The organism is Paraburkholderia sp. BL21I4N1, assembly GCF_002973525.1.
In the GTDB taxonomy this organism is placed as follows: Bacteria; Pseudomonadota; Gammaproteobacteria; order Burkholderiales; family Burkholderiaceae; genus Paraburkholderia.
On sequence record NZ_PVEN01000016.1, the window covers coordinates 115,344 to 173,014 of the forward strand.

A 57,671-nucleotide genomic window follows, 5' to 3' on the forward strand; every position below is an offset into this window, starting at 1 on the left:
GATTCGGCACCAGCGCGACATAGATCACGCCCGGCCGCCGCATGATCTGCTGGAACACGGCCTCACCGTCGCGCAACGCCGGAATCGCTTTCGGCGACACGAACGAGCCCGCCTCGATGCGCGTGAAACCCGCGGTGGAAAGCGCGTCGATCAGCGCGATTTTGTCGGCGGTCTCGACCCAGGTGGGCTCGATCTGCAGGCCGTCGCGCGGCGCCACTTCCTGCACGATCAGTTTGTCGAATGGGATGGCACTCATTGCACGACTCCTTCACCGCGCAACCGCGCGATATCTTCGTTGCTGAATCCGAGTTGATTCAGGACACTGCCGGTGTGCTCACCGAGCGCCGGTCCTTGCCAGCGCACTTCGCCCGGCGTGTCCGACAGCTTCGGCACGATCCCCGGCATCTTTACCGTGGCGCCACCGGGTAGTTGCGCCTGCAACAACATGTCGCGCGCCTGGTAGTGCGGATCGGCAACGATGTCGGCCACCGAATAGATGCGGCCCGCCGGCACTTCGGCGCGTTCGAGCGCGGCCAGCACTTCGTCGGTGGCATGGCACGAGGTCCACTCGGTGATGGCCTGATCGAGCATCGCGCTGTGTTTCGCGCGGCCGTCGTTATGCGCCAGGGCGGGATCGTCGGCGAGATCGGCGCGGCCGATCAGTTGCATCAAGCGCTTGAAAATCGGATCGCTGTTTCCGGCGATCACCACATAGCCTTCGTCTTCGGTGCGATAGGTGTTCGACGGCGCGATGCCCGGCAACGCGCCGCCGCTGCGCTCGCGTACGTGTCCCAGCAAATCGTATTCGGGCACGAGGCTTTCCATCAGATTGAACACGCTCTCGACCAGCGACACGTCCACCACCTGGCCTTCGCCCTGCCCCGTTTTCACGCGCAGCAGCGACATCAACGCGCCGATCACGCCGTGCAGCGAAGCGAGCGAATCGCCGAGACTCACGCCGACGCGCGCCGGCGCGCCGTCCACCTCGCCGGTCGTGTAGCGAATGCCGCCCATCGCTTCGCCGATCGCGCCGAAGCCCGGCCGGTCACGATACGGACCGGACTGGCCGTAGCCGGAAATGCGGACCATCGTCAGTTTTGGGTTGATTGCGTGCAGCACGTCCCAGCCGAGGCCGAGCTTTTCGAGCGCGCCGGGGCGGAGGTTTTCGATCACGACGTCGGCGTCGGCAGCGAGTCGTTTGACGATCTCGACACCGTCCGCCGATTTCAGATTCACGCAGATAGATTTTTTGTTGCGCGACTGCAGATACCACCAGAGCGAGGTGCCCTCGTGCAGCTTGCGCCATTTGCGAAGTGGGTCGCCGGTGTCGGGCGCTTCGATCTTGATGACGTCGGCGCCGAATTCGGCCATGAGGCGCGCGGCGAACGGCGCGGCGATAAGGGTTCCGATCTCGACGACGCGGATACCCTGAAGCGGTCCACCCATATTGCTGTCTCCCAAGCGGGTTTCGTGTTGGGAGACAGCTTAGAAGCGGCGCGACGGCGTCGTCCAACCGCAATTCGCCAACGACCGTTCGCGAACGGCGAACGCTCGGTGTCAGATCACGTCAGGCGGCGGCCGGCGGGGTGTCGGGGGAGACTTGGGCCGGCCGGCCCTCGGCGGCTTCGACCGAACGCAGATGGTCGAACAGCAGGCGACTCACCGGCGACAGCGCCTCGACATCCCGCACCACCAGGATCAGGCTGCGTTCGGACCAATCGTCTTCGAGCGGCGCGCCGATCAGACCCAACGGGCGGCCCATCAGTTGATACACCTTGAGCGGCAGAACGCCCACGCCCATGCCCGCCTGCACCATGCGGCAAACCGCGTCGAAGCCCGGCACGTGGATGCGCAGTCGCAGCGCCTTGCCCGCCTGACGCGCGGCCAAATGGGTGCGAGCATTGATCGAACTCGCGGCGTGCAGGCCGACGTGATCGCCGTCCAGCGTTTCGGCAAAAGCCACGCTGGTACGTCCCGCCAGCGGATGATCGTCGCGCATCACGAGAATCAGCGAATCGTGCCGATAGTGCGCGACGTGCAGATCGCGCGTATCGGCCTCGCCGGAACAGATGCCGAGATCCGCCAGGCTGTCGTCGATCGCTTCGACCACGCCGCCGCTCGGCCGCTCTTCCAGGTCGAGTTTGACGCGCTCGTGCTGCAACTGGAACGCACGCAAATCCTCAGGCAAAAATTCGACGATCGCCGACAGGTTGGCCATCATCCGCACATAGCCGCGCACGCCGCTTGCATGACCGGCCAGTTCGATGCCGATATTCTCGATGTCGCGCATCACGCGACGCGCGTGGTGCAGCAGCGTTTCACCCGCCGGCGTAAGCGTCATGCCGCGCGCGTTGCGTTGAAACAGCGTGGCGCCGATCGTCTGTTCGAGTTCGAGCAGACGCTTGCTGGCGGCGGAGACGGCGATCGCTTCCCGCTCGGCGGCACGTGTGAGCGTGCCTTCCTCGTAGACGGCGAGGAAGAGATGAAGCGTGGTGAGGTCGAGCCTTCGCAGAAGGTTTTTGATGGCCATGGCGGGGCGCCGCGTGGTTGTGCGATCCGGCTATTCTGACGCCAGATGCGGAAACGGGTGTGGTCGCTGTTGGATTGGAACACGCGCCATGCGGATGCACGTGCGCGTGCATGCCTGCGCGTGACCTCGGGGCATCAGTCGAATTACACTCTGCCACACGCAATGTGCCCAACCCATCGCGCCAACCGCCGCGGCTAGCGGATGCCGTCCATCGTCAAAGGAAGTCTTTCGATGTCTACCGTCGCGATCGCGATCTTTCCCGGCGTCCAGGCGCTCGACGTCGCCGGCCCCGTCGACGTGTTTTCCGAAGCCAATCGCTTCATTGCACCGGCCGCCCGCTACGAGGTCAAGCTGATCAGTGCCGAGGCAGCGCCGCTGCGCGCGTCCAATGGCATGACGCTCGTTGCCGATACAACCTTCGGCGAGGCGCGCCGCCCGTTCGATCTGGCGTTGATCGCCGGCGGCCCGGCGCTGCCGGACAGCGAGGCGCTAGACGACCGCTTGCTGGAATGGCTGACGACAGTCGCCGCGCGATGCGACCGTTACGGCTCGATCTGCACCGGCGCATTCGCGCTCGGCCATGCCGGCTTGCTTGACGAATGCAACGTCACCACGCACTGGCAGCACGCCGCGCAACTGGCGGCGCAATTTCCGAAAGCGCGCGTCGACTTCGACCGTATCTATCTGCGCGACGGACCGCTCGTCACCTCGGCGGGCGTGACGGCCGGCATCGATCTGTCGCTCGCACTAGTGGCCGAAGACCACGGTCCGCACACGGCACTGGCCGTCGCCAAACGACTGGTGGTGTTCGCACAGCGCCAGGGCGGCCAGTCGCAATTCAGTCCGTATCTCACCGCCCCAGCCGACGAAACCTCGCCCGTCGCCAAGGTGCAAGCGCACGTCATGGAGCGGATTCGCGAGAGCTTCACGGTCAAGCAACTGGCGGACGTCGCGGGCATGAGCGCACGCAACTTCGCACGCGTGTTCGTGCAGGAGACGCAGGTCACGCCGCACGAATTCGTCGAACGCGCGCGTGTGGATGCGGCGCGCAAACTGCTCGAAAGCAGCGGCGCGGCGCTCAAGACGATCGCCTACGACTGCGGTTTCGGCACGGCGGACCGCATGCGGATCGTCTTCACCAAACGAATCGGCGCGACGCCGATGCAGTATCGCGAGCGCTTCCGCTCCAGTTGAGCGTTGAGCGTGCCGGTCGAGCCTGGCGCCGATGCAGCGCCGGCCGACGCGTATGAAACCCGCGTGAGAAAATAGCCGCCTCCCCAAGCCACCGATCTCAAGGAACGACATGACTCCCTCTTCTCCGATTCGCGCGATCGTCACCGGCCACACGCGCGGTCTGGGCGCCGCGCTCGCCGAGCAACTGCTCGCGCGCAACGTCGCGGTGCTGGGCCTGTCCCGCTCGCGTCACGCTACACTCAAGGCCCGCTTTCCCACGCAGCTCGAAGAAATCGAATTGACGTTGGACGACCCCGCGCGCGTCGCGCAATGGATCGCGACCGACGCGCTGCATGCTTTCCTGAAAGGCGCGCAAACGGTGCTGCTGATCAACAACGCGGGCATGGTGCAGCCCATCGGACCGATCGAAGGCCAGGACCCGACGGCGATTGCCAGCGCGGTGAGCCTGAACGTCGCGACCCCGCTGATGCTGGCGAGCGCACTCGCGGCAGCCAGCAACGACGCCGCCGACCGGCGCATCGTCCATATTTCGAGCGGCGCGGCGCGCAATGCGTATCCTGGCTGGAGCATCTACTGCGCAACCAAGGCCGCGCTCGATCACCACGCGCGCGCCGTCGCGCTCGACGCGAATCGCGCGCTGCGGATCTGCAGCCTCGCGCCGGGCGTGATCGATACGAATATGCAGGCAGAGATTCGCGGCAGCGGCACCGAGCAGTTCCCGCTGCGCGAAAAGTTCGAAGACCTCAAGCGCAACGGCCAGCTTGCGACGCCGGAACAGTGCGCAACCCAGTTGCTCGATTACGCACTGGGCGACAGCTTCGGCGACACGCCGGTCGCCGACATTCGCGAGATCGCGAAGGCGGTCTGACGCGCGCCGTCGGAGCTCCCGAAAACACTCACCTTTGAGCGGATTCTGGCGCGGCCAGACACCCGCTTCACACGCCGGGCGCGACCATCGCGCCGCGCTCGGCCGCACCGATCTCACCGTGCGGCACGAACACATAGCCGCGCCCCCACACCGTTTGCACGTAACGCGGTTCGGAAGGATCCATCTCGATCAACCGACGCAACCGCCAGATCGACACATCGAGACTGCGCCCTTGATGCACCACGCTGCTGCCGCGTAGTTGCTCGTTGAGTTGCACGCGCGTGAGCACAGTCATCGCGTGATTGACGAAGATCTTCAGCAACGCGAACTCGGAACTGCGCAGCGCGAAGCGCTCGTTATCGCGATGCAACTCGCGCGCGGAGAAGTTCAGCTCGCAGCGACCGAAGCGATAAGGCGGCCGCGTTTCCGGCGCGCCCGGCGCAAGCGCGCCGCGCCGTCGCAGCAGCACACGGATACGCGCGAGCAGTTCGGCCGGATCGGCGGGCTTGCTCATGAAATCGTCAGCGCCCAGTTCAAGGCCAATCACCCGATCGATCGCCTTGCTGCCCTCCGACAGCAGAATCACCGGCACGTCATTACCGCTCAGGCGCAGGTCGCGCAACACCGCCAACCCGTCGCCATGCGGCGCGGAGATGTCGAGCACCAGCAACGCCGGCCGCTCCATCTCGACCACGTGCTTGAGACCGATAACCGGGGGACGCGCGGACACCCCGCAGCCTTGCCCGCGCAACGATGCGCCCACCACGGCCGTCAAGCCGGCATCGGCGCCAACGAAAAGAATATGCTGACTCATCCAACTGATTCCAGGAGACGATCGTTTTTCAGAGACAGGGTTCGGCTTGCAGGTATAGCGAAGCCGCAGACTTTGTCGTCCGCGTCGCCATCTTCCCTGTATGCGGCTCATCTCAAAACGCGGAACAGCCCCCAAGGTTGGCAATTTCTTCCCAACTCTTTCAATCTGGAACGTGGTATGGGATTGCGCGCGTGCCGCGCGCCGATGTACAAGACATGCTCCCGAAAAACCTCACCTTTGATTCGGAGCGGCTGGGGCCAAGCGCAAGGTGGGGTTTACGTAGCTCCCGAAAACCCTCACCTTTCGAGCGTGGGGGCAGGGCGCAAAGGCATGCTGGGCGTGGCGCGAGGGGGCGGAAAGAGGCCACTCCCGCAAACCCTCACCTTTATAGGCGCTGGGGTAATTTGCATACCCAGGTAAGAAACCGCGACGGCAGCGGATGTTTGGCCGCCAGATGCTTCAGCGTGAACCACGGCCCATACCGTTTTCGCTCACGCCTCACTCATGGGTTGTTTGAGCAGAACGCGGACGATCTGCGAAATGTCCTCGTCGCCAAGTCCTTGCTCCACCGCTTCCTGCAATAGCTTGCGCACTTCGCCGACCGCTCGCAGCGGCGCATGCGATTCGCGCGCCAATTCGGCGACCGCGTCGAGATCCTTCAGCATGGTCCTGATCGTGCCCGACGGATTCGACGGTGGCGTGAGCATCCGCGGCAACAGGGTTTGCAGCGGCACCGAATCGGCCCAGCCGCCTTGCAATGCGGCGGCCATCGACGCCGCGTCGATACCCGTGCGTTGCGCGAGTACGCACGCTTCGGCAATACCCGCGATAGTCGTCGCGACGATCGCCTGATTGGCGAGTTTGGTCGCCTGTCCGGCACCGCTCGCACCCATGCGCGTCACACGCGAGGCATACGCGCGCAGCAACGGCTCGACGGCGGCGATCTCCATCGCGTCGCCGCCGCATAGGATGGCGAGCGTGCCCGCCGCGGCGCCTGCCGTGCCGCCCGACACCGGCGCATCGATCCACGCGCCGCCGGTCAACTCATGCCATCGCTGCGCAAACTGCCGTGACTGTTTGGGTGCGATGGTCGAGTGATCGATCAGAAAGCGTGGCGCGCGAGCCGCCCGCGCGAGTCCTTCGGCGCCGAACACGACCTCTTCGACGGCGCGCGCATCGCCGAGGCACAGCATCACCACGTCGCTGCGCGCGGCCAACAGCATGGGTGAGTCATCGACTACCGCGCCATGCGCCTCAAGGTGCGCCAACTTCGCCGCCGAGCGGTTCCACACGCGCAACGCATGGCCGGCCGCGAGCAGTCGCCAGGCCATCGGTTCGCCCATCTTGCCGATTCCGCAGAAGCCGACGCGCGGCGCTTCAGGCAAACCGTCATGGCTCATGCCTCCTCCTCGCCGATCGACGCCTCATACGGCCACTCGACCGCGCCCGAATGCGTCACCGCGCCGAGATTCGCCGGCCGCACCAGCGCTTCGTATTTCTCCAGCACGCCGCCCAGATGTCCGCGCGTGAAGGGCATCGCCTCCGCGCTGCGACGGGCGAGTTCCGCTTCGCTCAGCTCGACGTCGAGCGTGCCTTTGTGCGCGTCGATATGAATCCGGTCACCGTCTTTCAGCAAACGAATCGGGCCGCCGGCGGCTGCCTCCGGCCCGACGTAGCCGATGCACATGCCCCGCGTCGCACCGGAAAAGCGGCCGTCGGTCAACAACGCGACTTTCTCGCCCATGCCCTGCCCGTAGATCGCCGCCGTCACGCTGAGCATCTCGCGCATGCCGGGACCGCCCTTCGGCCCTTCGTTGCGGATCACCAGCACGTCGCCTTCCCGATAGGTGCGCTTCGAGACGACCGACATGCATGCTTCTTCGGTTTCGAACACGCGCGCGGTGCCGCTGAAGACCAGTGATTTCAATCCTGCGGTTTTCAGACAGGCGCCGTCCGGTGCGAGGTTACCGCGCAGGACAACCAGCCCCGCGTTCTCGCTCAACGGCTCGTTGTGCGCACGCACGACGCGGCCATCCGGACCCGCGAAAGCCTTCAACGCGACGTCGAGCGTTTCGCCGGTTTGCGTCAGCGTATCGCCGTGCAGATAGCCGCCGGCAAGCAACGCGTTCAAGACGGCCGGCACGCCGCCGACGTGGTACAGATCGAGCGCGAGATAGCGGCCGCCCGGCTGCAGATCGCCGATCAACGGTGTGCGCGCGAGCACCTCGGAAACGTCGTCGAGCGTAAAGCGGATCCCTGCTTCATGCGCGATCGCCGGAATATGCAGCGCGGCATTGGTCGAACCACCGGTCGCCGCGACCGCGGCGCATGCATTCTCCAGGCTCTTGCGCGTGACCAGATCGCGCGGCAGCGGACCGCCGTGCTTCAGCGTGTTCATCACCGTTTCGCCGGCGCGGCGCGCAATCGCAATGCGCTCGCTATACACGGCCGGCACCATCGCCGAACCGAGCGGCGCGAGACCGAGCGTTTCGGCCACCATCGCCATGGTGTTCGCGGTGAACTGGCCCGGGCACGAACCCGCGCCCGGCGTGCAGCGTTTTTCGATGCCGCGCAGCGTGTCGAGCGATAGGTCACCGCGTTGCGCCGCGCCCACGGCTTCGATCGCGGTCAGAATCGTGGCCTGTGTGCCGTCCGGCGCGATGCCCGGCAACATCGTGCCGCCGAACAGAAACACGCCTGGCACGTTGACCCGCACCATGCCCATCAGAATGCCGGGCAACGTCTTGTCGCAACCGGCCACGCCGACGAACGCGTCATAGCAATGCGCGCGCACGAACACCTCGACGCTATCTGCAATGATCTCGCGCGACACAAGGCTAAAGCGCATGCCGGAATGATTCATGGACGTGCCATCCGACACCGAAATCGCCGATCCGCGAATCGGCACGCCGCCGCCTGCTGCCACGCCGAGTCGAACGTTGTCGGAGACCGCGGCGAGCGACATCGAGCACGGTGTGTTTTCGCCGAACGTATCGACGATCGCGACGAACGGTTTCTCGATCGCGGCATCGTCCATGCCGGTCGCGCGCAGAAACGCGCGATGCGGCGTGCGCGTGACGCCTTCGGTCACGGTACGCGAGCGGTGTTTGTGGAGATTGCTCATGGTGGGTCCTGTGCGTGTGTTGGGCGGTACGGAGCTGTGCGGTTCGGTGCGTTGCGGTGGGCCTAGGCCGCCGTCGCTTCAACCGGTTTCAACCGGTTTCAACCGGCTTCAGCCGTTCAACAGCAAGCCGTTCTCCGCAGCGATCACCTGGCCGGTCATCGCCGGTGCATGCGCAACGATGAACCATGCGAGGTCCGCGATCTCGCCGGGCTGCGACACGCGCTTGAGCGGCGCGACCTCGGTCATGCTGTCGACGATCTTCGCGTAGGCCGCTTCACCGAGCACGCGGCGCGGCAAGCCGTCGTCCACCATGCCTGGGGCCAGCGCATTCACGCGAATATGGGGCGCCAGATTTCGGGCCAACGAGAGCGTCAGCGCGTTGACGGCGCCCTTCGACGCCGCGTAGGCGATGGACGACCCCGTGCCGTTCAGCGAGGCCAGCGACGAGATATTGATCACCGACGTGCTGTGCGACGAAGTCGACGATTCGCGCAGCACGGGCACCGCGGCACGCGTCATCTGAAACATGCCGATCAGGTTCACCCGATACACGCGCTCGAACTCCATGTCGTCGACGGCAGCGAGATCGCCGTGCGGGATAAAACGCGTCGTCCCCGCGCAGTTGATCAACGCGTCGACGCGCCGCCACTGCTTCGCCACCGTACCGATGGCCTTCACACAGTCGGCGTCGGAACCCACGTCGGCGTCGAAGATCAGCGTCTCGGCGCCGAGCCGTCGGCATTGCGCTTCGACGGCCAAGGCGGCGTCGCGCGTGCTGTCGTCGAAATTACCCAGCGCCACCGCCCAGCCGGCGCCCGCGAAGCGCAACGCGGTCGCCGCGCCGATACCGGTCGCCGCACCGGTGACCATACAAACCTGCTGCGTCATCCTGCTCCCCTCATGCTGACTTGCGCGCGGCCGGCATGGCCAGCACGATCACCGCCGCCAGCACCAGCGCGCAGGCGAGCACGATCATGCCGGGCAGCAAGGTGCCGGTCGCGTCTTTCAGAAATCCAATGACATACGGGCTCACGAAGCCCGCCAGATTGCCGGTGCAGTTGATCACCGCGATCGCCGCTGCCGCGCCCACGCCGCCCATTAGCGCAGTGGGGATGCCCCAGAACACCGGCGCGATCGAATTGATGCCGATGGCCGCGACCACAAGCGCCACCATGGAAAGCCACACGTGCTGGCCGAGCAGTACCGACGCCAGCATGCCGGCCGCCCCGAGCACCGCGCACACCGCGACGTGGAAACGCCGCTCGTCGTGTTTATCGGCGTGGCGTGCAATCAGGATCATCGCGACCGCGCTGATCAGCGACGGCACCGCCGACAGCAAGCCGATATTCGCCACGCTGACGACACCGCTCGCGCGGATCATCGTCGGCAGCCAAAAGACGAGGCCGTAGTTGCCCATCGCAATGCAGAAGTACAACAGGCCGAGCAGCCACACTTTCGGGTTGGTGAACGCGCCGCGCACCGTTTGATGCGCACGGGTCTGCGCATCGGCATCGAGATCGCGCGCGAGCAGCGCTTTCTCGTCTTTCGACAGCCAGCTTACCGACTCGATACGGTCGTGCAGTACGAAGAACGCCACAATGCCGACCACGAGCGAGGCAATCCCTTCGATCAGGAACAACCACTTCCAGCCGGCCAATCCGTGCACGCCCGCCAGTTGCTGCATGATCCAGCCCGACACCGGACCGCCGATCGCACCCGATACCGGAATCGCCGCCATGAAGAGCGCAATGATCTGCGAGCGCCGGCTCGACGGGAACCAGGTGGACAGGTACAGCACGATGCCCGGAAAGAAGCCGGCTTCGGCCACGCCAAGCAAAAAGCGCAGCACGTAGAACGACGTGACGCCGCTCGCGAACATGGTCAGACACGACACGATCGACCACGTCACCATGATTCGCGCGATCCAGACCCGCGCGCCGACGCGATGCAGGATCAGGTTGCTCGGCACCTCGAAGATGAAATAGCCGAGAAAGAAAATGCCCGCGCCCGCGCCATACACCGTTTCGCTCAACGAGAGATCGGTGAGCATCTGCAATTTGGCGAAGCTCACGTTCACGCGATCGATATACGCGACGATGAACGCGAGAAACAGAAACGGCACGATGCGCCACGCGAGCTTGCGATAGAGCGCCGCGCGTTCCGCGGATTCGACGGGTTCGCCGGTTCCGCCGGTTTCTGCTGGCGAGGCGGGCCGTGCGACGCCGCCGTAGAGGGGGGTGCTCATGCTTGTCTCCTTCCGCGCGCTTGGTGGCGCGCTGTGGTCGCGGCTTGCGGTGCATGAGGCGACTCCGGTTATACCCTGAGTCATGCGGCCGGTGCGTAGCTGCTATGCTCGACCCGCCCGCTTCACGCCCAACCGTCCTGCCGATAGTGAAGCGTAGCCGCGTTACACAGCGCGCTGCAAATCACCGTTTCGGCGTGGGTCATTACCGTTTAGTTATGTTTATGAGGCAATCCGGGTGGCAACCCCTGAAAACGACGCAATCGACCGCTTCTTCCGCAGCGGTCTGAAACTGCCGCATTTGCGAATACTGGTGAGTCTTGCCGAGCTTGGCCAGGTCACCCGCGTGGCGGCGGCGTTTCACGTGACGCAGCCGGCCATCTCCAAGCAGATCGGTGAAATCGAGGAAGCGTTGGGCGTGCCCGTCGCGAAGCGAGTGGGCAATGCGGTCGAGCTGACTGGCATCGGCAACGTGATGGCCGCGCGCGGCCGCGAGATTCTGCGGCATATCGAACTGGCACGCCGCGACGTCAGCGCGTTGACCACCGGCACGGCCGGTCACGTTCGCTTCGGCGCGGTCACGACGATTCCGCAGCCGTTGATCGCGCACGCGGTCGAACTGTTCATGCGACGTGCGCCGACCGCGACGCTGTCGTTCGTCGAAACGACGCTCGACAAGCTGGTCAGGATGCTCGACGAAGGCGAGCTCGATCTTGCGTTAGGACGCAATCGCATCGCCGACAATCAGGACGTGCTGAGCCAGCAGACGCTGCATCGCGAGCCGTTCGTGTTCGTGGTGGGCGCGAGTCATCCGCTCGGCAAGGTCGATCTGCCGGTGAGCTGGAACGATCTGCGCTCAGTGCGTTGGATCACGCCGTTGCGCGGCTCGCCCGCCTTTGCGACGCTCGTCGAAGCGCTCGCCGCGCAGGGCATCGCACTCGATCGCGGTGCGCTCGAATCCAGTTCGTTGACGTTGAATCTGTCGCTGCTAATTCGCGGGGACTTCGTGTCGATCCTGCCGCTCTCGGTCGCGCGGCATCACGTGAGCCGTGGACGCATGCGCGTGCTGCCGCTCGCGCCGCTCGAACCGCTGGGTGAAGTGGTGCTGGTGTGGCGCGCGGATACGTCGGCGCCGGCAGCGGATCTGTTCAGCGACTGCTTGCGGGAATCGTCGTCGGAATTGCTGGAGGGTGAGGCGGAATGACGTGACGAACTCACGGATGGCGTGAAACCCGTCAGCTCCCGAATATCCTCACCTTTGGACCTGATGAGGACATTCGCGAGCCCAGCCGCCATGGCGACGGCCGGTGCGTTTATGCAAACAATCAGAACTTGTGACGGATGCCGACCACGGCCAGCTCCTGGCTGCTGGTGCCCGAGTTGACACCGAAACTGCCAATCGACGCCTGCGCGCTCACCACCTTGCCGCTCGCGTTCAACGTGTTGCCGCTCGCCTTCTGGTAGCCCGCCAGCGCATACAGATCGGTGCGCTTGGACAGCGCGTAGTCCGCGCCGAGGTTGACCTGGTTGTAATGCGCCGAGCTCGGTCCCGTCAGCGACGTGTAGTTGTAGCCGACACCCGTGCGCAACGCCGGTGTGATCTGGTAGTTGAAGAACACCGAGCCGTTGTTGAACTTCGCCGTGCTGTGATACGCGGAGAAGGCGTCGGTGGCGTACTGCGTGTTCGAATACGCGAGACCGACCGTTGCCGCGCCGATCACATACTGTCCACCCACCCGCACGATCTGAATCGACTTCGCGCTCGCAAAGCCCGAGTTGATCACCGTGTTGAACAGCGTGTCGGAGCTGCTGGTCCACGTCCGCACGTTGCCTGTCGTCGTATTGCCGCCGTTGGCGTAGAAGTAACCGGCGCCCAGCGACAACGGACCATTCGCATAGGCCGCGCCGAAGCTGTAGGTCTGACCGTTGCCGCTCGCGCCCGCCACGCCGCCCACGCCATACAGCGCCTCGACCTGGAAGCCGGCGAACAGGGGGCTCACGTACTTGATCGAGTTGCTGACGCGCAAGCTGTTGTCGTAGTTGTCCAGGTCGCCCGGCGAGGCGAAGGTGCCGCCGAAGTAGTTGTCTTCAGTGAGGCCTTGAACCAGATCGACGATCGGATCGTATTGGCGACCCAACGTGACCGTACCCAAGGTGCTGCTCGACAGACCGACCACCGACTTGCGCCCGAATTCGCGGCTGCCCTGGCCCAGCGTGCCCGTACCGAGGTTGTAGCCGTTCTCGATCTGGAACACCGCGGCGAGACCGCCGCCCAGATCCTCCGTGCCCTTGAGGCCCCAGCGGCTGCCGGAGACGTTGCCGCTACTGAATTTCACTAGCGACGACTGATTCTGGCCGTTCGCGCCTTGTGCGTTGTGGACGTAAGCGATACCGGCATCGGCGATGCCGTACAGCGTGACGCTGCTTTGTGCCTGAGCGCCGGCAGCCAAAAGGAGACCGGCGGGCAATGCGAGGAGAGTAAGACGCTTCATGGTTCGTGTGTTCCCGTATCGATGTTGTATTTGTTTAAAACTGGCGAAACGATACGAGACGAGCCGGCGTCGGCAAACCAACTAAATCTTCGAAGAATATGAAAACGACAGTGGCGTGACCTGACGTGACATCAAGCCGGCACGGCGGACTGTTCGGAGAGCGCGTATTTCGACGTGGCAAGCACGTCGGCGGGCACGGCGACGTGTGCGCGACGCAACAACGCGCCGCTGCGGAACATCAGCAGATCGCCTGGCTGGCAGGCGGTCCACACTTCGTCGGTCAACGGCGTGGTGGCGATCACCGCGGTGCGATCGGCCGGCGTGCCGCGCTCGGCGAAATCCACGCTCAGATCGCCGTCGACCAGCCGTGCGCTCGAAAACGGCCAATGACGAATCACGTACGAGAGCCGCGTCGAGCAGTAGGCGAATTGCGCTTGGCCGTTCGACAACACGAAGTTGAAAATGCCGAAGGTGTTCAGCGTGCGGGTCGCCTGTTCGATGACGTTGAACAGGGCATCGATGTCGTCGTTCGCGTCCGTGTTCGCGGCGAAATACGCGTGGAGGCGGTTCATGATGAAGCAGAACGCGGCTTCGCTATCGGTCGTGCCGACCGGCGCATACGGACCGAATTCCGCTTCGCCGAGCGGCCGCAAGTCGCCGTTATGCGCGAACACCCATTGCTGGCCGCGCAATTCGCGCATGAACGGATGGCAGTTCTCGACGCGCGCGCCACCTTGCGTCGCCTTGCGAATATGCGCGACGACATTGCGTGACTTGATCGGATAGCTTTTCAGGAAGGCCGCAACCGGCGACTGATACGCCGGCTTTTCGTCGACGAACACGCGGCACGCGCGATCTTCGTAGAACGCCACGCCCCAGCCGTCGACATGATGGTCGGTGAGCCCGCCGCGTGCGGCGAAACCCGTCAGCGAAAAACTGACGTCGGTGGGTTCGGCGCAGCTCAGGGCGAGCAGTTGGCACATGTCGGGCCTCGCCTTAAGCGGCCTGCGCCAGCAGACGCATGGGCATCAGCACGGGCAAGGGCAAGGACACGAGCACACGCTCACGCACGAACAAGGCGACCGCGTCCGCCGTTAAGGCGCCAGCACTGCCTGAAGGTATCGCGGCCATCACTCGTCATCCCGGGTCGTTCATAGTCATTGGGAGACTAGCGTGTTTCAACCGCCACCGTTATAGCGAATCGTGCTTTGCAAATCACGGGCGAGCGGCTCCCGAAAAGCCTCACCTTTGGCCAAACTCACCGCCGTGGCCAAGCATTGACCGCCGCCCTTACCGCCTTCAGCTCGCCAGCTTGCGGAACGTTTCCAGCACCGCGTCGCCCTTGAACGGCTTGACGATCCAACCCTTGACGCCAGCCGCCTTGCCGCGCTCCTTCATGGCCGGACTGCTTTCCGTCGTCAGCATGATCACGTTGACGGACGTATTCGCAAGCTCGCCGCGAATCTTTTCGACCATCGTCAGGCCGTCCATGTTCGGCATGTTGACGTCGCTGATCACCAGCTTGATGCCGGGGCTGGCCTTCAACTTGGCGAGGCCGTCCTTGCCGTCCACGGCCGTATCGACGTCCAGGCCGTTCTTTTTCAGAAAGCCGGCCACTTCGTCGCGCACCGTGCTCGAGTCATCCACCACCAGAATTTTCGACATGATTTTTTCCTATGACAACAATCAGAACAGATCCAGTTCGCCCGCTTCGACCATGGCGCCGACGTCGTCCGCGACTTCCTTGAAGTCTTCCGGCGACCAGCTCAGGCTGAACACAAAACGTTGATGCAGCTTGACCGAGCGGCCCGATTGCGGGTCCTTCAGCCAGTACATGAAGCACAGTTGCGGATTGCCGCTGCCGAACGAGATATACCGGTGCTTGTGATTCACCAGCAGCGGCACCTGCACCTGGCTGCGCTGCCAGGCGTCCGCGTCGCCGACATAGCGGTTCTTGAACGAACCCCAGATCAGGTTCGTCACCTCACCGAGCACGCCGTTCAGATCGCGGAAGTCCGCTTCGCCGTCCGGCGCCTGGTCGACCATCCGGTAGCGATCGAGCAGGTCGAGGATCGGCGCCTCTTCGGCCTGCATCATCATGTAGCCGCGACACCACGCGCTCTCCAGCGGAATCAGGCTGAACACTTCGCCGAAGATGATGCGGTCGCGCACGATATACGGCGTGTCGCACGTAATGACGAGGTCCTTGAACACGTCGCCGAGAATCGCCTGGGTCATGTCGGCGATACCGCGCACCAGCGCGTTCGGATAGTCCAGACTGAAAATGTATTCGTCGATCACCTGGCGCAACGGCGCCATGTCGTGCCCGACATAGACGGCGCAGACCACGCGGCGCAGGCTCTCGGGCAGGCTGTCGACGCTCGCGTCGCTATCGCGCCGCATGATGATCGGCAGTTCGGGACGCACGGCGTTGATCCGGATCGCGATCTCGGCACTGGCTTCGAGCGAACCGCCGTAGCTCTCGGAGAACAGTACCGCGCCCAGATCGATATTCGAGCGCAGCACGGACTGCAGCCGGCTCTTGCCGACTTTCACGCCGACCAGATTGTTCTCGTCGCAAAACCGCTTCAGCGCTTCTTTGTGCAGCTGCGAGTCGTCCAGCACCAGCACCTTGCTGACCGGCTTGTTCATGTTCATGTCGCGTTCCTGCTCACTACGGCGAATCGCCGGGTCGTTAAAACAATTCCAGCTCGCCGCTGGTTTCTTCAATAGCGCTGGTGTCGGCAACGAAGTCGATCGGCGCATGCGCGCAGACGCACACGGTCGCGGCAAGGCGCACGTCGCCATTGAGCGTGATCGCATACGACGACAGCAAACCCGGCTTCAATTCATGCAGATGCGGCAGGCAACGCGCGTTCAGCACATACGGCGTCGACATGCCGAGGTCGGGAAAATGATTCAGCAATTCCTGATTCATCGCCCCGCAGCAGAGATTGCAGATTTCCAGAAAGACTTCCTTGAACGAACGCTCGTCGGCCTCTTTCAGGTAATACTGGCGCGCGCTGTCGTTCTCGTCGAAATGGAGGATCAGCAACAGCCGGTACACGATCGACGAAATGGTCAGCACGACCACTTGTGTGTCTTTCGTCGTGCCGGCGCTGGCGTCGTCGATCGGCATGATCTCGAACAGGTCGCCCGAATCCAGCGGCAAGCGCGCCTGCGCCGCCTTGCGGAAAATGCGTTCGAAGCTATCTTTGGCGTGGGCCGAAATCACGCCGGCACCTGATGCAGCTTCGCGTAAAACTGATTGGCGAGCGATTCGACGCTCGCCAGCGACGCCGATATCATCTTGCCGCCCGCCTGAATATCCTGGAACGTGGACGTTGTGGTCAGGTCGTTGCGATGCAGACTGTCGCGATAGCTCTTCGACAACTCTTCGGAGCGCGCAGCGAGGGAACGCACTTCGCTGGCCACCACCGCAAAGCCGCGACCCGCTGGACCCGCGCGCGCCGCTTCGATCGACGCGTTCAGCGACACGATCACCACATGCCGCACGATCGACGACAGCTCCTGGTTCTTCGCGTGCATGTCGTGGTTCTGCGTCATCAGCGAAATCATCTGCTCGTGCCAGCGCTCGAACGTGGCGCCCAGTCCTTTCAGACGTGCGGCTTCGGCGGCGATCCGCTGGGCCTGCTGGGTCCACTGATCCTTGTCGCCGGTCAGGGCGTCGAGCGTGGCGCGCAGTTCATCGGCGCTGGCCGATTGTTGTCGCAACTCGTCGCGCAACTGGTCGGTCAAGGCGAGCAGTTCCTGCTCGGCCTGCTCGCGTTGACGCAGCACGTCGCCGTGGTCGACCTTCTCGGCCATCAGCGTATTGACCCGGGCTTCCGCTTCGGCACGCAAACGTGCCACCAGCTTCGCGCTATGCAGCTTGTGGAGGGCAAACGCCAGCAGCGCGGTGATCGCGCTGCCGGCTGCTGCTGCCGCTAAACCATACTGTTGAATCACAACCGTTCCTTGCGAAGTCCATCGCGACGCGCGTCAACCTGCGCTCAGTCCGCCATCGCGTCGAGTTGCAGCTCGCCGGTTTCACCGCGCGCGTTCACGCCGAGCGTATCTACCGCGAAGCTGTCCGGCAGGCAGACGATCGTCTGGAACTGACGGAATGCCGCGCCCTTGCGATCGTCGGTGAAACGCAGTTCGATGCTGCCGTGCTCGCGCTTGAGGAAAGCACGCACCGCGTCCATGCCCACACCACGGCCCGAGACTTCCGTGACCGTTTCGGCGGTCGAGAAGCCCGGCCGGAAAATGAAGTCGGCAATCGCTTCGTCGCTGAGCGTTTCGTCGCCGTTGATCCAGCCGCGTTCCGCCGCGATGCCACGAATCCGTTCGAGCGCGAGGCCACGGCCGTCGTCGCTCAGCGTGATCTGCAGTGCGCCGCTGTCCACGCCCACTTCGATATCGATCGTGCCGGCCGCCGTCTTGCCGTGCGCGCCGCGCACTTCGGCGGTTTCAATGCCGTGATCCATCGAATTGCGCAGCAGATGCATGAACACGTCGTTCAGCGTGCCGCCCGCCTGGCCGCGCAGACGGTAGCCGTTGTCGTCGATCCGCACGTCCGGCGCCGGCTTGCCCAATTCGCTCGCGAGCGACGGCAGCGAATCCAGCACGCCCGACAGCGCGTCCGCCACGCTCTCGCTGCCCAGCGCCCGCAGCGTGCGGCGCATCGCATCGCGCATGGATTGCAGCTCGTGCAGTTCGCCCGCGTTGGTTTGGTCGAGCATGCTCAGCGTGCGTTGAATGTCGTCTTTCTCGACCATCACGAAACGGCCGGCGTTGCCCGCTTCGTTGGCCTGCCCCTTACCCTTGCGGCCGAGGCTATGTTCGTTGATCTTCGCGTAGCTTTCGATCGCTTCACGCACGCGCGTCAATTCTTGCATCAGGTGATCCTGATCCCACGGGCGGTCCGCATCCGGCTGACGGAGTTCGTGATAGCTCTGTTCGGTTTCGTGGACGACGTTGGTCAGATGCTGCAGGTTGTACGTGCGCGCATTGCCCTTGATGGTGTGCATGTTGCGGAACAGCTCGGCAATCGCCGCGTGATCCGCTTCCGAGTGCTTGCGGATAATGCGTTCGTTCTCGCTGATAAACCCGGCCGAGCTTTCGATAAAGTGGTGGAACTTCTCTTCGCTGACCGCGAGAATCTCGCCGATCATGTCGAGACGGCGACGCTGTTCGCTGGCTTCCGCCGCGAGCTTGCGCAATTCGGTCACGTCGCGCACGCACAGCATCAAGCGCACGATCACGTCGTTTTCGTCGGTAATCGCCGACCAGCTCAGGTCGAGGATTTTCGTGCGACCGTCGGGCATGCGCTTCGAAATCTCGCCGATCAGCAGATGCTGATTGAACACGAAGTTCATGCAGTCTTCGCCAAGACACGCGTGGGCAGCGGCGTCGACTTGCGAGAGCGCGTCCGAACCGAGATCCGTGTCGCCGAACACGAGGTCCATCAGGCCGCGGCCGGCAATGTCCTTCGTTTCGAAGATGTCTTCCAGATAGGCCGAATACTCCGAGTGGATCACCGCACCGTCGACCACGGTCAGAATCCCTTGCTGCATGTTCTGCAGCATCGCCTGAATGTCGGCGGTTTTCTGCTTCAGTTGGGCCGAGCTTTCCTGAATCTTCTCGATCATGCCGTTGAACGCGACGATCGAATGGCCGATCTCGTCCAGCCGGCCCACCGGCACGCGGCGCGTAAAGTCCTGGCTCGACGCGATCTCGCTCATCATGGCCTGCATGCGGCTCAGCGGGCGCGTGATCTGGCGGTACAAGAGCGAGCCGATCGAGGTCAGCAGAATGATCGCGATGCCGGTGACGATCGCAATCGCCGTCGTGGTGGTCGACAGCGTGGCGTTCAAGGCCGTGATCGCGTCGTCTTTCTGGCGATTCTTCTCGACGCGCAAGGTCTCGACGATGCCTTCGAGTTCGTCGCGGTATTGCGCGACGTTGGCGAACAGATAAGCCTGCGCAAGTTCGTTCTTGCCGTCGGCCTTCATCTTGGCCGTTTCGGTGATCGCGGAGAAATAGTTTTCGAGGCTGTCGTTGGCCTGCGAAACGAGACCTTGCTGCGCGTGGCTCGCGGCGTCTTTCGCCTGCAAGGCGAGCGCCTGTTGCAGCGAGGCTTTCTTCTTCTTCAGCTCGTCCTGCGCCTGCGTCACCATGTTGGCGTCGGGCGCGTAGACCAGTGTCATCGTGGCCAGTTGCACGTCCTTGACCTGCGAGACGAGGTCGGCGGAAGCGAGCGCGCTGGGCACCACGCCTTCCGTCACCTTGCGTACTTCGGCCGCGCTGCCGCGCGTTTGATACACGGCGTAACCGCCGATCGCCGACAAGGCGACGAACATCAAAACAACCAATAGCGTGATGCGATGACGGATAGTCATTTGAACCCCCCGGGGTCTGGCCTTCGCGTCAACCCTCGATCGGAGCAGCGCGTTTTGTGCGAAATATGGACTGACTTGCAGCGCTGCGGAGTATTGCCGAGCTTTGTTACTAAGCGATGACTACACTGTTGTTACGATTCGCATTAAGAATTGCTAAAAAAATAGCTAAAGTTTTTGAATTGAGAGCCGTTAATTTATCTCGACTGATTTTTGCTGGTGGCATTGCGCCAACAGGCTAAGACGGCGTAAAGAAGCTCGGACGCTCAGTCGCGGTCGTCAGCGAGTCCGCGACAGATGCTTCGACGCTTCTCGCACGGTGAGCGGCGACATGACGGCTCCCGACACCGACAGAAAATCGCTCACCGCTTGCGGCGCGTGCCACGCGTAATCCCGCAACGCCCAGCCGATCGCTTTGCGGATGAAGAAATCGCTTTCGGCGGCGAGCGACTGCGCATAGCCGAACAGACGCGTTTCGTCGGTGTGATCGCGCCAGCCGAGCTGATGGATCATTGCCACACGTCGCACCCACAGCGATTCATGCTGAAGCGCCTCGTCCATGGTGCTCTGTGCTTGCGGTGTGTGCGTTCGCGCCGCCTTCAGCACATCGCCGACCACACCTGCAAGCGGGTCGACGCAATCCCACCAGCAGGCGCGCTGCACGATCTCCAGCAGATGCGCGATGTCTGCCACCGTGAGCGTCTTCCACTTGCGCGCCAGTAGATCGGTCGCGACGTATTGGTATTCGCGTGCCAGCATCGCCCACACGGTTTGCGCGCACGCCAATAAGTGCTCGGCGTTCTCTACCTCCAGTCGCTTGAATACGGGCAGCACCGCTTGTCGACGCAGTGGCGTCGGCACACCGATAAAATCGAATTGATCGCGCATGTAGGCGCGCATTGCGGGCGCTCGCTGCGCGTCGGCGTGCGGTGCGAGCGCGGCTTCAATCTCTTTGGCGAAGGTCTTGGGTGTCATCGGGGAAAGCGCTCCACGTGAATTTTTTTGACCGCGTTCAGCACCGCAACATAATCGCAGGCGTTTCCTTTTCGACCCACTCGAGTTCTCGGAATTGCCGACAAAGGGGCAGGCTAAACGCTCCCGAATTCCCTCACCTTTGAATTTAAAGTGCGCGGACAGGTAGCGATATTCTCACCTCGGCAGCTCCCGTATCTCCTCACCTTTCGCGTTTGGGTCATTCCGGGTAACGACTGCCTTCCCAGGCAGCGATGCAGAGAGCCCCTGGAAATCCTCACCATATCGAAGGTGCGAGCTCCAAGCGACGTTGACTCACCTCCTGGAATCGCTCACCTTTGAAGGCGACCTCCTGGAACGTCTCACCGTTCGTCGTGGTGAACTCATTCACTCGAAAGCGCTCACCGCTTGCCGTGACGGTTTCATCTCCTGGAACGTCTTACTGCTGGTCGCGGTGACGTCATTCCCCTGGAAATCCTCACCGCTTATCGAAGCAACGCCATCTCCTGGAAATCCTCACGATTACTCGTGATGACGTGATCTCCTGGAATTCCTCACCATCCTGGAAACGCTCACCTGTTAACAACAAGGAACCGCGTCACACACTCAGAACTTCACCTTCACCTGAAACCCGATCGTAAACGGCAGGTGATCCGACGGAATCGGTGGAATCACGATGAAGTTCGCGCCCACGCGTTTGTACTCGACCATGACGATCGGTGCGAGCACCGGCCCGATCGTATGATCGCGGCCCAAGCCCCAGTTGCCGTAGTTATAGCCCGAGATGATCCCGCCCATTGCCGCGAGTCGCACGATGCCCCAGTGCGCGAACTCCGGCGCCCAGACCCCGCCGCCATAGTAGGAAGGCCGGCGCAGCGAGTTGCGAAAGCCGCCGGCCGTCAGTGCCCACTGATTGTTCAGCCAGCATTCCACACCCAGGCCTGGGTTGAATTGCTCGAAGTGCGTGCCTGGATCGGGATCGATGTGATACGAACCGAGCATTGCGTCGACCCACACGCCACCGTCGCACCAGCTTCCCGCGTGTGCCGCGGAGGCTGCGGCCAGGCTCGCGACGAGTGCAACCGCGGTATGCCGAATGGTCTTCCTGATCTGCCGAAAATACATGTCTTCTCCGCCACCGGTCGAGCGCCGGCGTCATCTATGTTCTGGATAGTCGTGCTTGCCGCCCGTCGCGCACTGTACCTCAACCCGCATGGGCGATGTGGAGGACACGCTCGGACGCGCGGGCACAAGTCGTGCCCCCGCAACCTGGAAGCAGAACAATAACGGAGAACCGATGGCAGAGCCGTGAAGACGCAGCGGCTTTCTCGAAGAAGCGCTTAAAGACCGAGGTCGGACAAACTCGGATGATCGTCCGGACGGCGTCCGAGCGGCCAGTGATACAGACGGTCGGCTTCGCGGATCGGCATGTCGTTGATGCTCGCGTGACGGTGCGCCATCAAGCCATGCTCGTCGAACTCCCAATTCTCATTGCCGTAGGAGCGGAACCAGTTGTTCGAATCGTCGTGCCATTCATAGGCAAAGCGGACGGCGATACGGTTATCGGTGAACGCCCAGAGTTCCTTGATCAGGCGGTAGTCGAGTTCCTTCGCCCATTTGCGACGCAACAGGCCGACGATCTCCGCACGCCCCTTCGTGAACTCGGCACGATTGCGCCACACGCTGTCGGCGGTATACGCGAGCGACACGCGTTCCGGGTCGCGGGTATTCCAGCCGTCTTCAGCGGCGCGTACTTTCTGGATTGCGGTTTCGCGCGTGAACGGGGGCAGCGGCGGCCGGGTTTCGGTCGGGTCAGCCATGATTTTTCCTCAGTCAGTCAGGTTGCGGTGCGCCGGGATGGCGGTCGTTTGCTGGGTTTACTCGCTTTGTTCTTGCTAGAAGACTCGCTGGTCGCGCAGCCTGTGGACGCGTCGGCCTCACTGGCGGACTCCGCCTCTAGTACGGTACGCGCCACGGTTTGGGCGTCGAGTGCCGCATTGGACTCACCGCTCACCAGTGCCACGGCAATCGCACCATCGAGCAGTACCAGCCACTGACGCGACAGCCGCGCGGCGCGACGTTCCTCCATGCCCGACTCCGCAGCGAACTCATCACACTGCGTTCGCACGAAATCGAGCAAGCGTTCCTTATGTTTGCGCGCGACGATCCTGATCGGATCGTCCGCCGAGGCAATTTCGCCGGCCGCGTTCAGGAACGCACAGCCGTGGAAATCCGCCGACTCAAACCATTCGCGCAACACGTCGAACATGCCAAGCAGACGTTTTCGAGCCGTCTTGCCGCGTTGCTGCGTGCCCGCGATAAACCAGTTCATCCAACGTTCGTCACGCCGCTCGAGTGCGGCCGCCACCAGCGCGTCTTTCGATTCGAAGTGGGTGTAGAAGCTTTTACGTGCAGTGCCGGACTGCTTGACGATAGCGTCCACGCCGGTGGCGTGAATGCCGCCGGCGTAAATCAACGCCTCGGCCGCTTCGAGCAGCCGGTCGCGCGCGCTGCCGGGCGCCGCCGGTTCTGTTTGAGTGTCGTTAGCCATGCGCGAAGAGTAGAACGATCATTCTCCTTCGTCAAGCCTTGATGTGTTTTTGCGGATGAGGAACGTGACCTGCTATCTTGGTCGTGATCGGTCAACCGGAATGAACGTCATGAATCGTCAACTGTCCGCGCGCATCTTTGCGCGCGCGTTAATGCCAGGCTTGCTCGGCGCAATGCTGCTAGGCGCGGCGGCCTGCACGCCGATTCAGGTGCTCACGCATTCGGTCAGCCAGAACGAGGCCCGCGTGCCGGCCGGCCGCTACGAGGTCGACCCGAACCATACCAGCGTGACTTTCGACATCGACCACTTCAAGTACACGCGCTTTCAGATCCGCTTCGATCGCAAGAAAGGGCAACTCGACTGGAACGAAGGCGGCCTGGACAAGAGCGCGACGTCGATCACGATCGACGCCGCAAGCATCGATACGAACGTACCGCTGCTCGACAAAATGGTGAAAAGCGCCAGCCTGCTCGACGTGGAACGCTATCCGGAGATTCGCTTCGTGAGCACGCGCTTTGAGCGAACCGGCGAATCGCGCGGCACCTTGACGGGCGATCTGACGATTCACGGCGTGACGCAACCGGTCACGCTCGACGTGACGTTCAACGGCTTTGCTCCCGATCCGCTGACCAAACAGGACACGCTGGGTTTTTCGGCGGAAGGGCATTTCAGCCGCGCGAAATTTGGTTTGGCGACCTGGTATCCGGCCGTCGGCGACGATATTCATGTGCGCATTCAGGCGGAGTTCGTGAAAACGCCCGCAGGCGGGTGAGCGCGCTGCGGGCGTTTTAGTGTTGCGTTGCTGTTGCGCTAATTCAAGCGGCTGTCCAATCGAGAATCACCTTGCCGCTTTCGCCTGAAAGCATCGTGGCAAACGCTTCCTGATAGTCGTCGACCTTGAAATGGTGCGTCAGGATCGGCGACAGATCCAACCCGCTCTGCAGCATCGCGACCATCTTGTACCAGGTCTCGAACATCTCGCGGCCATAAATGCCCTTGATTTCGAGGCCTTTGAAGATCACCTGCGTCCAGTCGATCGCGGTCTGCGCGGGCGGAATACCGAGCAACGCGATCTTCCCGCCATGGTTCATGGCTTCGAGCATGGTGGTGAAAGCGCTCGGCACGCCGGACATTTCGAGGCCGACGTCGAAACCTTCGGTCATGTGCAGATCGGCCATCACGTCGCGCAGCGATTCGCGCGAGACGTTCACGGCGCGCGTCGCGCCCATCTTGCGTGCGAGTTCGAGCCGGTAATCGTTGACGTCGGTAATCACCACATTGCGCGCGCCGACGTGTTTCGCGATCGCTACCGCCATGATGCCGATCGGTCCCGCACCGGTAATCAACACGTCTTCGCCGACCAGATTGAACGACAGCGCCGTGTGCGTGGCATTGCCGAACGGATCGAAAATCGCGGCGAGGTCGTCAGAAATCTCCGGCGGAATCTTGAACGCGTTGAAGGCCGGAATCACCAGATATTCGGCGAACGCGCCTTCACGATTCACGCCGACGCCCACCGTATTCCGGCACAGATGCCGGCGACCGGCGCGGCAGTTGCGACAGAAACCGCACGTGATATGCCCTTCGCCCGACACGCGATCGCCGATCGCAAAACCGCGCACTTCCTGGCCCATCTCGACGATTTCGCCGACGTATTCGTGACCGACATGCATCGGCACCGGAATCGTTTTTTGCGCCCAGTCGTCCCACTTCCAGATGTGAATGTCGGTGCCGCAAATCGCGGTGCGGGTGATGCGTATCATCACGTCGTTGTGGCCGACTTCGGGTTTCGCGACGTCCGTGAGCGTGAGGCCCGGTGCGCGTTCAAGTTTTGCCAATGCTTTCATGTGCCCCTCGAAATCAAATCACGCCAAGTTCACGGCCGACGCGCGCGAATGCATCCACGGCGCGATCGATCTGCTCCGTGGTGTGCGCCGCGCTCATTTGCGTGCGAATGCGGGCGCGCCCCTTTGGCACCACCGGGAACGAAAAGCCGATCACGTAGACGCATTCCTTCAACAAGGCATCGGCCATCTTCGACGCGAGTTGCGCGTCGCCAAGCATGACCGGGATGATGGGATGTTCGCCGGGCACGAGCGTGAAACCGAGCGCGCTCATCTTGCCGCGAAAGTGCGCGCCGTTTTCGCGCACGCGTGCGCGCAGTTGCGCGCCTTCGTCGCTCGCGAGTAGTTCGAGCACTTTCAGCGACGCGGCAGCAATGCTCGGCGTCAACGTGTTCGAGAACAGATAGGGACGCGAACGCTGACGCAGCAACTCGATGATTTCCTTGCGTGCCGCGACGTAGCCGCCCGACGCACCGCCCAGTGCTTTACCCAACGTACCCGTGATGATGTCGACGCGCGACAGCACCCCGCAATGTTCCGGCGTGCCGCGGCCATGTTCGCCGACAAAACCCACCGCGTGCGAATCGTCGACCATGACCAGCGCGCCATAACGGTCGGCGAGATCGCAGATGCCGGCGAGGTCGGCGATGATGCCGTCCATCGAGAACACGCCGTCGGTCGCGATCAGTTTGAAGCGCGCGCCGGCGGCGTCGGCTTCTTTCAGCCGTGCTTCGAGATCGGCGAGGTCATTGTTCTTGTAGCGAAAGCGCTTTGCCTTGGAAAGCCGCACGCCGTCGATAATGCTTGCGTGGTTCAGTTCGTCGCTAATGATCGCGTCGTTGTCGTCGAGCAGGGTTTCGAACAGACCGCCGTTTGCGTCGAAACAGCTGGAGTAGAGAATGCAGTCGTCGGTTTGCAGGAAGGTGGCGAGCGCCGACTCGAGTTCCTTGTGCACGCTCTGCGTGCCGCAAATGAAGCGCACCGACGCCATGCCGAAGCCGTCGTGATCCAGACCTTGCTTGGCGGCTTCGATCAGACGCGCGTCGTCCGCCAGCCCCAGATAGTTGTTCGCGCAGAAATTCAACACGTCCGCACCGTTGGCCAGACGAATGTCGGCCGACTGCGGGCTGGCGATCACGCGTTCGCTCTTGTAAAAACCGTCGGCGCGGATCTGCTCCAGCGTGCCGCGCAGATGGGCAAGGTATTGGTCACGCATGAACCAGACTCCTGAAAGGGGTAAGAGCGCCCGTGTCAGCGTGTTCGGCATGTGCGACCACGAGGCGGCCTGTTATAGTCGGCTGTCAGTTTTTAGCGGATATTTTCGTTTTTCCGAACTAAAATCCGATATATCGAACAACTCTAAACGATGGGTCAGGAAATGGCAAGTTCGGGTATTCGCCGCGCAGCGGCCGCTGCGGCGCCGGTTGCAGGCGCGAGCGCGGGTCCGGTGGCCGCGATTGCGGCGCCTCCGCGTGTCGGCGAACACATTCAGCGTTTACGCGCCGAACGGCGCATGACGCTCGACGATCTGTCGCGCGCGGCCGGCGTGTCAAAGTCGATGCTATCCGAGATTGAACGCGACAAGGCGAATCCGACTATCGCGGTTGCCTGGCGTCTGACCAATGCGCTCGGCGTCAGTCTCGACTCGCTGTTCGCCCCGCAAAAAGCACCGGAGGCGATCGCCGTCTCCGGTCCGCACGACATTCCTACGTTGAGCGGCCACGAAGCCAAGTATCAGTTGCGTGTCTGGGGGCCGATTGAGCTGGCCGGCAAGTTCGAGTGGTATGAGTTGACGTTGCAAGCGGGTGGGGCGCTGGTGTCGAATGCGCACGAACCCGGCACGCGCGAACACCTGACCGTGCTGCATGGATCGATTGAAATCGAGGCCGCCGGTACGACGAAACGGCTCAAGACCGCGGACACCGCGCGTTATGTCGCCGACGAACCGCACGCGATTCGCAACGCGGGTAAGGGCGAGGCAAAAGCCCTGCTGGTGGTGATTCACGGCTGAAGCTTCGGCTCGCCGTTAGTCGGATGAGGTTGCGCCAAACACTGTATGTTTGTACAGTATTGGATATCGACTGGAGCCGACAATGAACGACCTGACAACCGAGCATGCCGACCACGCTCTGGCCGCGCTGCGCTATCAAACCGCGGCGCGCGATCTAGAACGCATCGTGCGCAATATCGCCGCGCGCTACATCGTCCAGGAGGTGCCGCTCACATGGCGGCTGCTGCATGCCATCGAGGCAGAGGCGCTGGCCGACCTCGGGTTTGCCAGCCGGCACGACGCGATCATGCTCGGGCTGTTTCAGCGTCCGTCCGATCTCCCTTATCCCGAAACAGACGAAGGCGTGGACTTCGGTACCTCGACCGCCTTGCCCGCGGTGTTCGCATTCGCCGTCTGCGCCTACGAGGAAGCGGCTCGGCGCGCCGCGCAACCTGTTGCGCAAGATACGCCGCAGAAACGCGCGCGAGCTTGGGGCGACTGACGCGGGGCTGATTTTTCGCGGGTTGCCACCTACAATGTGTGCAACTAACGGAAAGATACCTGATGTCACCTCCCCATCTGTCCGACCCGGTTCCACGGCCCGCGCCATCAACCGATTTATTCGACCAGCAACGCGAAGACTGGCGTCGCGATCCCCAAATCGCATTCGACGCTTGGCTCGCCAATCAACACTTCCGGCGCTCGTCCGCTGAAGTTTACCAGGCGCAATGGGGACTCTTTCTCGACTGGCTGGCCGCACGTCAGAAGAGTCTCGTTACGGTGGATACGCACGCCATCGCTGAATTCGTCGGCGGTCTTGAGATTCGTAAACCGCAGCGTGTCCGCTATTTACGCTTGATCGAGCGCGTGCTGGATCATGTGCGCGAAATCGAATCCGCATCGACCAATCCCGCGCGCTTCATTGCTCAGGATGGCGAAGCGGCCTGGCGAAACGCACGCGACAACGAACCCACCGGTTTCCTCAACCATGCCGAACGCACCGCCCTGATTGCGCATCTGTTTTCGCCGTTGCCGGATCTGTCCGCAGCGCAGCGTTGGCGAGAACGGCGCGATCGCGCGCTGATTGCCGTGTTTCTTGGCGGTGGACTGAAGACTGGCGAAGCGGGTGCACTTTCGGTTAGTTGCGTGAATGTCGGATCACCCTGGGTCACGATCGAGTCCGCCAACCCGATGCTGATGCGGCGCACCCGGCTTGCGCCCTTCGCCACCGCCTTACTCGACGCATGGCTCGCCGAGCGGCGTCTGTCGGAATTGGCCGGCAATCTGGTTTTTCCCGCGTCGCCTTCCGGGCGGCCGATGCACAAGGCCACCATGCTGCGTTCGGTCGATGCGTTGATCGACGCAGCGGGCATTGCCGCGTCGCGCGCGTCGCGAGCCAGTCCGCAAACCTTGCGGAACACTTTTGCTGCGGATCTGTTTGAAAGCGGGGTGGAGGCCGAACTGGTCGGCCAGTGGCTCGGCTTCGTGCAAGCCGTGTCGGCAAACCGTTTGTATCGCGCATGGCAAACGTGGGCGGATCAGCAGGATTTAATCGCCGTCGACGAACCAGATCCGGCGGCGCAGTCCTTGCCTGAACCTAGGCGTGACGGGCGTTTAACGAGGAGAAGGGGAGGAAACGAGCCCTGAAAATCCTCACCTCTCGCGTCCCGAATTTCCTCACCTTTAGCCGTTTATCCGTTATGACAGGACGCCGACACCTCACGCAGAGGCGGCGATCGGGTCATTCGACAAAAACTGGCTAACCGCCACCAGCCTTGATTCGCTGAGCCCGGAGGAATGATCGCATTCAGGACATTGCAGTTCGAAGCGGTGATCGACCTGGGACAACTCCGGCTCACCTTCCTCGCATTTTGGGCATCGTAAGGGCAGTGCGACGTGACCGTCCGCTGCAGTACCGATCGTTCGCAACTCTTCGCCGCTGAGGCGCCCGGCTTCGACCAGCGAACAAAGCAGACCGGCGATTGTGGTGTCGAGGCCTTGCTGACCGCGCAGCACGGCGACTTCTTTTGTCAGCGCATCGACGTCGTCTGATTGCTCACGCAGTTGCGCATCGAGCCGATCGCCGCGCGCCTTGGCCGCGGCGATTTGCTGAATAAACTCGAATTCCTTGCGACTGGCGTCGCGTACGCCCGCCTGATAGGTCGCTGCCATGGTGCGAAGAGAATCCAGTTCGACCAGCATCGGCTTCACACGCCGCTCGGCTTCGGCGATAGCGTCTTTGATCTGTTGCGCATAGTGCTCGGTGCTTTGCCGTAATTCGACGTGCAAAGCGTCGATCCGGTCGCGAAGCATCGCATTGGTTGTAAATTCGTTGTCGAGCCGCTGACGAAGCGCCTCGCTTTCTTGTTCGAGCCGTCGAACCGTTGCTTGCAGGCCTTCTTGGTGAGCATTGCCGTGCGTAGTCGCACTGGATAACAAGGTTTCGAGTTCGCGAACCTTGTCCCATGCCGCTTCGGCGCGCAATTCGCTGCGCTTGATGGCGTCCTCTGAGGCATCCACGCGAATGTCGGCATCTCTAGCACGCTGGTCTGCATCGGCGATCTGCATACGGATTTCGGCGCGTTCGTCGTCTAGTGCCGTTCTGGCGTGAGCGACCGCTTCTTCAAAAAGAGCGCCTAGCAATTCGCCGGCGCGATCTTCCAACGCTTTCGGAATCGCACCGGCGCCCACTTTCACACGCGACACGTTTCGGATGCGTTCCCAGAAGTGGTCGATGTCTTTTGGGATATCGCTTGCGCTGCCGGTTTGCGTCAGGTCGCGAACCCCCGCCATGGACGGACGGATACCCAGATCAAAAAACAATCGCTTGCACGCGTGGAGCGAGAGCTCTTGCCGGCGAGCGCCGCTGGCTCGCATGGAGTCGAGTTCGTCGCGAATGGTTTGCCGTACCTGATCCAGATTCATGGTGACCTCGATGTTGCTCGAATTGCATGAATCATAACAATTTACGTAATGTTTGCTACGTATTTATGGCTGCGGAGCTGACTTTGCCAAATCGGTGTGGTTTACCGCTTGTCGTACATCGCAGAAATGCGATGCAGCCGTTTTTTCCGTGAAACAAAACGAAGAAGAGCCGACAAGTCTTTGTAAAAAAAGAGGTTTTGCGGTTTTCTCAGCGATCGCGCACTGTTTCACGACCGTGTGATGACGGCGGGGTAGTTGGGAGGCGTTGTCCGAAGGACGCACGGGGTGGAGATTCTAGAGAGTAATAAAAGTAAACACCTTTGAACCCATGTTAAAAACGTTAACGCCACGGCAAACCTATACCTGGCAAGGGTTTCAGAGCACGAAGGTGAAGCTTTGCGGGAGAGGTGGTGAGGTCTTGCGGGAGGGTTCAGTGATGGAGTTCGGGGGCCTTGGTGAGCAGGTCCGGGACAGAACGTGAGCGGGTTCGGGAGACAGCCCAAAAGCTGGGTTTGCTCAAAGGTGAGGTTTTGCGGGACCTGTTCGTCTCGCATCGCCCGGCAGTGCTCGATCGAGGCCTCAAAGGCCGGCCGGCCTGAAGGTGAGCGCTTTCAGGACCTTCTTGCAGGCGGCTTTTTGTCGGTATTCAGGCGGCGTTAACCCCTTTGGTGAGTCAAGACGGGAGAAAACGCGAACCGAAGGTGAGATTTTACGGGGCCGAGGTGCCATTTTTGCCAAATTTTTGTGCATTGCGGGCCTAAGGTGAGGGTTTGCGGGAGCCTGACTGTCCGTGCGGCTGTTTTCTGGCGGCGAGTTCGGCCGGGTGATCGGTGCCGCGTCCGGCAAAGGTGAGGTAATTCGGGAGGCGCGAATCGGGGCAATCGGCAAGACGTCAAACTGCCTGAATTTGCCAAAGGTGAGGTTTTTCGGGAGTCCATTGAGGTGTTTTGGATCGCTAAGGTGAGGAAATACAGGATCAAAACGACTCGAATGGCTCGGAAATGCCCTACCCACGTAGATGGAGCGGGCTGGGTATTTCGTCTGCTGAATTTCTAGGGTGAGGCTTTTCGGGACCCTTGTGGTTGGGATTTAGAGTGGGTGGTTCCGGCGAGAAAGCCGGTTAAGGTGAGAATTTACGGGAATTGATGAGAAGTAGCTTGATGAGGATGATTGATTAACATGTTGAATTTATTGATTAATTTTAGGTTGGTTTGTAAAGGTGAGGTTTTTCGGGAGGGTTTTTTTGATGAGACTTTCGCTGCCCTGAGGGCTCAACGGTGAGGGTTTTCAGGAGAGTTTTCTCGTGATTCTTACGCTCCGCTTCGCTGAAGGCCGTGTCGTTCCGAGGGTTGTGACGTGGTTAAGGTGAGATTTTTCGGGGGCGTTCGTTGGTTCGGCGCCGGCGTATGAGCAAGGGATGGCTCGGATAGCCGCTTTCGACGACCGTTGCGCAGCGGCATCTTCTGCCGCGGGCTGACAGCAACGCAGCGCTGGTTCACGGTGGTACCGTCTCCGGCCCGATTTGAGCGTGTTGAGCGCTCCCGGCGAGCGGCCTGCCGGGAGCTGTTGGCGGCAGCGGATGTGAGGCCCCTGACACACGTGGTTAATGCTTGCGGCCTGCCCTCCCCCGCTTGAGCTGATGGTCTCTGTCGAGGTGGGTGCTCTCGCGAGGTGGATCGGTGTCTTTGTGCACCTGGTTCTGTTCACCGTGCAAGCGGTCAAAATTCCGAAAATTTTTTAAGGTGAGGAGATTCGGGATCAGGTCGCCACTGTTCGCGCTGATGTTGGAAAAGGTCTGAATTTGCCGGGACCGCGACCTGCAAGGACAGCCTCAACCTGGCGCCAGACGGCTGAGGTGAGGATTTTCGGGAGACGCTCGAGGTGAGTCGTGCGTCGTAAACTCACTTCACCCGGAACGGTGAGACGCACGCTATAGACGCGTATCACCACAGTCGGTATGCTCTCGCCAAATCCCTCCTCGACCAGACGCATGGCCACGAAGCGCGCGAAGAAGACCGATGTAGTCAGCCCGAGCTCGGCCGAGTTGCGTAAAGCCGTCGAGGCGATCGCGATTCAGCCCAAAAGCGGCAAAATCACCCTCCTTACCCGCAAGCTGTTCAACGTACTGCTCGCTGTCGCTCAGCAGGCGGACGAGTCAGGCGACACGTATCGGGCGTTGCTGTCCGACATCGTCGCCAATTCGGCATTCGATTCCAACGATACGGCACTCGTCAAAGAACATCTGCGGCGCATGGTGTCGGTGCAGGTCGAATGGAGTACCGGCACGTCTAGCCAGAAGCCGGGGCGCAAGTGGGGGATCTCCACGCTGATCGCCGACGCGGAAATTCTTGAAGATCCAACCACGCGTCGCGTCTGGGTTGAGTTTTCCTTCGCGCCGAAGATCAAGAAGAAGCTGCTCGATCCAGTGCAGTATGCGCGGCTGAGTTTGCAGTTTCAGAGCCAGTTGCGCAGTAGCGCGGGCTTGGCGCTCTATGAGATTTGCGTGCGCTATCTGACCAACCCGAGTCATCTGACCATGCGCGAGACCTGGGAATGGTGGCGCCCTATCCTGTCCGGTACGCCGGACACGGAAGCGGGTGACGAAGCGAAGCGCGAGTACAAGTACTTCAAGCGCGATTATTTGCGCCCGGCGATTGCCGAGGTCAACGCCGTCACGAACATCTTCGTCGAATTGATCGAACACCGTGAAGGACGGCGCGTTGCCGAAATCCAGTTTCGTGTGACCGAGCGCAAGCAACCCATGCTCGCGCTCGACGAACATCCGAACGTGTTCGACAGCACCTTGGTCGACCGGATGGTGAAGATCGGAATTCCGCTGAAAGAAGCGCAGACGCTATATGCCGACAGCGAGGAAAACCGGATTCGCGCTGCGCTGCAAATGACGGAGCAACGCATGCGCAGCACGTCGTTGCCGGCTGTGCGCAGTGCGCCGGCGCTGTTCAAGGACGCGTTGAAGAAAGGCTATGCGCCGCCGGTCGAAGCGCTGCCCTCCGGTTCCGGCGGCAAGGCGGCGGTGGCGGCACCGGCCGACGATCTCAAGGCCCGTCTGCTCGGCGAATATTCGGCGCATCGTCGCAAGGAAGCGTACGAGTTGTACAACGAGCAAGGCGAGTCGGAGCGGGATATCGCGCGGCAGTCGTTTGAAGAAGATGAATTGCCGGGTCTGGGCACTCACATGCGCGACGACTGGCGTCGCCGCGGGCTGGATTCGAAGATTGTCGAGACGGCATTCTTCGATTGGCTGGCTCGCAAGACCTGGGGTGAGCCTACCGATGGCGACCTGCTTGCTTTCACGCTGAGCCAATCGCGCGCGGCGTAATCATTTAGCGGGACGGCGGCCTGAACGGATTGCCGCCTGCCGACCAGAGTTGGCGCCTTAGCGCTTACTCTGGTCCCCTTCCCCGCTGTGACTTCCTGATTCGTTACTTCAACATTTTCTCGATCTGCCGAAGGATGTCGTCACGCTTTTCACGCGTGAGCCCTTTCAGGCGCAGTTCGATTCGATCGTCCCCATACGATTTGAGATCGCCGACCGAGACGCCTTCGAGTTTGATTTCGAGGCGCTGTGCGTAGCGCTGCCGGCCAGCCGGCTTGGTGCTTTCCTGCGCACTTGCTCGGCCTTTGACGATATCCGCAACTTGTCGCGTGCTGAGATCGTCAGAGAGGATTTTGTTGATCAGACGCAGCGTCGCATCGGCGCCTCGGGCCGTGTGGTAACGGCCGACCTGATACGCCATGTTCGAGCCGAAGCGGTCCGTGCGCGCGACCATCTCGTGCATGACGGCCTCCGGCAACTTGGCGATCGACAGGGCAACCGCGACGGTCGATTCGTCCAGACCGAGATGCTCGGCAAGCTCCTTCTGGCTTTGAAAATGGCGGTCGTCGAGAAAGCGTTTCCAGACGATGGCGTTGTCGAACACCGTTTGGGAATCGCGTTGGACGTTGAGGTCATAGCCCAGCTTGTAGCTCTCGATACCGATCGGCAGATCGATGACGATCGCCTTCACCGATTCCTTGTTTGCTTCCTTTAGCGCGCGTACACGCCGGCCGCCATCGCTGACGAAGTAGGTGCCGGGATTGTCGTAATCGGGAATGACGTGAATCGCCTGCTGCTGTCCCTGCTTCGCCAGATTCACGGCGAGCTCGGCAATCGACGCCTTCAGATAGAAGTGCCGCGGATTGAACGGGCTCGGTTTGATCGTCTTGAGCGCGAGGTCGATCACCTGGCCCGGCCGATAAGCATGTTCGAGCCGCCACGCGCGATAGGCTGCGGATTCATCGACGGAGTCGATCATGTCGACTTCGGCGACACCTTGCGGCATGACGGATGACATTGGACGGCTCGGCACTTCATTGCCCTTCGGGCCGTTCTTGACCAGACCGTCGATGGCATTCAGACGATCTAGCGCGGTTCGCTTCTCGCTGCTGGTCGTGTCAGGACGTGCTTGAAAGCCTTTGGCGAATTGGGAGGGTTTCATTCAGGGTCCTTTATGCGCATAAATTTCACGGGAGCAGGGCGGCGATCTCGTTGGCGCACGCTCTTACTTCGATGGCGGCGAGTTTGGCGCCGCGATCGTTCATCTGAAGGACTGTCTGTCCCAACGCCATGGCCTGCTTGTAGGCTTCGCGCGTCGGGATTTGGGTCTTCAGTAGCGGGAATCCGAGTTCTTCCAGCGCGCGCTTCAGTTCGCGCGTGAGCATCCGTTTCTCTTCGGTCTTGTTAAGCAGGAAGACGGCGCGCAGGTCCTCGTTCATGACTTGAGCCTGCTGAACGAGTTTCACCAAGCCGATGCTCGACCAGTAGTCCGCCGGTGACGACGAGGTGGGAATCACCGCAACACTCGCTGCCAGCAGCACGACGCCGGACACTTTCTCTGTGATGGAGGGCGGGCAGTCGACCACGATGATGTCGTAGTCAGACACGAACTTCTTGATCTCGCGATGGATCTGGCTGCCAGCTTCAGACAGGTTGACGACCGGGAAGGGTATGCCGGTGTCGCCGTCCGATGATGCGCTGGCCCAGTGGATGAGGGTGTTTTGACCGTCTGCGTCTACGACGAGGACGCGTTTGCCTTTCTCATGAAACGCAGCGCCGAGGTGCATCGCGATTGTGCTCTTCCCGACCCCACCCTTCTGCTGAGTTACCGCGATGATTTCTGCTGCCAATCTTCACCTCCTCTTTTTAGACGCAAATGGATTTTACCTGGATGAATTTGTAATTCAATCGTTTTTGGTAAAACAAGAGACGCGTTAGCCATTCGGGATAGGTTTATGCGCATAAAGCGGCATTGGGGGCTTGAGGATGAATCGTAGAGCTGTGGTCCGGCGGCAAGACGGCTGTGATTAGTTACGCCGAACGGGGGCTATGGGAGTCAATTGGGCCGCGAATACGTGTGATTGAGTAGGTGTCGAGGGTGCCAACTTTCATCGAGGGGCAGGCGCCCACATGGATGAGCGAAGCTGGGAGCTCGATCGAACATTGAGCCGAGTCGTGGTGGTGCGCGACCGAAGATTTTGCCGAAGAAGACCGCGCGAGAAGATGCATGCCACGCGCTTTATGCGCATAAAGTCCCCTGCGGGTTGATGCAGTTGGCAACCGGCGTACAGAGGGTTCACCATCGCAAGCGGCGACCACCCGACTAAGCAGCGAGGAGGTACATGAGACGCGGGCACGTTGAGGTCCAAAGAACCCCGCCCCTCTTTGAACGCTTTATGCGCATAAACCGAGAGCAGCGTTGCCTGAGCCACGCAACGACGCGTGCCTTATCTACATCCCCACGCCCTCTTTGCGAGCACCCGCGTGCGAGGAACACAGCAGCCCGCGCCTACCTCTGCAGATCGACGCCGCGACGTGCACACCACCCGCCCGGACACTCAAATAGAAACACCGCCACACGCGGCCGCCCTAGGCCCTACCTGCGCACCATTACGAATCCAACCCGCTAAAATCCACCACAAAAAGCGCCATGTCACCAAACTATCAACCGCAACAAACCACCCAACCATGATCACCATCTATCACAACCCCCGCTGCTCCAAATCGCGCGCCGCGTGTGAGTTGCTGACCAGCACTTACAACGTTGCAAACGAACCAACGAAAATTGTCGAGTACCTAAAACAGCCGCTCACCGTCGCGCAACTCAAACAGCTGAACGCCCAGCTACGCTGCCCGGTCCGCGAGATGATTCGAGACACGGAAGTCGAATACAAAGAACTCCAACTCTCCGACGCCAAGCTCACCGACGACGAGTTATACGAAGTCATAGCCACGCATCCCATCTTGCTGCAGCGACCGATCGTCGTGCGGAATGGTCGCGCGGTGATTGGCCGTCCGCCAGAAAATGTCGCGGCACTCTTCGCGTGACCGGCCGCGAAAGCGCATCACTGAACCTGCGGATCTGTCACGCCAGCAGGACGCATCGCTAAAACGGCGTGTCCCGGCCTCAGCCTCAACCTCAGCCCTTCACGGCCCCCACTCACCAATCTGTCGCTCTCGCTGCGGCGAGCCGTCGCGCCCCGCTACAATCCGTCATCCGCGGGCGGCCGTGGATGCGTCAATCGATTAAAAGGGACACCGTGCATCTGACGACAACACTCGCGCCGTGGTCATCCCACGACACCCAACTGATTGTGTCGTGCCTGCTTGGGCTCGCACTCATCATCGTTTTTATCAGCGTGCTAAAGCTCGCGCCGTTCCTGTCGATTCTGGTCGGCACGTTCGCCGCGGGTTTCGCCGCGGGCTTGCCGCTCGAGGCCGTCGCCAGTGCGTTCAGCAAAGGCGCCGGGGCGTTGCTCGGCGACGTCGGCATCATCATCGCGCTGGGCGCCATGCTCGGGGCGCTGATGGCCGAATCGGGCGCGGCCGACCGGCTCGTCTCGACCATCCTCAAACATTCGACGCCGCGCACGCTGCCATGGATGATGGCGCTCGTCGCGCTCATCATCGGCTTGCCGCTGTTCTTCGAAGTCGGCCTCGTGATGATGGTGCCCATCATCTTCGTGATGGCGCGCCGCTCGCAACAACCTATCCTGCGTATCGCGATTCCTGCGCTGGCCGGCATGACCACGCTGCACGCATTGCTGCCGCCGCACCCGGGTCCGTTGATCGCGGTGAGCGCGCTGCATGCCGATCTCGGTCTGACGCTCGGCCTCGGCCTGATTGTCGCGATTCCGGCCGTGATTCTCGCGGGCCCGCTCTACGGTATCTGGCTGTCGAAGCGGATGCATGTTGTCGAGCCCGAGGAAATGGGCAAGCTCTTCACCGCGCAACAAGACACCGCCGAGCCGCCGGGATTCGCAATCTCGCTGATCACGATCCTGTTGCCCGTCGTGCTGATGTTGGGCCGCACGGTCGCGAAACTGCTGCTTCACCCCGAGACGTTCCTGTTCGACGCGCTGAATTTCCTGGGCGAGCCGTTGATCGCGCTCGGCCTCACCGTGCTGTTCGCGGTGGTCGCGTTGGGCTGGTCGCGTGGCATGGCGCGCGACCGCGTCGGCGGCATTCTGCGCAAAAGCTTGCCGCCGATCGCCGCGCTGTTGCTGACCATCGGCGCCGGCGGCGGCCTCAAGCAGGCGCTCGTCGTTGCTGGCATCAGCACGACGATCGGCAAGATCGCGGTCGGCGCGCACATGCCGCTGATTTTGCTGGCCTGGCTCATCGCAGTGGCGCTGCGTCAGGCGACAGGTTCGGCCACGGTCGCCACCACGACGACCGCGGGGATCGTGGCGCCGGTCGTCGCGGGTCTTAGCGCGACGCACAATTCGCTGATGGCGCTCGCTATCGGCGCAGGCTCGGTGTTCTTCTGCCACGTGAACGACGCCGGCTTCTGGATGGTGCGCGAGTATTTCGGCTTGCAATTGAAGCAGACAGTGCTCGTCTGGTCGGTCTTGCAAACGATCGTCTCCGTGGTCGGCCTTGCGCTCACGCTCGTGCTGTGGGGTGTGCTGACGTGACGACACAATAGGCGTCGCGCGATTGGCGGGAATTGCGGCCGGGCTGTCGATTTCTGCGTGAGAAGGCCGCTTACACTGCGTGGCGAAGCGAGGTGCACGCCACCTCGCTCCCCTTTCGACGCGGAGCCACCATGCTTGAACTAAGACCTTCCTGTGAAGGATGCGGCAAGTCACTGCCGCCGAACGCGACCGACGCGATGATATGCACTTACGAATGCACGTTTTGCGAGGTCTGCGCGCTCAGCACGCTGCGTAACGTATGTCCGAATTGCGGCGGCAATTTCCAGCATCGGCCGATACGTACGCGGGCGCAGCTCCAGAAACATCCCGCGCGTATCGAACCGTGTCCCATCTCGATCGACGAGGCGGCGCACGCTAACTATTTCGAGCGTTATCGAAACACACCGCCCACTGAGCGATAAAGGGTGAACGCGCGGCTACAGCACGACGCCGCGCGTCAGTCGTCCCCGCTCGTGGCGCCCGGCGTTGCAATCCCGCTCATCGAACGCGCGGCCAAGCGCAGCAAACGGATCTGTTTGCGGTAGTTGCGGCAGCCGCTGCAGGTCGGCAGATGCAGCCGGATCGCGACCCATTCGCCGGTCGTCAACCGGCGATCCAGCGCGTCCGACAGCAAACGCGTGATGTTTTTACACTTCCCCATTCGCATCCTCGCTGGATAGGCCTTTTTCGCTCAGGCAAGTGCGCAGGCGCAAGCGCGCGCGGTAAATCAGCACACTGCAATGATTGGCGGTCATGTTCAGTTCGGTGCAAATTGCCTCGGTCTCGAGATCGAGAAATTCACGCATCATGAACACGCGTCCGATCTGTTCCGGCAGGTGTTCCAGGCACATTTCGAACAACGTCCAGAACTGTTGCTGACGCAGCGCGGTTTCCGGCGTCGGCCATGGACGCGGTTTGGTTTCGCGCGACCAGTGGCCGTTGTCCTTGAACAGTTCGCGATCGAGCAATGCTTCGCCGTCGAGTTCGGATTCCAGCGCCGACAGGTTGATGGTTCGTTGCCGGGCGCGCAGCGTATCGATGAGCTTGTGCCGCAGGATGCCGAACACCCAGGTCTTGTGCTCCGACTGCGCCGCGAAGCGATCGGCTTGCGTCCACGCCGCCGCGAGTGCTTCCTGGACGGCATCTTCGGCGGCTGCGGCATCGCGCAGTTGCAAACGGGCGAAGCGCACCAGGTCGCGTCGCAGTTGCGTCAGATAAACGGGATCGTCGAGCGCCGGCCCGCTTACTTGCGCCATGGCATGCTCCGTCGCCTGGCTCGCGGCTGCCGCGTGCTTTCTCTTGCGTGCTTGTGGTTCATAGAGGGGGATGTTCTGCGCAACGTGGGGAGACGAGCGCCATTGTGCTCTAAGCCCCAGCGCAATCGAATCGGTATTGAACATATGCCCCGCCGACGCACGATAAACAGATGACCTTAGTCGGGCCACGGCAGGGGGTTATGACAAGAAAAAGATTGTTGCGAAAATTGAAATCAATCTCGTGTGCAAGCGCTGCGGTCCGTTACCTCGCAGCCTAGAACCTGCCTTGCACCATAGCAATCGACCCACCACGCATGCCAATTCGAATTGTTTCATTTTTCGAAAAGATGTCTTTGCGACTTTGATATTTTTACGCGGACACTGAATCGCTATCCTCCAGTCCATCGATCGCCCTGATCGCGAACTAAACGCTGAAGAGGAGTAGCACCATGAAACGCATTCTGTCCGCCCTGATTGCTTCCGTCGCCCTGTTTGCGGCCGCGTCCGGCGCCGCGCACGCAGCCGCACCAGCGCAATGCAACGGCCCGGCCTCGTACTGCAACGTGTTTTTCGGTAACTAAGCCGAACGGCGAACGGGCTTCCCGCCGATCGATTCGTTTGTTCGGCGCTGGTAGTTAGCAGGAAAGCTCTTCGACGCAAAAGGACGCTCTTATCGGCGTCCTTTTTTCGTTTCGGCGGCAGATGATCCGGGTGTCGGCCCATGCCACTGCTGCGATTTGCCTCAAATCGTCCTAGGCCGAAAGCATGCTTGATTGACAAGGCAAAAGTACCAGTTATCCACAAGGTTATTCAGTGAATCTGTGGATAACTTTTTGCGACAATAAAGTTATCCACCGGGTGGTCGTACCTCACCGTCGACCGCCCGACCGGCGACACGTCGCCGACAGTCGCCGCCGCGTCTGCCGTGGCTCCCCGTGCGGCTTTTGCCTATGATGAACATGCGTTATCCCCTTGCGCGTCCGCGCATCACATTCGAGGAAACGAACCATGGCTTATCACATCGCAGTCGTCGTCGGTAGCTTGCGTCGCGAGTCGTTCAACCGCCACCTCGCGCAAGCCGTGATTTCGCTTGCGCCGTCAGACTTCACGTTCGAGTTCATCGACATCGGCTCGTTGCCGCTCTACAGCCAGGACTACGATGCCGATTACCCCGAAGCCGGTAAGCAACTGAAGCAGCGTATCGAAGCGGCCGACGGCCTGCTGTTCGTCACCCCCGAATACAACCGCTCGATCCCGGGCGTGTTGAAGAATGCGCTCGACTGGGGTTCGCGTCCGTGGGGCACGAACTCGTGGGGCAACAAACCCGGCGCGGTGATCGGCACATCGGTCGGCGCGACTGGCGCGGCGTTGGCGCAGCAGCATCTGCGTAACGTGCTGGCGTATCTGGATGTCGCCACGTTGGGCCAGCCCGAAGTGTTTATCAAACACGACCTGACGGTGATCAACGAAAAAGGCGAGATCGTGAGCGACGGCACGCGCAAGTTCTTGCAGACGTTCGTTGACCGATATGTCGCGTGGGTTAAGCGTCAGACGGCGTGACAGACTGACGACGGCTCACTAGTTCTTCGCGGTCGCACGATAGGCCTCGCGGCAGGACAGCGAGGCCGCGAGGCGAGATTGCATCGCGCGAATGCGCAGCAGCGATACGGCGCGGCGGCGGCATCCGCCATGAATTCACGACCCGCCGCCGCACAACCTTACACGTGATGGTGCCCCGTCACCCGTTCCCAGCCGTGACGTACGGCGAGCTTGAAGCGTTCCCATGCGCTATCCGGCGCGGTCGTTTCCCACTGGCGCCGTACTTCCGGTTCGACGTCATCCCAAGGCAAGTCGCGATAGCGCGAATCCTGACCGATTTCCGCGCCGTAGCGATACGCCGGCACATAGTCCTCGTAACGCGAATTTTCCGCCGCGTATTGCTCGTCGTAGTGCGAGCGGAAGTCTTCTTCGTACTCCAGGTATTCGTTCGGAATCTGGGCGCCTAGCCCCGAGGTCGGCGGCACGCTTTCGGGCACCACTTCCGACGGCTGCATGATCGCGCCGGATCCGCCGATCGAACCGGCGGCGATCGCGCTGCGCCCCGCATCGCCGACCAGCGGATCCGTCACCGGTTCGTTGACCGGATCCAGCACGGGCCGCTCGTTGAGCGGCGGCGGCACGAACGGCTCGGCGTCGATGTTGCCCGGCGGCATGGGATAGATCGTGTCGGCCATGGTCTCGCTCGGACTGGGCACCTCGGATGCCGGTGCGCCAGTCCCCACTACCCCCGAAGCGGCCACGCTCGACGAACGCGGCGTCCCGGATCTGACCGTTCCAATGCCAAGCTCGTCGAGCACCGAATGCTCGCGTCCCGGCGCTGCGTCTTCATTCCAGTCCGGCACCCGTTCGCCGATGTCGACCGCGCCGAGCCGCGTCAAAGTTTCGCGCGCCAGATCCGCATGCGCTTCGCTTGCAGCGTTGACGCACACCAGCACCGCGCCGCGCCGTACGGCTTCGGCATAACGCGCCGTGTCGGGCGCGCGTGAGCCTGTAGCGAACAGGCTCGACAGAAAGCGCTCGATATTCGCCAGCACGCCCGTGCTGGCGACTTCGTCGGTGGCCGAGCCGACGGACGGTTCAGGACTGGCCTGCAACTCGATCGTTTCGCGTGCAAAGCCGGTCTGGACAAGCGTGTCGCGGGCGCCTTCCGCTTGAGAATAAGTGTCGAATAAACCAATCACGGTGTGTTGCATGGCTGTCTCCCGACGTATTGAATGAATCGACGGCGACGCAGTACGCGCGCCCTCCATCCGTCAGATTCAGCAACGATCGTGCCGGGGTCGACAACAACGATTCGCCCGCGCCCCTGGACTCGCTGTCAACCCGCTGCCGCTCGCGGCAATCCCCTCAATCCGCGGATTGCGCCGCCGGATCCGTCCCCGTCTGTGTCAAATCGTGCTGGATCGCTCGGAGCAATTGCTCCAACAGGCCGATATCGAACGGTTTGGAAAGCACCCGCACGTCCACGTGCCGCGCGCGGTCGAGCTCTTCCGCGTAGCCGGTCACCAGTATCACCGGCAATTGCGTGTCGAAGGCCAGCACCGCCTCGGCCAGATCGATACCGTTCATCTTCCCCGGCATGTGGATGTCCGACAGCACCAGATCGAACGGCAGCGGCTCGCCGGTGCGGGCGCGCCGCGCATGAGCGTCGTCGAACAGGCGCAGCGCGGTATCGGCATTGAACACGCAGGTGATCTGGTGGCCCATCATCTGCAGCAGCGCTTCAGTGCCGGCGGCCACTTCCTCGTTGTCCTCGACCAGCAGAATGCGCAGGCCTTGCGGCGCGCCGCTCTCGTCGGCGCTCGTTTCAACCGGGGCGTCGGCGGCGGGTTCGTCGGTGGCGCGCGGTAGATACAGGCGCACCGACGTGCCCGCGCCGACCGCGCTGTCGATCGCGGCCAGTCCGCCGGAGCGTTCGCAGAACGCAAACACCTGCGGCAGCCCGAGGCCTGTGCCCATGCCCTGCGACTTGGTCGTGTAGAGCGGTTCGAAGGCCCGCGCGAGCACGTCGGGCGCCATGCCGACGCCGGTATCTTCCAGTGCCAGTTGCACGAATTCGCCGCTCAGCGGAAAGCCGTCGTCGCGACGAAAACAAATATTCGCGGCCCGCACGGTGAAACGGCCGCCGTTCGGCATCGCATCGCGCGCGTTGACGGCGACGTTGATCAGCGCGAGTTCGAGCTCGGCGACGTCGACGTGCATCGGCCAGACCTCCACGCCGATGTCGATCACCAGCGACACCTTCGCGCCGAGCGACGCGCGCAGCAGCTCGCGGCACGCCGGCAGCCAGCGCTCAAGCGACAACGTTTCATTGCGCAACGGCTGTTTGCGCGCCACCCCGAGCAATTGCCGCGTCAGCGACTGGCCGCTTTTGAGCGCGCGTTCCATGGCCGACAATTCGCGATCGAGGCCCGGTGTGCCACGTCGTCGCGCGATCTGCACGTTGGACGACAGGATCATCAGCAGATTGTTGAAATCATGCGCGACGCTACCGACCAGCGTGCCGAGCGCCTCCATCTTGCGCGACTGGCGATACGCGGATTCGATCGAGCGGCGCATCGACGCTTCGGCCTGCCAGCGCTCCCACGCTTCCTCTTCGGCGCCGAGCCGGCGCAGCGACAGCCAGATCACGCACCACAACGCGATGGACGGCGTGAAGATCGACAGAATCAGCACGCTCAGATGCCGATACCACGCGGCCCAGATCGCCGAGGTGCGGTAGCCGCACGACACATACACCGGATACGAGCCGACCCGCCGGAACGCGACGATCATGTCGTCGCCGTCGAGGTCGGAGCGCATGGTCACGACACCCGCCCGCCGGCCCTGCGCCAACGCTTCGGCGAACGGCGAGTGCGGCGCCACCGCCGCCGGCTCGCGCGGATTTTGCAGGTTGCGGGGATAGCGCGCGAGGATCGCGCCGTCCGTGCGTACCAGGCTCATCGTGATTGGCGTGATGTCGTTGCCGCCGAGCAGTTCGCGATAGAACGCGTCGAAATAGCTGGGCCGCAACGCGACCGAGACCACGCCGGCAAACGCGCCGTCGGCGTCGCGCCGCGGGATGCCGGTGTTGAACACCTGCTCGCCGGCCACATGCCCTGTCATCACTTTCGACACGTGATCGAGATCCTTGCCGCCGCGAATGCCCACGAAATCGTCGCGCTCGCCGATCGAAATAGCCGGCGCCGGATAGAAACGGCTGGTGGCCAGCAGACTGCCTTCGCGGCCAAAGATCGACACCGCCGCCACCTGCGGATAACCGCCGCCCATGGTGCGCAGCTTGTCGTGAATGGAAGCTTCGCGGGCGCGAATGCCGTCGTCGTCGAGACCTTCGGTCAGATCGACGACGCGCGCGTCGAGCGTCTCGTTCATGTCGAAGACTTTCAGCGCGTGTTCGTCGGCCACCCGCACGGTGCGCAGCGTCAGGTCGGTGGCGTCGGCGACGCGCGTGCGCCAATCGCTCAACGCCATGATCGCGACGTAGACGCTCGGCAGCACGATCGCGGCGATCAGCAGCGCGATCAGCGTCATGCGCCGCACGTGGAAATTCTGTTCCGGCACGGCTGGAAACATCGCCTCATTCTGGCGGCTGGCCGCAAAGTGGTTCGCGGGTGGCGGGTCGAAGCGGTCGGGTGTCATGGTGTTAATGCTAGCTTCGCGCGGAACGAAAAGGGTTCGTTGAAGACGTCATACGAGAAGCATAGACACACCGCCACGGTAGAAGTTACCTTGGTGAAGTCGCTGTGCGCGGTCCATCGCGTTATTCGTCTGCTTTTTGAAACAGCGACGAATCGGCAAGCGCAAACGTACACAAAAGCATAAATATCAAAGATAGCTTTCTATATCTATCAAAATATTTTCAGAAATAGTACTTATGGGGAAAATCTCTTTAATGAACGTGGAATTGGCGAGTTGCCTTTCCGCTGATTTACTTCGAGAATCGACGCCACGATAAAAAATGCGTCCGCCATGTTCGGAAGCATCTGCCGCGAGGGCTGCCAGACCGTGCGTACCACGCACGCCGAAGGCGTTCGCGGAAACACGCGCGCGGCAAGGGACCAGCCCGATCCACGAGGCCGCGCAGATTCATCTACGGGGTAGGCTTCGAACATGCCGGTCATAGCCGTCGTTCACCGTGCGAGCACGCATTCATGCCCGCCTACGGGTTCCGCCATACGCACCGCGCCGCGCGTGCTCCCCGCTCGCTCGTCAGCCGCTTTCCCCTACGCTTCAGCGCATTTGGCGGTTGGTCGACAGACCACGCGCTAAAGAATTCGCCTGTAAACGCCGTTAACGCGCAAGAGCTTATTTCGCTTTCCGACCCGCCCATGCCTTTGCCTATTGTGATCGCCGACGATTCGCTGCTTGCCCGCAAGGTGCTCACCAAGGCATTGCCGCCGGACTGGGATGTCGATGTGTCCTACGCTACGAACGGGCGCGAAGCGCTCGGTCTGTATCGCGAAGGCAAAGCGTCGGTGATGTTCCTCGATCTGACGATGCCGGACATGACCGGCTACCAGGTGCTCGAAGCTTTGCAGCATGAGGATCTCAACACCTTCGTGATCGTCGTCTCCGCCGATGTCCAGCCGATGGCCCAGTCGCGCGTGCGCGCGCTCGGTGCCGCCGCCTTCATCGCCAAGCCCGTGACGCCCCAGGCGGTACTTCCCATCCTCAAGGAGTACGGGTTGTATGTCTGAGCCAGTCCTCACCGAAGATCAGCGCGACGCGCTGCAAGAGGTCGCCAATCTGGCGATGGGCCAAGCCGCGACGCGTCTGGCGCGGCTGCTCGATGCGTTCATCGAATTGTCGGTGCCGCGCGTGAGGGTGGTGGCGGTGAGCGAGGCAGCGCAGGCGCTGCGCGAGATGACCGGCATCGAAGACAAGGTCAGCGCGGTGCGTCAGGGCTTCCGCTCCGATATCAAGGGCGAGGCGCTGGTGATCTGCCGCAGCGATAGCGTCGATCAACTGTGTTCGCTCGTCAGCGATCCGTACTCGCGCTCGGCCTACGAGGCGGTCAGCCAGCGCGAGCTGGTGTTCGACGTCGCCAACGTGCTGACGGGCGCGTGCGTGTCGTGCATTCTCGACCAACTCGGCCGCACGCCGGTGTTCTCGGCGCCCGGCCTGCTCGGCGAAGCGATGACGCTCGACGAAGTATTCCAGCCCGGCGTGCTGCAATGGGGCGTCGCCCTGCTGGTCGAAGTCAATTTCGCGCTGGAAGACCAGAGCTTCCGCGCCCATCTGGTGATGTTGATGGCGGAAGAGTCGATCCGTCACATGAACGGAGCGCTCGACGAGCTGTTGTCCAGTCTATGAATGTGCCTGTGGAGTCGTTGAGCGATCTGGTTGTCGAACGTGTCGGTTTCGGCATCTTCGTGCTCGATCGCGATATGAACGTCCTCATGTGGAACCGCTTCATGCAGGACCACAGTGGTTTGACGGCCGAGCAGGTGGTCGGCCAGTCGCTGTACACGCATTTCCCCGAACTGCCGCGCGTCTGGCTGTCGCGCAAGATCGAAAGCGTGTTTCAACTCGGCAGTTTCGCGTTCAGTTCGTGGGAGCAGCGTCCCTATCTGTTCAAGTTCGATCACGACCGGCCGATCACCGGCGGCGTCGATTTCATGCAGCAGGACTGCACGTTCATGCCGCTAATGCGCGATCGTGAAGTGGTGGCCGTGTGCGTGACGATCTCGGACGTCACGCACGTCAGCATCGTGCAGCGTGAACGCGAGGACGCGGTCGCCAAGCTGCAGGAGTACGCGGACCGCGACGGTCTGACGGGCATCGCCAATCGCCGTTATTTCGAAGCGCGTCTGCGCGACGAATTCACGCGCTGGCAGCGCTACGGCGGCGACATGTCCGTGCTGCTGTTCGATCTCGATCACTTCAAGAAAATCAACGACCAGTTCGGCCATGGCGTCGGCGATACGGTGCTGCGCGTGATGGCGCAGCGGGTGGCCGGCGTGGTTCGCGCGCAGGATACCTTCGGGCGCTTCGGCGGCGAGGAATTCGCGTTGCTGCTGCCTTGCACACCGCTCGAAGACGCCATGCGCGTCGCGGAAAAGATCCGCTGCACGATCGCCGACACGCCGGTCGAAGTGCAGGGCGTGGGCGTGCCGGTGACGGCGAGCGTCGGCGGCGCGGCGGCACGCACCGGCGTGCCGGCGTACGACGTGCTGATCAACGAAGCCGATGCCGCGCTGTATAGCGCGAAACGGCAAGGGCGCAACCGCTCGATCGCGTTTAACTAAGCGGCGCGGCGCGGTTTTTTGCCCGTGCGACTTAGCGTGTGGAAGTGTGCGCCGCACAAATCCACGGCATAAATTACCGTCGAACCGGTTCATCTTCCGGCCCCTTATTCCCCGCGAAACTGCGGCATCTCACAAACGTTGATATACTTTTCGCCGTTTCCGGCCTCCCTGCCGGATGTTTCGCGCGTGTCCGCGCGCGCGGGCCGCTCGCCTCGCGGGTGAGTATCAAACTTCTTGAACGCCTTTCAGCGGGCGCCTCCAGCGGAGATCGTCTTGGCTGTTTCCAATCTTGTCGTGGACGAACCAGAAATCGACGCCGCTGCCGCTACGTCCGGCAGCTCGTTTTATCTCGCCATGCGCATCCTGCCGGCTGCGCAGCGCGATGCGATGTATCAGGTCTACGCCTTTTGCCGCGCTGTCGACGATATCGCCGACAGCGACATGCCGCGCGTTGAACGCGCCGCCGCGCTCGAGCGCTGGCGAGCGGATATCGACGCGTGCTATGCCGGCGCGCCGCGCGCTTCGTTGCGCGCGTTGACGCGGCACATTCATACGTTTCATCTGCAACGCGAAGATTTTCACGCAATGATCGACGGCATGGCCATGGACGCCGCCGCCGACATCTGCGCACCCGACGAAGCCACGCTCGACCTCTACTGCGACCGCGTCGCCAGTGCGGCGGGCCGGCTATCGGTGAGGATATTCGGGATGCAGGACGAACCCGGCCGTTTGCTCGCGCACCATCTGGGCCGCGCGCTGCAATTGACCAACATCCTGCGCGATATCGACGAAGATGCCGGCATCAACCGCTGCTACCTGCCGCACGAATTGCTCGCGCGCGAAGGCATCGCGGTAACGAGCCCGACGCAGATCGCCGACGATCCGTCGCTGCCGCGCGTCTGCGCCACGCTGGCCGAGCGCGCCAAGGAACACTTCGCCGCGTCCGACGCGATCATGGACCGCGAATCGCGGGTTCACGTGAAGGCGCCGCGCATCATGTCGGGCGTTTACCGCCTGCTGCTCGACCGTACGCTCGACCGCGGCTTCGACATTCCGCGCACGAAGGTCAGCAAGCCGAAGCTGCGCATGCTGTGGATCGTCGCGCGTTACGCGCTCTTCTGAGTTGATGCCGAAGCTCGTCCACGTGGTCGGCGCGGGCCTTGCCGGCCTGGCCGCCGCGGTGCAACTGCAGCGGCGCGGCGCGCAAGTCGTGCTGCACGACGCGGCGGGCCACGCAGGCGGACGTTGCCGTTCGTATTACGACGCCAAGCTGGGCGCGACACTCGACATCGGCAATCACATCGTGCTGTCGGGTCACGCCGCGACGCTGAACTACACGCGAGCGATCGGCGCCGCCGACGAACTGGCCGGCCCGGCGCAGCCCGACTATCCGTTCGTCGATCTGGCCACGCTGGCACGCTGGACCGTGCGTATGTCACCGGGCCATTTGCCCTGGTGGATCTTCGACCCGAACACGCGCGTGCCGAACACCGGGCCGGGCGATTATCTGTCGCTCGTGCCGTTGCTGTTCGCCAAGCCCGGGCGCAGCGTCGCGCAGACCATGCGCGCCAATGGCCCGCTGTGGGACCGTTTGCTGCGGCCGCTGTTTCATGCGCTGCTGCAAGTCGAGCCGCGTGAGGCATCGGCGGAATTGACGGCTGCCATGGTGCGGGAGACTGTGCTGGCCGGCGGCCTCGCGTGGCGTCCGCTAATGCCGCGCAATGGCCTCGGCAGCGCTTTCGTCGACCCGGCGTTGCGGCTGCTGCAACATGGCGGCACGGTGATCCGACTCGAGTCGAGTCTGAAGGAAATCGGGTTCGCCGCGGACAAACCCCGCGTGCAGACGTTGACCTTCGCGCAGGAACAGATTGCCGTCGACGCCAATCACGCGGTGATTCTCGCTGTGCCGCCCGAGATCGCGCAGACGCTGGTGCCCGGCATGCGCGCGCCGACGCGCTTCGCGGCGGCGGCGAGCGTTCATTTCGCCGTCGAGCCGCCGTTCGGCTTGCCGCCGCTCACCGGTCTGCTCAACGGGACTGCCGAATGGCTGTTCGCGTCCGACGGACGCCTCGCCGTGACCGTCGGCAATGCTGAAGGCCTGCTCGACATGCCGCACGAAGCACTTGCCGCGACCGTCTGGACCGAAGTCGCCCAGGCGGCCGGTCTGCCCGCCACGCCGATGCCGGCCTGGCAGGTCGTGATGAACCCACGCGCGACCTTTGCCGCGCTGCCGGATCAGGAAACCCTGCGCCCCGGCACGCGCACTCGCTGGAACAACTTGATGCTCGCGGGCGACTGGACGGCCACCGGCCTGCCCGCGACGATTGAAGGCGCGATCCGTTCCGGCCAGAAGGCCGCGGATACGTTGCTGAATGAACCGATGGAACGCCGATGAACGACTTATCTCAAGCTCAGCCGCTGGACGCCGTCCTGCCCGAAATCGCCGATGCCGCCTCCGCCGCGCCTGCAACGCCCGACGTGCCGGTGACGGCGACGACGGCCGCGCCAGTGTCCGACGCATCGCTCGACGCCGCGATCACGCGCGCGACCGATGCGATCCTCGCCGCGCAGAAACCGGACGGCCACTGGGTCTACGAACTTGAAGCCGACGCGACGATTCCCGCCGAATATGTGCTGCTAGTCCACTATCTTGGCGAAACGCCGAACCTGGAACTGGAGCAGAAGATCGGCCGCTATCTGCGCCGCATCCAGATGGCGGAGGGCGGCTGGCCGCTGTTCACCGACGGCGCGCTCGACATCAGTGCCAGCGTGAAGGCCTACTTCGCGCTGAAGATGATCGGCGATCCGGTCGACGCCGAGCACATGGTCCGCGCCCGTGAGGCGATTCTGGCCCATGGCGGCGCGGAAACGGTGAACGTCTTCACGCGGATTCTGCTCGCGCTGTTCGGCGTGGTCTCGTGGCGCGCGGTGCCGATGATGCCGGTCGAAATCACGCTGCTGCCCGAGTGGTTCCCGTTTCATCTTTCGAAGGTGTCGTACTGGGCGCGGACCGTGATCGTGCCGCTGCTGGTGCTCAACGCGAAGCGGCCGGTGGCGCGCAATCCGCGTCGTGTGCGGATCGACGAGCTGTTCCGTGGAGCGCCGGTCAACGTCGGTCCGCGCGATCGCGCGCCGCATCAGCACCTCGGCTGGTTCCGTTTTTTCAGCGGTGTGGACGTGCTGCTGCGCGCGGTCGACGGACTGTTCCCGAAGGCGACGCGCGAACGCGCGGTGCGCGCGGCGGTGGCGTTCGTCGACGAACGGCTGAACGGCGAAGACGGCCTCGGCGCGATTTTCCCGGCCATGGCCAATTCGGTGATGATGTACGACGTGCTCGGCTATCCGGCGGATCATCCGAATCGCGCGATTGCACGTCAGTCGATCGAGAAGCTGCTTGTCATCAAGGATGACGAAGCATATTGCCAACCGTGTCTGTCGCCGGTGTGGGACACCTCGCTGGTTGCGCACGCGCTGCTCGAAACCGGCGAGGTGTATGCCGAACAGGCCGCCGAACGCGGGCTCGCGTGGCTGCGTCCGCTGCAGATTCTCGACGTGCGCGGCGACTGGATCTCGCGTCGGCCGAACGTGCGTCCTGGCGGGTGGGCGTTCCAGTACAACAACGCGCACTATCCGGACGTCGACGATACGGCGGTGGTCGCGATGGCGATGCATCGCTCGGCGGCGCTTACGCAATCCGACGTGGATCGCGAAGCCATTGCGCGCGCGCGCGAATGGGTGGTCGGCATGCAGAGCAGCGACGGCGGTTGGGGCGCGTTCGAGCCGGAAAACACCCAGTACTACCTGAACAACATCCCGTTCTCCGATCACGGTGCCTTGCTCGATCCGCCGACCGCGGACGTGTCGGGCCGCTGTCTGTCGATGCTCGCGCAACTCGGCGAATTGCCGAAGGACAGCGAACCGGCGCAGCGCGCGTTCGCGTACATGCTGAAGGAACAGGAATCGGACGGTAGCTGGTACGGCCGTTGGGGCCTGAATTACATCTACGGCACGTGGACCGCATTGTGTTCGCTGAACGCAGCCGGCTTCCCGCACGACGACCCGCGCATGAAACGCGCCGCGCAGTGGCTTCTGTCGATCCAGAACGAGGACGGCGGCTGGGGCGAGGGCGGCGAGAGCTATAAGCTCGACTATCGCGGTTACGAACGTGCGCCGAGCACGGCTTCGCAAACCGCGTGGGCGCTGATGGGCCTGATGGCCGTCGGCGAGGTCAATCACGAAGCCGTGGCGCGCGGCGTCGCGTATCTGCAGCGCGAACAGCGCGAGCACGGCTTGTGGGACGAAACGCGCTTCAGCGCGACCGGCTTCCCGCGCGTGTTTTATCTGCGTTACCACGGCTATCGCAAGTTCTTCCCGCTGTGGGCGCTGGCGCGCTTCCGCCATCTGAAACGCAACGGGCTCACGCGCGTCGCGGTCGGGATGTAACGAATGCCGCTTTCGACAACGCCGTCCGGCGCGGCCGGCCGCGCCAGTTTGCCGGTGATCGTGGTGACGGGCATGGCGTTCGAGGCGCGCATCGCGCGCGGCGAGGGCGTGGAAGTGGTCTACGCGGCGCGCGCCGATCTGCTGCAGCGCGCGCTGAGCGCGGCGGTGGCGCGCGGTTGCGCCGGCATTATGAGTTTCGGCACGGCGGGTGGGTTGGCGCCGGATCTGGAACCGGGCTCGATCATCGTCGCGGATGCCGTGGAAGGGCCGTTAGGGCGTCTCCAGACCGATCGGGCATGGGCAGAGAGGTTGGAGGCCGCGCTAACGGCTGGGCCGCTCAAGGCGCGTCTACGACGCGGTCTCGTGGCCGCTGTGACCGCCCCGCTGGTGAGCGCCGACGACAAGAGCGTGCTGCATCGCTCGACCGGCGCATTGGCGGTGGATATGGAGTCGCATATTGCCGGTGCGACGGCTGCCGCGCAGGGTGTGCCGTTCGCGGTATGCCGCGCGATCGTCGATCCGGCCTGGCGGACGTTGCCGTCCGCCGCGACCGCGGGTTTGCGCGACGACGGTAGCACTGCGCTCGGGCCGATTCTGCGGGAATTGCTGCGCCAGCCTTCGCAACTTGCCGCGCTGATTCAGGTGGCGGTGGATGCGCGGGCGGCGCGAGGTGCGTTGGTTCAGGCGCGGCGCGCGATGACCGAGGCAGGGGCTTTGCGGATGGGTGCGGCGGTCTGAGTCGGCGGTTTCATCCGCTGGGCCTGCCGTCGATTGAATTTCCCTAAGAATTCAGTAGATATTGAATAACTAGGGGAAACCCTTATATTTGGTACAATGTCAGTGTTAACCCTAGGTCGAGGCGCGAGGCTTCACTAGGTGCCTCGAACACGGAGTACCAAATGAATTTCCATACCAGAAAGTGGGTCAAGCCCGAAGATCTCAACCCCAACGGCACGCTGTTCGGCGGCAGCCTGCTGCGCTGGATCGACGAAGAAGCAGCCATCTACGCAATCTGCCAGTTGGACAACCAACGGGTGGTGACCAAGTTCATGTCCGAGATCAATTTCGTCAGCTCCGCGCGGCAGGGCGACATCATCGAACTCGGCATGACCGCCACGCACTTTGGCCGCACATCGCTGACGCTGCGCTGTGAAGTGCGCAACAAGATCACGCGCAAGAGCATCTTGACGGTCGAAAAGATGGTGTTCGTCAATCTGGACGAGAACGGCGAACCGGCGCCCCACGGACGTACGCAGATCCGTTATGCGGAAGAGGCGTTCGCGAGATATCGCGAAAGTTCGCGACCGGTGGCGTTGCCGCAAGGGGCGGCCGTCGGTGAAGAAGAAATGGCTGCGGCAAGAGCCGAGGTGGATAGCCTGCATTAAGTAAGGCTGTAGGCGCGACCGATGGTGCAGTGTGGCTTGCGCGGTATTGCATGTCGAAGCCGTGATCCCTGTTTTGCCAGTTCAGCAGAGCCCCGCTACATGCGGGGCTTTTCTTTAGCTGCGCGGTACGCTAGCGGTTAGCGCTTTCTTCGCGTCGTTCTTAGAACGTATATATAGGCGGCGATGATCAGTATAGCGATTCCGTCAATAACTCCGAGTGTGGGTAGGGGGTTGGTCCATTTATCCGTATTGGTCGTCCTTGAGTAATATGGAGGACCACCGCCATACGCCTCGTGCAAATTAAGAACGTTGAACGCGATCACCAGTCCCACCATGACCAGTAAGAGAGCGATAAAAATAATGGCGACAGTTCTGTTGCGAGTCATATTAATATTTGACGTTCAGCGGCATATAACAATCTGGAGACGATGAAGTAATAGCCTTTAAGTCACGCAGTAAATCTTCCATCCGACCATGCAGATTAATGCAACCAGCGCTGCCCGCGTGCGTGCCGCCATGGATAAAAAAGCCTCCGCGATTATAGGTCTGGGTGCCAGGAAAAACGTGAATAGTGATCCGATTTCACGTTGCCGACCGGCAGAGTAGTCGAATAAAGCGTCTATCTTAACCCGTAAATATAATGTCGTTATGCGAATGCGGTATCCCGATAATACCCCGGACGCGATTTAATGGAAAAACTAAGAGGGTGTCAATGTGGTATCGGAGATCGCTTCGAATCTCCAAAAAGCAATAAAAAGCGGCTTCCTTATAAACTCAGGAAGCCGCTTTAGAATCTACTACAGCGAACTACATCGTCTTTCATTCCCTATTGCGTGCTCGGCACCGCCGCGGGCTGCTTACCCACTTCCGGCACAGGTTTCGGCATCGGCGCTACCGCACCCGAAGCCGCCGCCGGCGCAGCCGGCATAGCACCCGCCGCACCGCTCGCCGGCGAATCGCCCGGGTCCGAGTAGTTCGGCACACCCGCAGGCGCACCAGTAGCCGCTCCTGAGGCCGCATTCGGCGCCTCGGCAGCATCGCCCGGATCGGCATAATTCGGCAACCCGCCCGACGTGCCCTTGGGCGCAGCCGACGTACCCGAATCACCCTGATCGTCGTAGTTCGGCAACGGCGCCGCGTTGTCGCTCGTACCGCGCAAACGAGCTTTGCGCTGCTGCGTATAGGCATCCCGCACGAACGAGTACTTATCCAGTGCCGCCTGCTGCAACAAATCGGTCGCGCCCAGCAAGTCGGAACGCACGCTCACGAACTGCAGGATGTACAGCGGATTACGCAGCGCCGGTTCCATGTAGTTCAACGGGTTGAACTTCACATCGACCACCAGCCCCATGCTGTCCCGCACCGTACTCGGACCGAACAGCGGCAGAACCAGATACGGACCCGACGGCACGCCCCAATGTCCGAGCGTCAACCCGAAGTCCTGATGATGCTTCGGCAGCCCGGCCGGCGTTGCCCAATCCAGCAAGCCGCCCAACCCGAATGTCGAGTTGAACGCGAATCGCACGAGATCTTCGGTCGCATCCGTGATCTTCAATTGCAGCAGCGCGTTCGCCGCGTTGCTGAGGTCGCCCAGATTCGAGAAGAAATTGCTGACGGCCGTGCGCAACGGCTGCGGCGTCACTTTCTGATAGCCCTGCGCGATCGGCCGCGCGACGTACGTGTCCAGCCCGTCGTTGAATTTGAACACCACCCGGTTCACCGGCTCGAACGGGTCGCCGGGCTTGCGGTCAGGACCGGTCGCGCAGCCAGAGATCAGACCGGTGGCGGCCAGCGCCAACACGGTGTTACGCAGCTTCATGCTTAGATTCCTTTGTGCTTCGAGCGACGTGGACGCGGCTTGCCCATCAGCACGGGCTGGAACACGACCGCGCCGATCAGCGTACAGAACAACGACAGTGCCAGCAGACGTCCCATGCTCGACGTCCCCGGATGATGCGACAGCCAAAGACTGCCGAACGCTGTCGCCGTAGTCGCCGCGCTGAACAGCACGGCGTGCGTCAGGCTCGACTGCAACAGGCCGGTCTGGCCGTTGCGCCATGCCATCACGAAGTAAATCTTGAATGCTACGCCGACGCCGAGCATCAGCGGCAGCGCAATGATATTCGCGAAGTTCAGCGGCATGCCGAACACCACGCACAACTCCAGCGTCACGAGCGCAGAAACCAGCAGCGGCACCAGCGTACGAAGCATGTCGCCGACCCGCCGCAGCGCGATCCACAGCAGGATCGCGATCGACAGGAGCGCCCAGCAGGCGGCCTGCAGGAACGCCCTGATGATCGTGTCGGCCGAATGCAGGATGGAAATCGGACCGCCGATCGCGTCGGGCTCCGCCTTCTTCACCGCATGGACGAAGCTGGCGAGCACGGTGTCGTCGTTCGGATCGGCGCCGGGCTTGATCTTCGGCGCGATGTCGACGAGCGCGCGGCCGTCTTTCGAAACCCAGCTGCTGGAGATTTCCTTCGGCAGATTCTCGCGGGTGATTTGAGTCGGCTGCAACAGATCCGCCAACTGCTTCAGCGCGATGCGCAACGGCTCCGACATCGCGGTTTCGGCGCGATCGCGCGTGGCGGCGTCGGCGGCGGCGAGCTTTTGCAGCGTTGCGGACAGATGCTGGGCTTCGGCCGCGCCGGGGCCCGGATGATCTTCGGCGGCGAGCGAGAGCTGGTTCGACGCGCGTTTTAGCGTGGCCACGCGCACCGCGTCAGTGGCGGCCGGCGCGGGTTGCTGTTGCAGTGCGGGCAGCAGTTGCTGCGCGGCGCTGGCGACCAGCATCATTTTTTGCTGCTGCTCGGTGGGAACGAACGTATCGAGCGTCGTGACGCGACCCACTTCAGGCAACGTGCGTAGATGCGCGGCCTTCTGGTCCGCGTCGGCGAGCGATGCCGCCAGCACGTGCACGTTGTTGACCGCGGCTTCCGGCGAATCCTTCAGCGACAGCAGCGTTGCCATCGATTCCGTATGCGGATCCTTCAGATGCAGCGGGTTGAAATCGAAGCGCAGATGCGTGAGCAGCGGCGAAGCGCCGATCACGACGATCAGCGTACCGATCAGCACCGGCTTGCGATGATGATCGAGAAAATCGTCGACGGGAGCGAGCTGCTTGAAACCCGGCGACGCGGCTTCGCCCGGCGGATTGAAAAGCTTCAACAGCGCCGGCAGCAGCGTCATGTTGGTGAAATACGCGACGAACATGCCGACGCCGGCGATCTCACCCAACTCCGAGACGCCGCGATAGGCGGTCGGCAGGAACGAGAAAAAGCTCAATGCAACCGCCACGGCCGCGAGCGTCAGCGGCACGCCGATGCTGTGCGCCGTGTGCATGAGCGCGGCGGAAAGACGGTTGTCGCGATTGCGCTCCTCGCGATATTTGACGCCAAACTGCACGCCGAAATCGACCCCCAGCCCGACGAACAACACCATGAACGCGACCGAAATCATGTTCAGCGCGCCCACCAGCATCAGACCGAGCGCCGCGGTGATCGCAAGCCCGACGAACAGCGTGATGAACACGGCGGCGATCATGCGGCCCGAACGCAGCGCGAGCCACAGAATGATCAGCACGACGATAAAGGTGCCGATGCCGTTCAGCGCCGCGCCGTCCTTGACGGAGGCGAACTCTTCGTCCGCAAGCGGCTGTTCGCCGGTCAGGCGGACCGTGGCGCCATAACGCGCCTCGAGGTGCAGCGCCACGGCGGTCGCGCGGATCGATTTCGACGCGCTCGCGCCCGGCTCCAGCGCGTCGTAGTTCACGACCGGCTGCACGACGACGAACGCGCGCGCCGGATTGGTGGCGACGCCCTTGTCGACCAGCGCACGCCACGAGAACGCGGCCGGCTGTCCGGCCAGCACGCGATCGAGCGTGGTCGCGCTGGTCGACAGCAAATGGCTCATATCGGCGAGCTTCACCTGACCCAGCTGCAGCGGCAGCAACAGGCTCGTGGTGAGCGTGCCGGCGAGGCCGGTCAGGCTCGGATCGTGCGCCAACGCATTGACCAGCGGGCGCGACTGAACGAGTTGCGAGGTGGTGGACAGGACTTCGTCGGTAGACGGAAACAGCAGGCCGTTGTGATCGAAGAACGGACCGCCGGCCGGCTGCGAAACCTGCACAAACTCCTTCGGATCGGCTTTCAGCGCGGCGGTCAGCGCGTCGGCGGCGGCGTCGGCGAATTCCGGCGCGCGCGCCTCGACCACCACCAGCACGGTATCGCCGCGATCCGGGAAGGCCTGGTCCATCGCGTGTTCGAGCGACGACCATTGCTTGTCCGTGTCGATCAGACGGCTGATATCCGTGTTGATCTTGAAGTTATGGGCAACGTAGATGCCGCTCAGCACGGCGAGCGCGAGCGACACGGCGACGATCCGTAGCGGATACCGCACCGAGTAGGCGACGAGACGGACAATAGATGACTTCAGCATGTAGGCGAAACTGGCCTTATCACGGGACGTTGTTTTTGACGAAAGTGCACAAGTATACAGAGCCCGAGGGATCCGGGCCGTATTCGGTAGCAAGTACGGCGCCCGGTGCGGCGCAACGGGGTGGGAACGCAATATCGGTATACTGGTCTATCCTGCTTTCGCCGCGGCTGACAAGGCGGTCGGCACTTACTTCTTTCAGGTTTTGACGAGCGTATGAAACGTTATCTGTCTGCTTTTCTGGCTGCGGCCCTGGTTTCCACGGCAGCTTTTGCGCAAAGCGCGCCTGATGCGGTGGTAAAAGGTGCCGTCGAAGGCACCGTCGCTGCCATGAAGGCCGACCCGCAAGCGCGCGGCGGCGACATGGGCAAAATCACGCAGCTCGTGGAAACGCGCTTCCTGCCGGCCACGGATTTCCAGCGCA

The 57,671-nt window shown here is 62.4% G+C and carries 51 protein-coding genes and 2 pseudogenes (2 of these 53 cut by a window edge); 22 read left to right on the forward strand and 31 right to left on the reverse strand.

Annotated elements, in window-relative coordinates; all coding sequences use genetic code 11:
* From B0G83_RS30055 to B0G83_RS30065, 3 genes are all read right to left on the reverse strand, one after another.
* Positions 1-256, reverse strand: partial view of a hydroxymethylglutaryl-CoA lyase gene (locus B0G83_RS30055; protein ID WP_105511019.1) — the beginning only. Its footprint begins 686 nt before the window's first position; only the first 256 of its 942 coding nucleotides appear in the window; it begins with the start codon at positions 254-256; the stop codon falls past the left edge of the window.
* Positions 253-1,446, reverse strand: coding sequence for a CaiB/BaiF CoA-transferase family protein (locus B0G83_RS30060; protein WP_105511020.1), 1,194 nt, complete (start codon positions 1,444-1,446; stop codon positions 253-255). Before B0G83_RS30060 ends, B0G83_RS30055 begins: the two co-directional genes overlap by 4 nt.
* A 121-nt stretch (positions 1,447-1,567) precedes the next feature.
* Positions 1,568-2,530 (reverse strand): LysR family transcriptional regulator, encoded by a 963-nt coding sequence (locus B0G83_RS30065; RefSeq protein WP_105511021.1) that lies wholly within the window; start codon positions 2,528-2,530, stop codon positions 1,568-1,570.
* Positions 2,531-2,761: 231 nt separating this feature from the next.
* On the opposite strand from B0G83_RS30065, the gene B0G83_RS30070 reads away from it, so the two are divergent.
* Both B0G83_RS30070 and B0G83_RS30075 read left to right on the forward strand, forming a co-directional pair.
* Positions 2,762-3,724, forward strand: coding sequence for a GlxA family transcriptional regulator (locus tag B0G83_RS30070; protein WP_105511073.1), 963 nt, complete (start codon positions 2,762-2,764; stop codon positions 3,722-3,724).
* 109 nt (positions 3,725-3,833) lie between these two features.
* Positions 3,834-4,592, forward strand: coding sequence for an SDR family oxidoreductase (locus tag B0G83_RS30075; RefSeq protein ID WP_105511022.1), 759 nt, complete (start codon positions 3,834-3,836; stop codon positions 4,590-4,592).
* Positions 4,593-4,659: 67 nt separating this feature from the next.
* On the opposite strand, the gene B0G83_RS30080 is transcribed toward B0G83_RS30075, so the two are convergent.
* The 5 genes from B0G83_RS30080 to B0G83_RS30100 all read right to left on the reverse strand — a co-directional run bounded on the left by B0G83_RS30080 (position 4,660) and on the right by B0G83_RS30100 (position 10,775).
* Entirely contained in the window at positions 4,660-5,406 is a 747-nt protein-coding gene (locus B0G83_RS30080; protein ID WP_105511023.1) for a winged helix-turn-helix domain-containing protein, read from the reverse strand.
* A gap of 491 nt (positions 5,407-5,897) precedes the next feature.
* Positions 5,898-6,806 (reverse strand): NAD(P)-dependent oxidoreductase, encoded by a 909-nt coding sequence (locus B0G83_RS30085; RefSeq protein WP_105511024.1) that lies wholly within the window; start codon positions 6,804-6,806, stop codon positions 5,898-5,900.
* Positions 6,803-8,530: a dihydroxy-acid dehydratase gene (gene ilvD / locus B0G83_RS30090; protein WP_105511025.1), complete on the reverse strand. Its 1,728-nt coding sequence runs from the start codon at positions 8,528-8,530 to the stop codon at positions 6,803-6,805. Before ilvD ends, B0G83_RS30085 begins: the two co-directional genes overlap by 4 nt.
* A gap of 108 nt (positions 8,531-8,638) precedes the next feature.
* Positions 8,639-9,418 (reverse strand): SDR family NAD(P)-dependent oxidoreductase, encoded by a 780-nt coding sequence (locus B0G83_RS30095; RefSeq protein ID WP_105511026.1) that lies wholly within the window; start codon positions 9,416-9,418, stop codon positions 8,639-8,641.
* Positions 9,419-9,428: 10 nt separating this feature from the next.
* The gene (locus B0G83_RS30100; protein WP_105511027.1) at positions 9,429-10,775 is read right to left on the reverse strand and encodes an MFS transporter; all 1,347 of its coding nucleotides are present in this window, start codon (positions 10,773-10,775) and stop codon (positions 9,429-9,431) included.
* Positions 10,776-11,004: 229 nt separating this feature from the next.
* On the opposite strand from B0G83_RS30100, the gene B0G83_RS30105 reads away from it, so the two are divergent.
* Positions 11,005-11,976, forward strand: coding sequence for a LysR family transcriptional regulator (locus B0G83_RS30105; protein WP_105511028.1), 972 nt, complete (start codon positions 11,005-11,007; stop codon positions 11,974-11,976).
* A 121-nt stretch (positions 11,977-12,097) separates the two neighbouring features.
* Here the strand turns inward: B0G83_RS30105 and B0G83_RS30110 are convergent, their stop codons facing one another.
* The 11 genes from B0G83_RS30110 to B0G83_RS30160 form a co-directional block, all read right to left on the reverse strand.
* Positions 12,098-13,264, reverse strand: a complete 1,167-nt coding sequence (locus B0G83_RS30110) for a porin (RefSeq protein ID WP_105511029.1) — start codon at positions 13,262-13,264, stop codon at positions 12,098-12,100.
* Positions 13,265-13,395: 131 nt separating this feature from the next.
* Positions 13,396-14,247 (reverse strand): class II glutamine amidotransferase, encoded by an 852-nt coding sequence (locus tag B0G83_RS30115; protein WP_105511030.1) that lies wholly within the window; start codon positions 14,245-14,247, stop codon positions 13,396-13,398.
* Positions 14,248-14,563: 316 nt separating this feature from the next.
* Complete coding sequence (locus B0G83_RS30120) at positions 14,564-14,929, reverse strand: response regulator (RefSeq protein ID WP_035560669.1); 366 nt, start codon at positions 14,927-14,929, stop codon at positions 14,564-14,566.
* 21 nt (positions 14,930-14,950) lie between these two features.
* Positions 14,951-15,922 carry a chemotaxis protein CheX gene (locus B0G83_RS30125; RefSeq protein WP_105511031.1) on the reverse strand — a complete coding sequence of 324 codons (972 nt, stop codon included), beginning with the start codon at positions 15,920-15,922 and terminating at the stop codon, positions 14,951-14,953.
* 37 nt (positions 15,923-15,959) lie between these two features.
* On the reverse strand, positions 15,960-16,499 hold the full coding sequence (locus B0G83_RS30130) for a hypothetical protein (RefSeq protein WP_105511032.1): 540 nt from the start codon (positions 16,497-16,499) through the stop codon (positions 15,960-15,962).
* The gene (locus B0G83_RS30135; protein WP_105511033.1) at positions 16,496-17,233 is read right to left on the reverse strand and encodes a methyl-accepting chemotaxis protein; all 738 of its coding nucleotides are present in this window, start codon (positions 17,231-17,233) and stop codon (positions 16,496-16,498) included. Before B0G83_RS30135 ends, B0G83_RS30130 begins: the two co-directional genes overlap by 4 nt.
* A 44-nt stretch (positions 17,234-17,277) precedes the next feature.
* On the reverse strand, positions 17,278-19,668 hold the full coding sequence (locus B0G83_RS30140) for a HAMP domain-containing protein (protein ID WP_105511034.1): 2,391 nt from the start codon (positions 19,666-19,668) through the stop codon (positions 17,278-17,280).
* A 276-nt stretch (positions 19,669-19,944) separates the two neighbouring features.
* On the reverse strand, positions 19,945-20,640 hold the full coding sequence (locus B0G83_RS30145) for a DNA alkylation repair protein (RefSeq protein WP_105511035.1): 696 nt from the start codon (positions 20,638-20,640) through the stop codon (positions 19,945-19,947).
* Between the two features lie 603 nt (positions 20,641-21,243).
* Positions 21,244-21,762, reverse strand: a complete 519-nt coding sequence (locus B0G83_RS30150) for a hypothetical protein (protein WP_035560646.1) — start codon at positions 21,760-21,762, stop codon at positions 21,244-21,246.
* Between the two features lie 215 nt (positions 21,763-21,977).
* Positions 21,978-22,457, reverse strand: coding sequence for a nuclear transport factor 2 family protein (locus B0G83_RS30155; protein ID WP_105511036.1), 480 nt, complete (start codon positions 22,455-22,457; stop codon positions 21,978-21,980).
* A gap of 17 nt (positions 22,458-22,474) precedes the next feature.
* Positions 22,475-23,188, reverse strand: coding sequence for a TetR/AcrR family transcriptional regulator (locus B0G83_RS30160; RefSeq protein WP_105511037.1), 714 nt, complete (start codon positions 23,186-23,188; stop codon positions 22,475-22,477).
* Between the two features lie 109 nt (positions 23,189-23,297).
* On the opposite strand from B0G83_RS30160, the gene B0G83_RS30165 reads away from it, so the two are divergent.
* Complete coding sequence (locus tag B0G83_RS30165) at positions 23,298-23,960, forward strand: YceI family protein (RefSeq protein WP_374954955.1); 663 nt, start codon at positions 23,298-23,300, stop codon at positions 23,958-23,960.
* A gap of 43 nt (positions 23,961-24,003) precedes the next feature.
* On the opposite strand, the gene tdh is transcribed toward B0G83_RS30165, so the two are convergent.
* A complete protein-coding gene (gene tdh, locus B0G83_RS30170) occupies positions 24,004-25,035 on the reverse strand; it encodes an L-threonine 3-dehydrogenase (protein ID WP_105511038.1) in 1,032 nt (343 codons plus the stop codon).
* Positions 25,036-25,048: 13 nt separating this feature from the next.
* The gene (locus tag B0G83_RS30175; RefSeq protein WP_105511039.1) at positions 25,049-26,248 is read right to left on the reverse strand and encodes a glycine C-acetyltransferase; all 1,200 of its coding nucleotides are present in this window, start codon (positions 26,246-26,248) and stop codon (positions 25,049-25,051) included.
* A gap of 150 nt (positions 26,249-26,398) precedes the next feature.
* Between B0G83_RS30175 and B0G83_RS30180 the strand changes: the two genes are divergently transcribed.
* The 3 genes from B0G83_RS30180 to B0G83_RS30190 all read left to right on the forward strand — a co-directional run bounded on the left by B0G83_RS30180 (position 26,399) and on the right by B0G83_RS30190 (position 28,669).
* Positions 26,399-27,043: a helix-turn-helix domain-containing protein gene (locus tag B0G83_RS30180; protein WP_105511040.1), complete on the forward strand. Its 645-nt coding sequence runs from the start codon at positions 26,399-26,401 to the stop codon at positions 27,041-27,043.
* A gap of 82 nt (positions 27,044-27,125) precedes the next feature.
* The gene (locus B0G83_RS30185; RefSeq protein WP_105511041.1) at positions 27,126-27,524 is read left to right on the forward strand and encodes a DUF2471 family protein; all 399 of its coding nucleotides are present in this window, start codon (positions 27,126-27,128) and stop codon (positions 27,522-27,524) included.
* Positions 27,525-27,586: 62 nt separating this feature from the next.
* Positions 27,587-28,669 carry a tyrosine-type recombinase/integrase gene (locus B0G83_RS30190; RefSeq protein WP_105511042.1) on the forward strand — a complete coding sequence of 361 codons (1,083 nt, stop codon included), beginning with the start codon at positions 27,587-27,589 and terminating at the stop codon, positions 28,667-28,669.
* Between the two features lie 72 nt (positions 28,670-28,741).
* On the opposite strand, the gene B0G83_RS30195 is transcribed toward B0G83_RS30190, so the two are convergent.
* Positions 28,742-29,947, reverse strand: a complete 1,206-nt coding sequence (locus B0G83_RS30195; protein WP_105511043.1) for a DNA-binding protein — start codon at positions 29,945-29,947, stop codon at positions 28,742-28,744.
* A gap of 1,990 nt (positions 29,948-31,937) precedes the next feature.
* Between B0G83_RS30195 and B0G83_RS30200 the strand changes: the two genes are divergently transcribed.
* On the forward strand, positions 31,938-33,287 hold the full coding sequence (locus B0G83_RS30200) for a replication initiation protein (RefSeq protein WP_105511044.1): 1,350 nt from the start codon (positions 31,938-31,940) through the stop codon (positions 33,285-33,287).
* A 103-nt stretch (positions 33,288-33,390) separates the two neighbouring features.
* Here B0G83_RS30200 and B0G83_RS30205 read toward each other — a convergent pair.
* The 3 genes and pseudogenes from B0G83_RS30205 to parA form a co-directional block, all read right to left on the reverse strand.
* Positions 33,391-34,257: pseudogene (locus B0G83_RS30205) on the reverse strand (ParB/RepB/Spo0J family partition protein); the annotation flags it as partial.
* Positions 34,258-34,334: 77 nt separating this feature from the next.
* A pseudogene (locus tag B0G83_RS39615) lies at positions 34,335-34,446 on the reverse strand (chromosome partitioning protein ParB); the annotation flags it as partial.
* Positions 34,447-34,471: 25 nt separating this feature from the next.
* The gene (gene parA, locus B0G83_RS30210; RefSeq protein WP_012428795.1) at positions 34,472-35,134 is read right to left on the reverse strand and encodes a ParA family partition ATPase; all 663 of its coding nucleotides are present in this window, start codon (positions 35,132-35,134) and stop codon (positions 34,472-34,474) included.
* An 838-nt stretch (positions 35,135-35,972) separates the two neighbouring features.
* Between parA and arsC the strand changes: the two genes are divergently transcribed.
* The 3 genes from arsC to B0G83_RS30225 all read left to right on the forward strand — a co-directional run bounded on the left by arsC (position 35,973) and on the right by B0G83_RS30225 (position 38,343).
* Entirely contained in the window at positions 35,973-36,332 is a 360-nt protein-coding gene (gene arsC / locus B0G83_RS30215; protein WP_105511046.1) for an arsenate reductase (glutaredoxin), read from the forward strand.
* A 212-nt stretch (positions 36,333-36,544) separates the two neighbouring features.
* On the forward strand, positions 36,545-37,921 hold the full coding sequence (locus B0G83_RS30220; RefSeq protein WP_105511047.1) for a gluconate:H+ symporter: 1,377 nt from the start codon (positions 36,545-36,547) through the stop codon (positions 37,919-37,921).
* A gap of 131 nt (positions 37,922-38,052) precedes the next feature.
* Entirely contained in the window at positions 38,053-38,343 is a 291-nt protein-coding gene (locus tag B0G83_RS30225; RefSeq protein ID WP_105511048.1) for a DUF1272 domain-containing protein, read from the forward strand.
* A 35-nt stretch (positions 38,344-38,378) separates the two neighbouring features.
* On the opposite strand, the gene B0G83_RS30230 is transcribed toward B0G83_RS30225, so the two are convergent.
* Complete coding sequence (locus tag B0G83_RS30230; RefSeq protein ID WP_105511049.1) at positions 38,379-38,582, reverse strand: zf-HC2 domain-containing protein; 204 nt, start codon at positions 38,580-38,582, stop codon at positions 38,379-38,381.
* Positions 38,569-39,177, reverse strand: coding sequence for an RNA polymerase factor sigma-70 (locus tag B0G83_RS30235; protein WP_105511050.1), 609 nt, complete (start codon positions 39,175-39,177; stop codon positions 38,569-38,571). The genes B0G83_RS30230 and B0G83_RS30235 overlap by 14 nt, the downstream gene beginning before the upstream one ends.
* Before the next feature lie 449 nt (positions 39,178-39,626).
* On the opposite strand from B0G83_RS30235, the gene B0G83_RS39275 reads away from it, so the two are divergent.
* Together B0G83_RS39275 and B0G83_RS30240 are read left to right on the forward strand one after the other, a co-directional pair.
* Positions 39,627-39,758, forward strand: coding sequence for a hypothetical protein (locus B0G83_RS39275; RefSeq protein WP_257030615.1), 132 nt, complete (start codon positions 39,627-39,629; stop codon positions 39,756-39,758).
* A gap of 427 nt (positions 39,759-40,185) precedes the next feature.
* A complete protein-coding gene (locus B0G83_RS30240; protein ID WP_105511051.1) occupies positions 40,186-40,737 on the forward strand; it encodes an NADPH-dependent FMN reductase in 552 nt (183 codons plus the stop codon).
* A 158-nt stretch (positions 40,738-40,895) separates the two neighbouring features.
* Here the strand turns inward: B0G83_RS30240 and B0G83_RS30245 are convergent, their stop codons facing one another.
* Together B0G83_RS30245 and B0G83_RS30250 are read right to left on the reverse strand one after the other, a co-directional pair.
* Positions 40,896-41,930 carry a hypothetical protein gene (locus tag B0G83_RS30245; RefSeq protein ID WP_105511052.1) on the reverse strand — a complete coding sequence of 345 codons (1,035 nt, stop codon included), beginning with the start codon at positions 41,928-41,930 and terminating at the stop codon, positions 40,896-40,898.
* A gap of 154 nt (positions 41,931-42,084) precedes the next feature.
* Positions 42,085-44,376 carry a hybrid sensor histidine kinase/response regulator gene (locus B0G83_RS30250; protein WP_105511053.1) on the reverse strand — a complete coding sequence of 764 codons (2,292 nt, stop codon included), beginning with the start codon at positions 44,374-44,376 and terminating at the stop codon, positions 42,085-42,087.
* A 689-nt stretch (positions 44,377-45,065) separates the two neighbouring features.
* Between B0G83_RS30250 and B0G83_RS30255 the strand changes: the two genes are divergently transcribed.
* From B0G83_RS30255 to B0G83_RS30290, 8 genes are all read left to right on the forward strand, one after another.
* Entirely contained in the window at positions 45,066-45,434 is a 369-nt protein-coding gene (locus B0G83_RS30255) for a response regulator (protein ID WP_105511054.1), read from the forward strand.
* Positions 45,427-46,050: a chemotaxis protein CheC gene (locus B0G83_RS30260; protein WP_035560572.1), complete on the forward strand. Its 624-nt coding sequence runs from the start codon at positions 45,427-45,429 to the stop codon at positions 46,048-46,050. Before B0G83_RS30255 ends, B0G83_RS30260 begins: the two co-directional genes overlap by 8 nt.
* The gene (locus tag B0G83_RS30265; RefSeq protein WP_105511055.1) at positions 46,047-46,985 is read left to right on the forward strand and encodes a diguanylate cyclase; all 939 of its coding nucleotides are present in this window, start codon (positions 46,047-46,049) and stop codon (positions 46,983-46,985) included. Before B0G83_RS30260 ends, B0G83_RS30265 begins: the two co-directional genes overlap by 4 nt.
* A gap of 273 nt (positions 46,986-47,258) precedes the next feature.
* Complete coding sequence (gene hpnD / locus B0G83_RS30270) at positions 47,259-48,107, forward strand: presqualene diphosphate synthase HpnD (RefSeq protein ID WP_035560566.1); 849 nt, start codon at positions 47,259-47,261, stop codon at positions 48,105-48,107.
* Positions 48,108-48,111: 4 nt separating this feature from the next.
* Positions 48,112-49,380 carry a hydroxysqualene dehydroxylase HpnE gene (gene hpnE, locus B0G83_RS30275; RefSeq protein WP_105511075.1) on the forward strand — a complete coding sequence of 423 codons (1,269 nt, stop codon included), beginning with the start codon at positions 48,112-48,114 and terminating at the stop codon, positions 49,378-49,380.
* Entirely contained in the window at positions 49,377-51,428 is a 2,052-nt protein-coding gene (shc, locus tag B0G83_RS30280) for a squalene--hopene cyclase (protein ID WP_105511056.1), read from the forward strand. Before hpnE ends, shc begins: the two co-directional genes overlap by 4 nt.
* Before the next feature lie 3 nt (positions 51,429-51,431).
* Positions 51,432-52,166: a phosphorylase gene (locus tag B0G83_RS30285; RefSeq protein WP_105511057.1), complete on the forward strand. Its 735-nt coding sequence runs from the start codon at positions 51,432-51,434 to the stop codon at positions 52,164-52,166.
* A 161-nt stretch (positions 52,167-52,327) separates the two neighbouring features.
* Positions 52,328-52,813: an acyl-CoA thioesterase gene (locus tag B0G83_RS30290; RefSeq protein ID WP_105511058.1), complete on the forward strand. Its 486-nt coding sequence runs from the start codon at positions 52,328-52,330 to the stop codon at positions 52,811-52,813.
* An 826-nt stretch (positions 52,814-53,639) separates the two neighbouring features.
* Here the strand turns inward: B0G83_RS30290 and B0G83_RS30305 are convergent.
* The gene (locus B0G83_RS30305; RefSeq protein ID WP_105511060.1) at positions 53,640-54,632 is read right to left on the reverse strand and encodes a VacJ family lipoprotein; all 993 of its coding nucleotides are present in this window, start codon (positions 54,630-54,632) and stop codon (positions 53,640-53,642) included.
* A 2-nt stretch (positions 54,633-54,634) separates the two neighbouring features.
* Positions 54,635-57,250, reverse strand: coding sequence for an MMPL family transporter (locus B0G83_RS30310; protein ID WP_105511061.1), 2,616 nt, complete (start codon positions 57,248-57,250; stop codon positions 54,635-54,637).
* A gap of 213 nt (positions 57,251-57,463) precedes the next feature.
* Between B0G83_RS30310 and B0G83_RS30315 the strand changes: the two genes are divergently transcribed.
* A protein-coding gene (locus tag B0G83_RS30315; RefSeq protein ID WP_105511062.1) for a phospholipid-binding protein MlaC crosses the window boundary here: on the forward strand, positions 57,464-57,671 show its 5' end (the start). 398 nt of this gene lie beyond the right edge of the window; the window shows 208 of its 606 coding nt (coding positions 1-208); its start codon is at positions 57,464-57,466; its stop codon lies beyond the right edge, outside the window.

Coding starts and splice junctions, on each gene's coding strand:
- B0G83_RS30060 (WP_105511020.1), bottom strand. CDS start 1,446: ATGGGTGGACCGCTTCAGGGTATCCGCGTCGTCGAGATCGGAACCCTT.
- B0G83_RS30065 (WP_105511021.1), bottom strand. CDS start 2,530: ATGGCCATCAAAAACCTTCTGCGAAGGCTCGACCTCACCACGCTTCAT.
- B0G83_RS30070 (WP_105511073.1), top strand. CDS start 2,762: ATGTCTACCGTCGCGATCGCGATCTTTCCCGGCGTCCAGGCGCTCGAC.
- B0G83_RS30075 (WP_105511022.1), top strand. CDS start 3,834: ATGACTCCCTCTTCTCCGATTCGCGCGATCGTCACCGGCCACACGCGC.
- B0G83_RS30080 (WP_105511023.1), bottom strand. CDS start 5,406: ATGAGTCAGCATATTCTTTTCGTTGGCGCCGATGCCGGCTTGACGGCC.
- B0G83_RS30085 (WP_105511024.1), bottom strand. CDS start 6,806: ATGAGCCATGACGGTTTGCCTGAAGCGCCGCGCGTCGGCTTCTGCGGA.
- ilvD (WP_105511025.1), bottom strand. CDS start 8,530: ATGAGCAATCTCCACAAACACCGCTCGCGTACCGTGACCGAAGGCGTC.
- B0G83_RS30095 (WP_105511026.1), bottom strand. CDS start 9,418: ATGACGCAGCAGGTTTGTATGGTCACCGGTGCGGCGACCGGTATCGGC.
- B0G83_RS30100 (WP_105511027.1), bottom strand. CDS start 10,775: ATGAGCACCCCCCTCTACGGCGGCGTCGCACGGCCCGCCTCGCCAGCA.
- B0G83_RS30110 (WP_105511029.1), bottom strand. CDS start 13,264: ATGAAGCGTCTTACTCTCCTCGCATTGCCCGCCGGTCTCCTTTTGGCT.
- B0G83_RS30115 (WP_105511030.1), bottom strand. CDS start 14,247: ATGTGCCAACTGCTCGCCCTGAGCTGCGCCGAACCCACCGACGTCAGT.
- B0G83_RS30120 (WP_035560669.1), bottom strand. CDS start 14,929: ATGTCGAAAATTCTGGTGGTGGATGACTCGAGCACGGTGCGCGACGAA.
- B0G83_RS30125 (WP_105511031.1), bottom strand. CDS start 15,922: ATGAACATGAACAAGCCGGTCAGCAAGGTGCTGGTGCTGGACGACTCG.
- B0G83_RS30140 (WP_105511034.1), bottom strand. CDS start 19,668: ATGACTATCCGTCATCGCATCACGCTATTGGTTGTTTTGATGTTCGTC.
- B0G83_RS30145 (WP_105511035.1), bottom strand. CDS start 20,640: ATGACACCCAAGACCTTCGCCAAAGAGATTGAAGCCGCGCTCGCACCG.
- B0G83_RS30150 (WP_035560646.1), bottom strand. CDS start 21,762: ATGTATTTTCGGCAGATCAGGAAGACCATTCGGCATACCGCGGTTGCA.
- B0G83_RS30155 (WP_105511036.1), bottom strand. CDS start 22,457: ATGGCTGACCCGACCGAAACCCGGCCGCCGCTGCCCCCGTTCACGCGC.
- B0G83_RS30160 (WP_105511037.1), bottom strand. CDS start 23,188: ATGGCTAACGACACTCAAACAGAACCGGCGGCGCCCGGCAGCGCGCGC.
- B0G83_RS30165 (WP_374954955.1), top strand. CDS start 23,298: ATGAATCGTCAACTGTCCGCGCGCATCTTTGCGCGCGCGTTAATGCCA.
- tdh (WP_105511038.1), bottom strand. CDS start 25,035: ATGAAAGCATTGGCAAAACTTGAACGCGCACCGGGCCTCACGCTCACG.
- B0G83_RS30175 (WP_105511039.1), bottom strand. CDS start 26,248: ATGCGTGACCAATACCTTGCCCATCTGCGCGGCACGCTGGAGCAGATC.
- B0G83_RS30180 (WP_105511040.1), top strand. CDS start 26,399: ATGGGTCAGGAAATGGCAAGTTCGGGTATTCGCCGCGCAGCGGCCGCT.
- B0G83_RS30185 (WP_105511041.1), top strand. CDS start 27,126: ATGAACGACCTGACAACCGAGCATGCCGACCACGCTCTGGCCGCGCTG.
- B0G83_RS30190 (WP_105511042.1), top strand. CDS start 27,587: ATGTCACCTCCCCATCTGTCCGACCCGGTTCCACGGCCCGCGCCATCA.
- B0G83_RS30195 (WP_105511043.1), bottom strand. CDS start 29,947: ATGAATCTGGATCAGGTACGGCAAACCATTCGCGACGAACTCGACTCC.
- B0G83_RS30200 (WP_105511044.1), top strand. CDS start 31,938: ATGGCCACGAAGCGCGCGAAGAAGACCGATGTAGTCAGCCCGAGCTCG.
- arsC (WP_105511046.1), top strand. CDS start 35,973: ATGATCACCATCTATCACAACCCCCGCTGCTCCAAATCGCGCGCCGCG.
- B0G83_RS30225 (WP_105511048.1), top strand. CDS start 38,053: ATGCTTGAACTAAGACCTTCCTGTGAAGGATGCGGCAAGTCACTGCCG.
- B0G83_RS30230 (WP_105511049.1), bottom strand. CDS start 38,582: ATGGGGAAGTGTAAAAACATCACGCGTTTGCTGTCGGACGCGCTGGAT.
- B0G83_RS30235 (WP_105511050.1), bottom strand. CDS start 39,177: ATGGCGCAAGTAAGCGGGCCGGCGCTCGACGATCCCGTTTATCTGACG.
- B0G83_RS39275 (WP_257030615.1), top strand. CDS start 39,627: ATGAAACGCATTCTGTCCGCCCTGATTGCTTCCGTCGCCCTGTTTGCG.
- B0G83_RS30240 (WP_105511051.1), top strand. CDS start 40,186: ATGGCTTATCACATCGCAGTCGTCGTCGGTAGCTTGCGTCGCGAGTCG.
- B0G83_RS30245 (WP_105511052.1), bottom strand. CDS start 41,930: ATGCAACACACCGTGATTGGTTTATTCGACACTTATTCTCAAGCGGAA.
- B0G83_RS30250 (WP_105511053.1), bottom strand. CDS start 44,376: ATGACACCCGACCGCTTCGACCCGCCACCCGCGAACCACTTTGCGGCC.
- B0G83_RS30255 (WP_105511054.1), top strand. CDS start 45,066: ATGCCTTTGCCTATTGTGATCGCCGACGATTCGCTGCTTGCCCGCAAG.
- B0G83_RS30260 (WP_035560572.1), top strand. CDS start 45,427: ATGTCTGAGCCAGTCCTCACCGAAGATCAGCGCGACGCGCTGCAAGAG.
- B0G83_RS30265 (WP_105511055.1), top strand. CDS start 46,047: ATGAATGTGCCTGTGGAGTCGTTGAGCGATCTGGTTGTCGAACGTGTC.
- hpnE (WP_105511075.1), top strand. CDS start 48,112: ATGCCGAAGCTCGTCCACGTGGTCGGCGCGGGCCTTGCCGGCCTGGCC.
- shc (WP_105511056.1), top strand. CDS start 49,377: ATGAACGACTTATCTCAAGCTCAGCCGCTGGACGCCGTCCTGCCCGAA.
- B0G83_RS30285 (WP_105511057.1), top strand. CDS start 51,432: ATGCCGCTTTCGACAACGCCGTCCGGCGCGGCCGGCCGCGCCAGTTTG.
- B0G83_RS30290 (WP_105511058.1), top strand. CDS start 52,328: ATGAATTTCCATACCAGAAAGTGGGTCAAGCCCGAAGATCTCAACCCC.
- B0G83_RS30305 (WP_105511060.1), bottom strand. CDS start 54,632: ATGAAGCTGCGTAACACCGTGTTGGCGCTGGCCGCCACCGGTCTGATC.
- B0G83_RS30310 (WP_105511061.1), bottom strand. CDS start 57,250: ATGCTGAAGTCATCTATTGTCCGTCTCGTCGCCTACTCGGTGCGGTAT.